The organism is Methylobacterium endophyticum, assembly GCF_050591105.1.
GTDB lineage: Bacteria > Pseudomonadota > Alphaproteobacteria > Rhizobiales > Beijerinckiaceae > Methylobacterium.
The window spans coordinates 56,122-110,378 of record NZ_JBNHES010000002.1 but is presented as its reverse complement, the minus strand read 5'-3'; the positions used below and the strand labels follow the sequence as shown (position 1 = coordinate 110,378).

Genomic DNA, 54,257 nt, shown 5'->3' with positions numbered 1-54,257 from the left:
TCTTCGGCACGCCCACCCGCTTCGGCAACATGGCCGCGCAGATGAAGCAGTTCCTCGACCAGACCGGCGGCCTGTGGGCGCAGGGCAAGCTCGTCGGCAAGGTCGGCTCGGTGTTCACCTCCACCGCGAGCCAGCATGGCGGCCAGGAGACCACGATCACGAGCTTCCACACGGTGCTGCTGCACCAGGGCATGGTGATCGTCGGGCTGCCCTATGCCTTCCAGGGCCAGATGGGCGTCGACGTGGTGAAGGGCGGATCGCCCTACGGCGCCACCACCCTCGCGGATGGCGACGGCAGCCGCCAGCCGAGCCAGGTGGAGCTCGACGGCGCCAAGTTCCAGGGCAAGCACGTCGCCGGCATCGCCGCCAAGCTCGCCGCCTGAAGGCGAGCGGACAAAGAAAAAGGCTCGGATCGCTCCGAGCCTTGAAGGAAAAAGGCCCTTGGGGGCTGAGTGGGCCTTCGTGACCTATCAACGGGCATGCGGACCCGGACGTTCCCAAGGGCGGCATGTTTTTTTCGCCGCATTTTTTCGAGGCGGCCGGGCCGGTACTTCTCAGCGGGGAGCGGCAGCCCGGCCCAGCCTGTCCGCGATCGCCTCGCCGAGCCCTTCGCTTGGGATCGGCACCACGGCGATGGTCGCCGCTCCGGCCGCGTCGAGGAAGCGCAGAGACGCGAACAGAGCGGCGGCGGCTTCGGCGAGGTCGCCGCGCTCGCTGAGGTCGATCCAGGCCGCTGCGTCCGAAAGGCCTGGCGGCCGCGCGCCGCCGAACAGCAGCGCCGCCTCGCCCGGCCGGATGCTCTCGGCGCCCAGCCGCACGCGGGCGCGCGGTGCGTAATGCGAGGCGAGCAGCCCCGGCCCGGCCGGGCGCTCCTTATCGGAGTCCGAAGGAGCGTCGAGGGGCTCGCCGAGCACCGCCTCCAGCGCCTCGCGAGTCACGCCGCCGGGCCGCAGCAGGCGCGGGGGCCCACCGAGGCAGGCCACCACAGTCGATTCGACGCCGACCTCGGTGGGGCCGCCGTCGAGGATCGCGGCGATGCGGCCGTCGAGATCGGCGCGGACATGCTCGGCGCTCGTCGGGCTGATTCGGCCCGAACGGTTGGCCGACGGCGCCGCCACCGGGCGCCCGACCTCCGCCAGGAGATCGCGGGCGATCGCGCTGCCGGGCACGCGCAGGGCCACGCTGGCGAGACCCGCGCGGGCGAGATCGCAGATTTCGGTGGTGCGGGCGGCCGGGACGACCAGGGTCAGGGGACCGGGCCAGAAGGCTTCGGCGAGGCGCTCGGCGGCGGCATCGAACGCGCCCTCCTGTCGCGCAGCCGCGACGCGGGGGAGATGGGAGATCAGCGGGTTGAAGCGGGGCCGCTGCTTGGCCGCGAAGATCCGCGCCACGGCGGCCGGGTCCGTCGCATCCGCGCCCAGGCCGTAGACCGTCTCGGTGGGGAAGGCGACGAGCCGGCCCGCGCGCAGCAGCTCCGCCGTCCGCGCGATCCCCTCCGTATCGGCCCGCACGATCCGGGTCGTCTCGGGCCGCGCATCGCCGGGCATGGCGCCGAGGGGCATTGACCCGAGATCGTTCATATATAAACTATCTCCGGCGATGACGGGGCGAGTCGTTCCGTTTAAGCCGCCGATCGGTCGCGCGTGGGACGAGGCTCGGCATCCGGCCTAACGTCGGCCGATGCCGCCCGTCAAATCGCGGTGGCTGGCGAAGCACATGCCGGGAACCGGCGGGGAGGACATCGATGAGCTACCGGCCGCCCGTCGCCGAGATGGCGTTCACCATGCGGCATGTCGCCGGGCTCGACGCGGCCATCGCCGCCGGCGCCCATGGCGACCTCGCACCCGAGGACGCGGTGGCGGTGCTGAAGGAGGCCGCGCGGCTCGCCGGCTCCGTGATCGCCCCCCTCGACCGTGCCGGCGACCGCTACGGCGCCAAGCTCACGGACGGCAAGGTCGCCACGGCGCCGGGCTGGCGCACGGCCTACCAGGCCTTCGTCGACGGCGGCTGGAACGGGCTCGGCGCTCCCGTCGAGCATGGCGGCCAGGGACTGCCGCATCTGCTGAGCGCCGCCTGCAACGAGATGTGGAACGGCGCGAGCCTCGCCTTCGGCCTGTGCCCGCTGCTCACGGCCGGCGGCATCGAGGCGCTCGCCGCGCACGGGTCCGACGCCCTCAAGGCGGCGTATCTGGACAAGCTGATCTCCGGCGAGTGGACCGCCACCATGAACCTCACCGAGCCGCAATCCGGCTCGGACCTCTCAACGCTGCGCACCCGCGCCGAGCCCAGGGGCGACGGCAGCTACGCGATCACCGGCGCCAAGATCTTCATCACCTACGGCGAGCACGACCTGGCGGACAACATCGTCCACCTCGTGCTGGCCCGTCTCAAGGACGCGCCGGCCGGCACGCGCGGCATCTCGCTGTTCCTGGTGCCGAAGATCCTGCCGGACGGGTCGCGCAACGACCTGCGCTGCTCGGGGCTCGAGCACAAGCTCGGCATCCACGGCTCGCCCACCTGCTCCATGGCCTTCGGCGATGCCGGCGGCGCGACGGGCTGGCTCGTCGGCGAGGAGAATCGCGGGCTCGCCTGCATGTTCACGATGATGAACTCCGCCCGGCTCAATGTCGGCCTCCAGGGCGTCGGCGCCGCCGAGGCGGCGACCCAGCGGGCGATCGCCTATGCCAATGAGCGCCGGCAGGGCCGCGCGCCGGGCTCTGCCGAAGGGTCGAGCCCCATCGCCGCGCACCCGGACGTGCAGCGCATGCTGCTCACCATGAAGGCCCTCACGGATGCCGCGCGGGGCATCTGTTACCTCACCGCCGCCGCCCTGGACGCCGCCGAGGGCCCCGAGGGCCGCGCCGCGCATGACCGCGCCTCGCTGCTCACCCCGGTGGCCAAGGCGTTCGCCACCGACATCGCCAACGAGGTCGCCTCGCTGGGCGTTCAGGTGCATGGCGGCATGGGCTTCGTGGAGGAGACCGGGGCCGCCCAGCACATGCGCGACGCCCGCATCCTGGCGATCTACGAGGGCACCAACGGCATCCAGGCCATCGATCTGGTCCAGCGCAAGCTGCCTCTGAACGAAGGCGCCACCGCGCGGGCCCAGATCGCCGCCATGCGCGCCGTCGCCGAGGGCGTGCTCAAGGACGGCCACGCGGGCTTCGGCCACACCGCCGCCCGGCTGCGGGCGGGGATCGAGAGCCTCGACCGGGCGACGAGCTTCCAGCTCGCGGCCCTGCGCTCGAACCGGCCGGAGGAGGCGCTCGCCGGCGCCACCCCCTACCTGCGCCTGTTCGGGCTGGCCCAGGGCGCGGCCTGCCTCGCCGCCGCCGGGCTCGCATCGAGCCGGGCACTCAAGGAGGGCTCCGACGATCCGGCGGATTCCGCGCGCATCGCGCTGGCGCGGTTCTTCGCCGAGAACCTGCTGACCGCCGCCGGGGGACTGGAGCAGACGGTGATCGAGGGCGGCGGCTTCGTCGGCGACGCGGCCGCGATCCTCGCGGTCTAGACGGGGCGGAATCCGGAAGGGAAAGCGACATGAGCGAGCACGTCACCGTCCGGGACTTCGACGGCGGGGTCCGGCTGATCGGGCTCAACCGGCCCGACAAGAAGAACGCGCTTACGGGCGCCATGTACGACGCCATGCGCGAGGCGCTGGCCTCGGCCGATGCGTCGGGGGATGTCGGCGCCGTGCTCTTCGCCGGGCTGCCGGGAGCGTTCTCGGCCGGCAACGACATCGCCGATTTCGCGGCCTCCGCCTCGGGGGCCTTCAGCGAGATGCCGGCGCTGACCTTCATCCGCCAGCTCGCCCGCACCCGCACGCCGATGGTGGCGGCGGTGGACGGCATCGCGGTGGGCATCGGCACCACGCTGACGCTGCATTGCGACCTCGTCTACGCGAGCCCGGCGGCGCGCTTCCGCATGCCCTTCGTGGAGCTCGCCCTCGTACCGGAGGCCGCGTCGAGCTACCTGCTGCCGCGCCGGGTCGGACGGCTCAAGGCCACCGAGATGCTGCTGCTCTCGGAGGCCTTCGACGCCGACGCGGCGCTCGCCCTCGGGCTCGCCAACGCGGTGATCCCCTCCGACATGCTGGTGGAGCACGCCATGGCCCAAGCGGCCCGGCTCGCGGCCCTGCCGCGCGGCGCCGTGCAGGCCACGCGCGCCCTCATTCGCGGCGATCAGGCCGAGGTCGAGGCGGCGCTGGAGGCCGAGGCGAGGGCCTTCGACGAGCGGCTGCGCTCGGACGAGGCGCAGCAGCGCTTCCGCGCGTTCCTGTCCCGCGCCAAGCCGGCCGCTTCGGCGTGACCGATCCGAAGCCGCTGTCCAAGACGGTCTGCCTCGTCGCGGGGGCCTCGCGCGGTGTCGGGCGCGGCATCGCGCGGGGGCTCGGGGAGGCGGGGGCGACGGTGATCGTCACCGCGCGCTCCAGCGAGACCGGTCCGCGTACCGAGATGCGGCCGGAGGCCGTCGAGGACACCGCCCGCGAGGTCGACGCGGCCGGGGGCGAGGGCCACCACTATCTCTGCGACCACACCAGCGAGCGGGCCGTGGACGAACTCGTCCACTGGGCGCTGCGCCGTTTCGGCCGCATCGACGTGGCGGTGTCGAGCGTCTGGAGCGGCAACGAGGGATATGACGGCGAGCGCTACCCGGACGGCGCCGCCTGGGGCACGCCGTTCTGGCGCCGCTCGGCCGAGCCGTTCGGCGGCTTCCTCCGGGGCGGGCCCTATGCCGGGCTGCTCCTCGCCCGCGCCGTGGCGCCGGCCATGGTGGCGGCGAAGTCGGGGCTCCTCGCCTTCGTCTCGTTCGGGACGGAGGAGGGCTATCTCGGCGACGTCTATTACGACCTCGCCAAGACGGCGACGAACCGGCTCGCGCTCGCCTGCGCCGAGGAGCTGCGCCCGCACGGGGTGACGGCTCTGGCGCTCTCGCCGGGCTTCGTGCGCACGGAGCGGGTGGTCGATCTCGGCCATGCCGACCGCGCCACCGAGAGCCCGCTCTATGCCGGCCGGGCGCTCGCGGCCCTCGCCGCCGACCCGGCCGTGGCGGAGCGGGCGGGCCAAGTCCTGCACGCGGGCGACCTCGCCCGGCATTACGGCTTCACCGACGCGGACGGCACGCGGCCGCCCCGGTTCCACATCGATCCCGACGGAGCAAGCGCATGACCGGCACCCTGAAAGGCAAGACCCTGTTCGTCACCGGGGCCTCGCGCGGCATCGGCCTCGCCATCGCGCTGCGGGCGGCGCGCGACGGCGCCAACATCGCCATCGCCGCCAAGACCGACACGCCGCACCCGAAGCTGGAAGGTACCATTCACACCGCCGCCGCCGAGATCGAGGCGGCCGGCGGCAGGGCGCTGCCGCTGGTGGTGGATGTCCGCGAGGAGGAGAGCGTCGCCTCTGCCATCGCGAAGACGGCGGAGACCTTCGGCGGCATCGACATCGTGGTGAACAACGCCAGCGCGATCTCGCTGTCGCCGACGCCCCAGACCGAGATGAAGCGCTTCGATCTGATGCATCAGATCAACACGCGCGGCACCTATATGGTCTCGAAATACGCGATCCCCCATCTCGCCAAGGCCGAGAACCCGCATATCGTCATGCTGTCGCCGCCGCTCGACATGCAGGAGAAGTGGTTCGCCCCGCATCTCGCCTACACCATGGCCAAGTTCGGCATGTCGATGTGCGTGCTCGGGCTTGCGGGGGAGCTGCGCCGGCAGGGCATCGCGGTGAACGCGCTGTGGCCGCGCACCACCATCGCCACGGCGGCGGTGAACAATCTCCTCGGCGGCGAGGCCCTGATGCAGGCGAGCCGCACGCCTCAGATCATGGCGGACGCCGCGCACGCGCTCTTCCTCATGCCCTCGCGCGAGGTGACGGGGCGCTTCCTCATCGACGACAGCTTCCTCGCCGAGCAGGGTGTCACGGACTTCACACAATACCGCGTCACACCCGGCATCCCCCTTGCGCCGGACTTCTTCGTGCCGGATGCGAACGTACCGCCACCCAACGCGCTCGCCTGACGGGCGCGCCCGCTCCGAGTGAAGTCGCTTGATCTTCATCCACCAACCCGTCGCCGGCACCGGCCAGGCCCTTCTCGACCGCCAGGCCCTCGAGCTTCAGGATCCGATCCCCGAGGGCACCGTCTGGCTCGACATGATCCGGCCCACGCGGGAGGAGGATCTCAAGGTCGAGGCGTTCATGGGCATCCAGGTGCCCACCCGCGAGGAGATGAAGGACATCGAGCCCTCGGAGCTCCTCTATGTCGAGGAGGGCGCCCGCTACATGACGGGCCGCGTGCTCTCGAAGATCAGCGAATCCGAGGAACCGGGGCTCGCCGGCATCACCTTCATCCTGCGCGGCAGCCGGCTCGTGACCGTGCGCTACGAGGAGCCGCAGGCGTTCCGCATGTACGCCATGCGGGCCGGGCGCACGACAGGCGCCGGACCCGCCGCCGCGCCGTCCGGCGAGACCATCCTCGCCGGGCTGATCGAGGCGGTGATCGACCGCGCCGCCGACGTGCTCCAGCTCCAGGGCGAGCGCATCGACCGGCTCTCCGGCAAGATCTTCGAGGCGCAGGCCGACCCATCCGCCCGCAACACCGCCCTTCAGGACACGCTGCGCGCCCTCGGCCGCCACGGCGACCTGATCTCGAAGCAACGCGAGAGCCTCGTCTCCATGGAGCGCATCCTGCTCTCCCTCTCGGCGAACTACCGCACCAACAAGGCCCCGCGCGAGCTGCGCGAGGACGTGCGCTCGACGCTGCGCGACCTCCAGTCCCTGGAGGAGCACGCGACCTTCCTCTCCACCAAGATCCAGTTCCTGCTCGACGCCACGCTGGGCCTCGTCAACCTCGAGCAGAACAACATCATCAAGCTGTTTTCGGTCATGGCGGTGGTGTTCATGCCGCCGACGCTGATCGCCTCGATCTACGGCATGAACTTCAAGGCCATGCCCGAGCTGGATCTGTCCTTCGGCTACCCGATGGCGGTGGTGATGATGGTGGTGGCGGCGGTGCTGCCCTACGCCTTCTTCCGCTGGAAGAAGTGGCTCTGAGCGCGGCCTGAGGACAGGCGCCGTGTGCGGCCGATTCTTCGTCGCCGGCGCCCCGGAGACGTACCGGACGTTCTACCGCTACCCGGAGTTGCCGAACTTCCCGCCCCGCTACAACGTGGCGCCGACGCAGCCCGTCGCCGTGGTGATCCAGGAGGGCGGCCAGCGGCATTTCCGGCTGATGCGCTGGGGCTTCTGGCCGGGCTGGCTCAAGGACCCGCGCGACTTCCCCCTCGTCATCAACGCCCGCTCAGAGACGATCGCGGAGAAGGCGAGCTTCAAGAACGCCCTGCGGCACCGGCGCTGCGTCTTCCTGGCGGACGGTTTCTACGAATGGCGGCGCGAGGGAGAGGGCCGCAAGGCGGTGCGCACGGCCTTCGCCGTCCGGCGGCGGGACGGAGCGCCCATGGCCCTCGCCGGCCTGTGGGAGACCTGGGCCTCGGCGGACGGCTCGGAGGTGGATACGGCAGCGATCGTCACCACCGGCGCCAACGGCACCATGGCCGCCGTGCATGACCGCATGCCGGTGATCCTCGCGCCCGAGACCGTCGCGACTTGGCTCGACGGTCTCGCCGCAGGGCCGGTCGAGGCGCTGCGCCTCTGCCGTCCCTGCCCGGACGAATGGCTGCGCCTCGATCCCGTGGGAGCGAGGGTCAACGATGCCCGCAACGACGATGCCGGCCTGATCGAGCCCGCGGGATCGTATGCCCCAGCGAGCGATGCGGAAAGGGCGCCGCCGCCTGACGACGACGCGCAGGGCAGCCTGTTCTGAATCCGCGTGGCGGCGGTCAGCAGCCTCGGCAGATGCTGTTGGCGATCCGGTCGTTCTTGGCCTTCTCGCGGCGGTCGCGCTCCGAGATCCTCTCGGCCGAGGGACCGGCGGTGGAGACGCCGCCACCGCCCGGCGGCTTGGTCACGCCGAGCGAGTTGGTGTTCGGGGCGGTCATCGTGCTCGCGGGGCCGCCTCCCGTGCCGGTCTGGTCGATGGCGCGGGCCGTGGGCTCCTGCGCCTGAACGACCGCCGGGGCGGCGGCGAGGGCAACGACGAGGGCGAGCGTGGTGCGATGGGCGGGCATGGCGGACCTCCGACGCCGGACCAACGCCCGGCGACCGCCACGGTTCAGTGCGGAATGGAACAATTCGGCGAGGTCAAAGCCTGCGCCGCTTCACCGGCTCGCGCTTGAAGACGCCGACGCATTCGACATGGGCCGAATATCGGAACTGATCGACGGGGCTCACGCTCTCCAGCCGGTAGCCACCCTCGACCAGCGTGGCTGCGTCGCGCGCAAAAGTGCCCGGATCGCAGGAGACGGAGACCACGAGCGGCACCTTCGAGAGGGCGAGCTGGCGCGCCTGCGCCTGGGCGCCGGAGCGCGGCGGATCCATCACCACGGCGTCGAACCGGTCGAGTTCGAGGGGCAGCAGCGGGCGCCGGAAGAGGTCGCGGCGCTCGCTCGTGATCGCATGGCGCCCGGTCGCGGCACGGCTCGCGCGGTCGAGCCCGAGCAGCGAGTCCGCGTCGCCCTCGACCGCATGGACCTCGCGCCCCGCCGCGAGCGCCAGGGTGAAGGGTCCGCAGCCGGAGAACAGGTCCGCGACCCGCTTCACGCGCTTGTCGAGGGCCGAGAGGACGATCTCGACCAGGGCGCGCTCGCCCGCCTCCGTGGCCTGAAGGAACCCGCCGGGGGGCGGCGAGAGCCGGCCGGCAACCGTCGCCAGGGTCGGGCGGCGGCGCTCGACCACGAGATCGCCGTGGAGCGCCAGGCGGGCGAGATCGTGCTCCTCGGCCAGCCGGCCGAGGGCGGCGCGGACGGGATCGCTCACCGGGCCGTGGCCGCGCAGGTCCACATCGAGCCCGGCCTCCGTCGCCGTCACCGCTACGTCGAGAGGCTTGGCGCGGCCGTGGCCGAGGGGGCCCGCGAGGGCACGGGCCAGGGCGGGCGCGCGATGCAGGGCCGGCACCGTGATCGGGCAATGGTCGATGGGAACGAGGTCATGGCTGCGGGCTGCCATCAAGCCGGCCTCGCCGTCGCGCACATGGAGGGTGATCCGCCGGCGGCCCTCGCCATGGGCGTCGCGCAGCGGCTCGGGCGCGTTGCCGAGACCTGCCTGTGCGAGGGCCTGGACGACGAGCCCGCGCTTCCAGGCCGCATAGGGTTCGGGGGCGAGATGCTGGACGGCGCAGCCGCCGCAGCGGCCGACATAGGCGCAGACCGGATCGACCCGCTCCGGCGAGGGCGTCTCGACGGACACGAGCTCGCCCCGGCTCCCCCGGCGCTCGATCGCCACGCGCTCGCCGGGCAGCGCGTAGGCCACCGCCGTACCGTCGGCGGCGATACCATCGCCCCGGCTGCCGAGCCGCTCGATCAGGACCGTTTCCATCGCGCTCACGCTATGCCTCCGAGGCGGGCGCCGACGAGGAACTCGCGGTTGCCGTCGCCGCCCTCGACGGGCGAGGGGATCAAGCCGAGGATCGTGAACCCGAGCCCGGCGAGGCAGGCGGAGACCTCCGCGCAGACCGCGTCGTGGATGGCGGGGTCGCGCACGATGCCGCCCCGGCCGACGCGGTCGCGGCCGGCCTCGAACTGAGGCTTCACCAGCGCCGCGAGCACGCCGCCGGGCGCCATCAGCGGAACGACCGCTGGCAGCACGAGGCGGAGCGAGATGAAGCTCACGTCGATCGACACGAACTGCGCCGGCGCGGGCAGCGCCGCCGCGCCGAGGTTGCGGATGTCGGTGCCCTCGAGCGAGATGACGCGCGGGTCGTCCCGCAAGGAGGCGTGGAGCTGGTCGCGGCCGACATCGACGGCGCAGACACGGGCCGCGCCGCGTTTCAGGAGAAGGTCCGTGAAGCCGCCTGTCGAGGCGCCGACATCGAGACAGGAAAGCCCGCGCGGGTCGAGCCCGAAGGCGTCCAGCGCCGCTTCCAGCTTCACGCCGCCGCGCGAGACGAAGGGGTGGGCGGCGCTCGCCTCGATCCGCGCGCCGCGCTCCAGCCGGTCGGAGGCGCGGGCGACGGGGCGCCCGTCCGCCGTGACCCGGCCGGCCTCGATGGCGGCCTGCGCCCGCGCGCGGGTGTCGAAATGGCCGAGCTCCACCAGCAGGCGGTCGGCCCTCATGCGTTCCGGATGCATCACCGTCCGATCATCGGTCCCGCTTGGTGGCCGCACCCTGTCGAAGCGGGGGTGTCGGGCCTACCTAGGCGGCAGTGGAGAGGAGAGCCATCGCATGACACGTCTCGCAACCCTCGTCGTCGCCCTCGCGGCCGCAGGGCCCGCCTTCGCGCAAGCGCCGGAGGCGCCCGCCGCATCCGCGCCGCCGGCTCCGCCGCAGACCTACGAGAGCCCGATCACCAATGGCAAGGGCGAGAGCATCGGCACCATCAGCCTGCGGGACGGCGCCAACTCCCTGGTGATGCGCGTCGCGATCAAGGCCGGCGGCCTGCCCCCCGGCTGGCACGGCATCCATTTCCACGCGGTGGGCGACTGCTCGGACACCGAGAAGTTCGAGAAGTCCAAGGCGCATGTGAACCACGACCAGAGCAAGCACGGCCTGCTCAACCCCGACGGCCCCGACGAGGGCGACCTGCCCAACGTCTTCGCCAACGCGGACGGCTCCGTGAACGCCGAGGTCTCCACCGAGACGCCGCTGACGGGCGAGGGCGGCCTCAAGGACGGCGACGGCTCGGCGCTGGTCATCCACGCCAAGGAGGACGACCACACCACCCAGCCCATCGGAGGCGCCGGCCCGCGCATCGGCTGCGCGGTCATCAAGTAGGCGGCTGCTTCCTTCCCCCTTGCGGGGAAGGATCGAGGATGGGGGTCGTGCCGAGAAAACCTCGGCCGGTGCCTCGGCACCACCCCCACCTCTGCCTCCTCCCCGCAAGGGGGAGGAGAGGGCGCTCAGGCGGCGGCGAGGCGGGGCTTGGCGCCGAGCGCCTCCTCGACGGTGCCATCGCCGTCGAGATAGCCGTGCTTCTTCGGGTTCGGCATGATGACCGAGCCGACGAAGGCGACGGCGAGCATCACGGTCACGTACCAGAAGAACGTGCTCTCGCTGCCCTCCTGCTTGAACCACAGGGCGACGGCCTCGGCTGTGCCGCCGAACAGCGAGTTGGCGATGGCGTAGGACAGGCCGACACCGAGCGCCCGCACATGGGTCGGGAAGAGCTCGGCTTTCACGATGCCGCTGATGCCCGTGTAGAAGCTGATGACCACGAGACCCATGATGATGAGGCCGAAGGCGACGTAGGGGTCCTTGTTGTCGCCGATGGCGTGCATGAGCGGCACCACCATGAGCGTGCCGAGGCCGCTATAGAGCAGCATGTTCGCCTTGCGGCCGATCCTGTCGGAGAGGGCGCCGAAGATCGGCTGGATCAGCATGTAGACCAGCAGCACGAGGGTCATCACCTGCGAGGCGACGTTCTTGTCCATGTGCGAGGTGTTGACGAGGTATTTCTGCATGTAGGTCGTGAAGGTGTAGAAGCTCAAGGACCCGCCGGCCGTGTAGGCCAGCACCACGCAGAACGCCCGCCAGTGCTTGAACAGCTCGGGGAAGGTGCCGGCCTTCTCCTTGTCGCCGCCGGTCGCCGTCTCGGCCAGCGAGCGCCGCAGATACATGGCGATGATCGCGGCGAGCGCGCCCAGCACGAAGGGGATGCGCCAGCCCCAGCTCTTCAACTGGTCGCCCGTCATCGCATATTGCAGCCCGACGAGGACGAGGGAGGCGAGGAGCTGGCCGCCGATCAGGGTCACGTACTGGAACGAGGCGAAGAACCCGCGCTGACCCTTCAGCGCGACCTCGCTCATGTAGGTGGCGCTGGTGCCGTACTCGCCGCCGACCGAGAGGCCCTGGAGCATGCGCGCAAGCAGCAGCAGCACGGGCGCGAGGGCGCCGACCTGCGCGTAGGTCGGCAGGATGGCGATGAACAGCGAACCGGCGCACATCATCAGCACCGAGATCACCATGGAGGTGCGGCGCCCGAGCCGGTCGGCGATGCGGCCGAACAGCCAGCCGCCGATGGGCCGCATGAAGAAGCCCACCGCGAACACCGCCGCGCTCTTCAGGAGCTGGCTGGTGGAATCGCCCTCGGGGAAGAAGGCCGGGGCGAAATAGAGGGCGAAGAAGGCGTAGCAGTAGAAGTCGTACCACTCGACGAGGTTGCCGGAGGAGGAGGCGAAGATCGCCTTGATCCGGCGGCGGCGGTCGGCCGCGACATCGGCGGCGGACGGCTCGATCGCGATCGAGTCGGACATGGGCGTTTCCTGCGCTCTGGTTAAGCCGTCGTCGCGGCCCGTTTCCCGTGAGCGGAGGTTACGCCTCGGCAAACCGAATCCACAAGGCCGCACACGGCTTTGATGGGGAAAGGCTCAGGTGAGGTGTCACGCGAGCAGGGCGAGCCCGCGCGACCTCATCCAATCGCCGAGCGCGGCGTTGACGGCCTCGGGCGCCTCCTGCTGGACCCAGTGCGAGACGTTCGGCAGCCGGCGCAGGGTGAAATCCTCCACGAGGCCGTCGTAGCCCTCGGTCAGCTCCAGGCCGAGGGCCTTGTCTTCCTCGCCCCAGATCAGCAGCGTCGGCGTCTCGATCGTCGGGCTGGCGCCCCCGCCCCGCGCGAGCAGGCCGAGATTGGTGCGGTAATAGGCGAGCATCGCGCTCATCGCGCCGGGCAGCAGGGCGTTCTGCCGGTAGCGCTCCGTCACCTCGCGCGGAAAGGCGGACCTGTCGACGGCCATGCCGGTGAAGGCGTGCCCCACCGCCCGCGCCCGGTTGCGGGTGAGGAACCACTCCGGAAGGCGCGGGATCTGGAAGAAGGCGACGTACCAGGAGCGCCGCCGCTGCGCCCAGGAGCGCCGCAGCACCGCGCGGAAGACCGCCGGGTGCGGCACGTTCATCGCCACCAGCCCGTCGAGGGGCCGGGTGCGCGCCATCGCGAAGCTCCAGGCGACCAGGGCGCCCCAGTCGTGCCCGATGAGAAGCCGCCGCCGGGCGCCGAGCGCGTCGAACAGCGCGCCCGCGTCGGCGACGAGATGCTCCATGCGATAGGCCGCGCGCTCCGGCGGCCGGGAGGTCTCGCCGTAGCCGCGCAGGTCGGGCGCCACCGCCCGCCAGCCGAGGGCGGCCAGCGCCGGGAGCTGGTGCCGCCAGGAGTAGCGGCTCTCGGGAAAGCCGTGGAGCAGCAGCGCCACGTCGTCCCCCTCTCCGGCCTCGTCGACGGCAAAGCGCAGGCCGTTCGCCTCGATCGTGCGGGTGGTGATGGCGCCCATGGGCTTCTTCGCGTGTGAGCCGGCGAACGGCGGAACGGTTTTCCGTAGCTCCTCGTTGCGGGCCGGAGAATGACGCCAGACGGCGTCAGACAGGCAGAGGAAACGGCCACGCCATGAGCAGCATCGGGACCATACTCCGCAACACCGTCGCCGCCACGATCATCGCCGCCGGCGCGACCACGGCCTTCGCCCAGGGCGCGGCCGGCCCCGCCGGCACGGGCGCCGGACCGGGCGGCGCGGGCCCCGCGGCGGGGCCGGGCGGGGGCGCCGGCGGCATGAAGGGCGGCGGCGAGGGCGGCGCCGGGATGCGCGGCGGCGAGGGCGGGGGCATGCGCGGCGGCGGCGCGGAGCCCGGCGGCATGAAGGGCGGCGAGCCCGGCATGAAGGGGGCGGGCGGCCCCGGTCCCGAGCGCGGCGAGCCGGCGCCCGGCAAGGCGCAGCCCGGCCAGCCCGGCCCCCAGCCGGGCAAGGCCGGAGCCGCGCAGGAGAGCGGCCCAGGAGCGAAGGGCGCGGCTCAGGAGAAGGGCGGGGCCCAGCGGGGCGCCGAGGGTCCCGGCCGCGAGGGCGGTCCGGGGGCGCATGGCGGCGCGGGCCGGGGGGAGGCGCGCGGCGCGGCCCAGCGGCTCGACACCCGCCAGCGCACGGAGTTCCGCCAGTCGATCACGCGCTCGGGCGTCGGCAGGGTGCGCGACGTGAACTTCCGCGTGAGCGTCGGCACCGCGATCCCGCGCTCGATCGTGCTGCATACCCTGCCGGCGGCGATCCTCGGCATCGTGCCGGCCTACCGGGGATACAGCTACATCCTGGTCGAGGACGACATCCTCATCATCGACCCGGACACCTACGAGATCATCGACGTGATCCCGGCCTGACCGCCGCTACGACCGCCCGCCGTCGAGCATCCGCGAGACGACGCGGGCGGTGTAGTCGACCATCGGCACGATGCGGGCGTAGTTCAGCCGCGTCGGGCCGATGACGCCGACGACGCCGACGATCTTCTGCGAGCCGTCGCGGAAGGGCGCCGCGATCATCGAGGAGCCGGAGAGCGAAAACAGCTTGTTTTCCGAGCCGATGAAGATGCGCACGCCCTCGGCGCCCTCGGCGCGGGCAAGCAGGTCGATCACGTCCTTCTGCGTCTCGAGATCGTTGAACAACAGGCGGATGCGCTCGAGGTCCTCCACCGCGCGCAGGTCCTCCAGCAGGTTCGCCTGCCCTCGCACGATGAGCTGGCGCGCGTCCGAGGGGCCGACGGTGGTGGCGAGCCCCGCATCCACCAGCCGCTCGGTGAGGGCGTCGAGCTCACGCTTCATCGCCTGGCGCCCGGCCTCGATCTCGGCGCGCAGGCCCCCGATGGTGAGCCCGCGCAGGCGCGCGTTGAGGTAGTTCGAGGCCTCCTGCAACGCGCTTGCCGGCAGGCCGGGGGGCAGGTCGACGAGGCGGTTCTCCACCGAGCCGTCGTCGGAGACGAGCACCACCAGGGCGCGGTCGACGTCGAGGCGCACGAACTCGATATGCTTCAGGTTCACGTTCGACTTCGTGGTGAGCACCACCCCGGCCCCGCGCGAGACGCCCGACAGCAGGCTCGACGCCTCCGCGAGGGCGGAATCGAAGGTGTGGCGGGAGGCGGCGGCGCGCATCTGCGCCTCGATCCGCTCCTGCTCCTCCCGGCCGACATCACCGAGCTCCAGCATCGCGTCCACGAAGAAGCGCAGGCCCTGCTCGGTGGGCAGGCGCCCGGCCGAGGTATGGGGCGCGAAGATCAGCCCGGAATGCTCCAGATCCGACATCACATTGCGGATCGAGGCCGGCGACAGCCCCATGGGCAGCAGCCGCGCGAGATTGCGCGAGCCCACCGGCTCGCCGTTGGCGAGATAGCTCTCGACGATCTGCCGAAAGATCTCTCGGGAGCGCTCGCTCAGCGCCGCCAGCGCCTGCGACGGCAACGGGAAGGGGCGGGGGGTCTCGGTCACGCTGTCATCCTGGCGGGCGATTGTGTCGATCCGCCGCCCGGCAGACAATCCCCGGCATCGCCGCATCCCGCCTTCGCCTTGCCCGGAGCGGGCTCCCCGCTTAAGAGCGCGGACCCCGAAATCGCCCGGAGAGACCGATGCGACCCTCGAATCGCGAGAGCGACGCCCTCCGGCCCGTGACCCTGGAACGCGCCGTGGCGCGCTACGCGGAAGGCTCCTGCCTCGTCAGCTTCGGCAACACCAAGGTGCTGTGCACGGCCTCCCTGGAGGAGCGCGGGCCGCACTGGCTGCGCGGCTCCGGCAAGGGCTGGGTGACGGCCGAGTATTCCATGCTGCCGCGCGCCACGCACGAGCGCACCCGGCGCGAGGTGAACTCGGGCAAGCCCTCCGGCCGCACCCAGGAGATCCAGCGGCTCATCGGCCGTAGCTTGCGCGCCGTCACCAACCTGCCGGCCATCGGCGAGCGCCAGATCACCGTCGATTGCGACGTGATCCAGGCGGACGGGGGCACCCGCACCGCCTCGATCACCGGCGCCTGGGTGGCGCTGCACGAGTGCTTCGCCTGGATGCGCGGCCGCTCGATGATCTCGGTCGATCCGCTGCGCGACCATGTCGCGGCGGTCTCCTGCGGCATCTACAAGGGCGTGCCGGTGCTCGATCTCGACTACGCCGAGGACTCGGCCGCCGAGACCGACGCCAACTTCGTCATGACCGGCACGGGCGGCATCGTGGAGGTGCAGGGCACCGCCGAGGGCAAGCCCTTCACCGAGGCCGAGCTGCTGGAGCTGATGCGGCTCGCCCGCGGCGGCATCGAGCAGCTCGTCGCCCTCCAGAAGCAGGCCCTCGCATGAGCCGCAAACTCACCGGCAAGGTCGTCATCGCGACCCACAACGCCGGCAAGCTCGTGGAGATGCGCGAGTTGCTGGCGCCGTTCGGGGTCGCGGCGGTCTCGGCCGGCGAGCTCGGCCTGCCCGAGCCCGACGAGACCGGCACGATGTTCTCCGAGAACGCCGCGATCAAGGCGCTCGCCGCCGCCACGGCCGCGAACCTCCCGGCCTTCGCCGACGATTCCGGCCTCTGCGTCGATGCGCTCGACGGCGCGCCGGGGCTTTTTTCCGCCCGCTGGGCTGGCCCGACGAAGGACTTTGCCGGCGCCATGGCCCGGATCGAGACGGAGTTGCAGAAGCGCGGCGCCACGAGCCGGCGGGCGCATTTCGTCTCGGCTCTGGTCGTCGCCTGGCCGGACGGCCACACCGAACTCTTCGAGGGCCGGGTCTTCGGCGACCTCGTGGCGCCGCGCGGAACCGCCGGATTCGGCTACGATCCGATGTTCCGGCCGGACGGGCACGATCGCACCTTCGGAGAGATGTCGTCCGAGGAGAAGCACGGCGTCGATTGGCGGACCGGCAAGGGACTCTCGCACCGGGCGCGCGCCTTCGTCACCCTCGCCGAGGCGTGCCTGACTCGGGTGGAATGACTCAGCGATTGCCGTACCGCGCCCCTCTCCCCGCAGGCGGGGAGAGGGCCGGGTGCACCTCGTCGTGCATTCGGCAAGCGGAGGCAAAGCCGAAGCGAGGGTGAGGGGGATGAACGGAAGAGACTCCTTCGGCTTTGCCCCCTCACCATCGGCTGACGCCTCGCTTCCTGCCCCGGCAGGGGGGCAGGAAGCCCTCTCCCCGCCCGCGGGGAGAGGGGTGGGAGCGGCGCCGGTCGCCCCCGACCATCCGACCCGCGACGCGGGGTTCGGCGTCTATCTGCATTGGCCCTTCTGCGCCTCGAAGTGCCCCTATTGCGACTTCAACAGCCATGTCCGCCACGCGCCGGTGGACGAGGCGCGGTTTCTGGCGGCCTTCCGCGCAGAGATCGCGCATGTGGCGGCGCGCACGCCGGGGCGCCGCGTCTCCAGCATCTTCCTCGGCGGCGGCACGCCCTCGCTGATGTCCCCCAGGACCGTCGCGGGCCTGCTCGACGCGGTGGCAGGCGCCTGGAGCATGGAGCCCGACGCCGAGATCACGCTGGAGGCCAACCCCACCAGCGTCGAGGCGACCCGCTTTCGCGGCTACCGGGAGGCCGGCGTCAACCGCGTCTCGCTGGGCGTGCAGGCGCTCGACGACGCCTCCCTGAAGAGCCTCGGCCGCCTGCACACCGCCGAGGAGGCGATGGCCGCCGTGAGCACCGCCGCCGCCCATTTCGAGCGCTATTCCTTCGACCTGATCTACGCCCGCCCGGACCAGACGCCCGACGCCTGGAAGGCCGAGCTGAGGGAGGCGATCGCGCGGGCGGCCGAGCATCTCTCGCTCTACCAGCTCACCATCGAGCCCGGCACGCCCTTCCACGGGCTCGCCGCCGCCGGCCGGCTGACCCCGCCCGACGAGGACGCCGCCCGCGCCCTCTACGACGTGACCCAGGAGGTCTGCGAGGCCGCCGGGCTACCCGCCTACGAGATCTCGAACCACGCGCGGCCCGGCGCGCAGTCGCGCCACAACCTGCTGTATTGGCGCTATGGCGAGTATGCCGGCATCGGGCCGGGCGCCCATGGCCGGCTGGTGGCCGGCGCGGACAGGCTCGGCACCGTCACCGAGAAGGCGCCGGAGGCGTGGCTCGCCCGCGTCGAGCGCGACGGCCACGGCGTCGTCGAGACCGAGACCATCGCCGCCTCCGACCAGGGCGACGAGTTCCTGATGATGGGCCTGCGCCTCGCGGAGGGCATCGATCCGGCCCGCTACGCCGCGCTGAAGGGCCGCCCGCTCGACGCGGCCCGGCTCGACGCGCTCGTCGGCGACGGGCTGGTCCGGCGCCTGGAGGGCGGGCGCATCGCCGCCACCCCGCGCGGCGCGCCGGTGCTGAACGCCCTCGTCGCGACCCTCGCCGCCTGAGCCCCCGGAATGGCCCCTTCCGTCGTCGCCCTCGTCCTCTTCGCCGCGCTGCTGCATGCAAGCTGGAACGCGCTGCTGCGCGGGGGCGAGGACCGCTTCTGGTCGATGGGCGTGATGAACATCGCGCCGGGCGCGATCGGGCTCGCCGTCTGCCTCTGGGTCGGCCTGCCGTCCAGGGAGAGCCTGCCGCTGGTGGTGCTCTCGGGCCTCCTGCACATCCTCTACAACGCGCTGCTCGTGCTGACCTACCGCTCGGGCGATCTCGGCCAGACCTACCCGATCGCGCGCGGCTCCTCGCCGGCGCTGGTCTCGGTGGGCGCGGCGCTGCTCGCGGGCGAGCTGCTGCCGCTCTCGGCCGCCATCGGCGTGGCGCTGGTCTCGGGCGGGATCATCGCGCTCGCCCTGGCGCGCGGCGGGGTCGGGCGGGCCGGGCTCCTCGCGGCGCTCGCCACCGGCACCACCATCGCCGGCTACACCCTGGTGGACGGGCTCGGCGTGCGCGTCTCCGGCGACTGGCTCGCCTACACGGCGGCGATGTTCTGCTTCCATTTGGTGCTGCCGGCGTGGCTGGTGGCGCGGCGCGGCGCGAGGGCGCTCGCGGGCAAGCCGAAGCAGCTCGGCATGGCGCTCGCCGGGGGCACCATCTCCATCGCGGCCTACTCGGTGGTGATCTGGGCCATGCAGAAGGGCGCCATGGGGGCGGTCTCGGCGCTGCGCGAGACGAGCGTGGTCTTCGCGGTGCTCCTCGGCCGCATCTTCCTCGGCGAGACCCTCACCGTGAACCGCATCGTCGCCTCCTGCGTGATCGCGGTGGGCGCCGTGCTGATCGGCCACGGCTGAAGAGGGTTCAGGTGCCCGATTTCGCCAGCAGGCGCGGCGCCGGCTTCACCGGCACGGTGGCGTTGTTGCGGATCTCGTAGACGGCGAGCGCCCGGTCGCTCAGGCCCTCCGGCTGGAAGCGGAAGGTGCCGTCGATGCCGGAGAACCCGGCAGGCCCGGTGAGCGTCGTCTCCGCGAAGCGCTGCGAGCCGTATTGCCGGCTGAGCGCCGCCGAGAGCGAGACCGCGTCGTAGGCGAGCGAGGCCACGCGCGGCGGGCTCGCGCCGAAGCGGGCCTGGTAGCGTCCGGCGAACCCCGAGAACCCGGCGGGATCGGGCGCGGCGAACCAGCCGCCCTGGAGGGCCGGCAGCGAGAACACGCGCGGGTCGTTCCACTGCGCCGTTCCGATCGGGCGCACCCGTGCCGGCGAGAACCCGGCCTTCGAGAGCGCGGCGGCGACGCCCGGCAGCCCGTCCGGGGTCTCGGGCACGAACAGCGCGTCCGCCTGCGCCGCCGGGCCGGTGATGACCCCCGCGAGCCGCCCGATGGCCGGCCCCGCGTCCCCCGGGGCGTAGCGCTCCAGCCCCGCGACGCGGGCCCCCTTGCGCGCAACCGCCTCGCGGAAGCGCGCCTCGACGGCGTTGCCGTAGGCGTTCTCCGGGATCAGCGCCGCGAAGGAGCGCCGGCCGCCCGCCACCGCCTCGTCGACCACGCGGTCGACCTCGGCCTGCGGCAGGAAGCTCAGGAGATAGACCCCGCGCGCGGCGACGCCCGCATCGGTGGAGAAGGCGATCACCGGCTTGCCGGCGGCGCGAACGGGCGCGGCGGCGGCCTGGACATTGGCGGCGAAGAGCGGCCCGAGCACGATCTCGGCGCCATCCGCGAGCGCGCCCTGGGCGGCCTCGCGGGCGCCGTCCGGGGTGCCCCGGTCGTCGCGCACCAGCACTTGGATGTCGGGCTGCTGGAACTCCTCCATGGCGAGCTCGGCGGCGTTGCGCATGGCCGCGCCCAGCGCCGCCCCCTGGCCGGAGAGCGGCACCACCAGCGCGACCTTCACGCTGCCTGCGCCGATCTTTCCTGGGGAAGGCGCGGCGGCGGGCGTCTCGGGGCCGGGGGCGAGATCCGCGCGGGGCGCGGGCGCGGGGCGGGCGGCGCGTCCCCCCTCCGGGCCGCCGATGCAGCCGGCGAGCGGCCCCGCGAGGACTAGCGCCGCGAGGATGCCTCGCACGGGTCCGTTCAGCGGTCGGGCATGCGCCATGCCGGGCCTCCTCGAAAACGTTACGCAACCGATCCGTGCATGAAGCCACGACGGCGCCCGCGCGAAAAGTCGCGGCGGGACACAGATCGGCAAAATCGCGCGGCCAAAATTCCGCGCGCCGCCGCGCCGTGCCAATGTCGGCGGCGATGACGGATCGAATCGATACCGGCCCGCGCGGGCCCTCCACCTACACGGCCTTCGGGCTCGCGGCGGAAGCCGAGGCGCTGCCCGCCGGGCTGCATGTGGTGGCGACGCCCATCGGCAACCTGCGTGACGTGACCTTCCGGGCTCTGGCGACGCTCGCCGCAGCCGACGCGGTGCTCGCCGAGGACACCCGCGTCACCCGCACGCTGCTCGCGCATTACGGGATCACCACGCCGCTGGTGGCCTATCACGAGCATTCCAACGCCGCCGTGCGCGAGCGGATGGTGGAGCGCATGAAGGGCGGCGAGGCCCTGGCGCTGGTCTCCGATGCCGGCACGCCGCTGGTCTCCGATCCCGGTTTCAAGCTCGTCCAGGCGGCCATCGAGGCTGGCATTCCGGTGACGCCCATCCCCGGCCCCTCGGCGGTGATGACCGCGATCGTGGCCGCCGGCCTGCCGACCGACCGCTTCTTCTTCGAGGGCTTCCTGCCGCAGAAATCCGGCGCCCGGCGCAATCGCATGGAGGCGCTCGCCGGCATTCCGGGCACGCTGGTGCTGTTCGAATCACCCCACCGGCTGCCCGAGATGCTGGCCGACGCCGCCGACATCCTCGGGCCCGGCCGCCCTGCGGCGGTGGCCCGCGAGCTGACCAAGTTCTACGAGACGGTGAGGCGGGGCACCCTCGCGAGCCTCTCCGCGACCTTCGCGGAGGAGGGCGCCCCGAAGGGGGAGGTCGTGGTGGTCATCGGCACCGCGCCGGAGGAGGCCCCCACCGAGGCCGAGGACGACGCCCTCGACGCAGCGCTGACCGCCGCCCTGTCGCGGCACTCGATCAAGGACGCTGCCGCCCTCGTCGCCGAGGAGACGGGCCGCCCCCGCAAGGTCGTCTATACCCGCGCGCTCGCGCTCGCCCGGCGCACGGACGCCGATGGCTAGGCTCGCCGGCCCCGACCGTCGGCGGGCGACGGAGCGGCGCGGGCGCGCGGCCGAATGGCGGGCGCTCGTCGCGCTGATGCTGAAAGGCTACCGCCCCCTCGCGCGGCGCCACGCGGCGGCGGGCGGAGAGATCGACCTGATCCTCCGGCGCGGCGGCACGGTGGTGTTCGTGGAGGTCAAGGCGCGCCCGACGGCGACGGCGGCCCAGGAGGCCATCGACGCCCGCAAGCGCCGGAGATTCTCGCGGGCCGCGCGAAGCTGGGTTGCGCGCAACCCCTGGGCGGCGGCGCTGAGCCTGCGGGCGGACGCGGTGTTCGTCACCCGCGCCCTCTGGCCGGCGCATCTGCCCGACGCTTTTCCGATCGAGGGGCTCTGAGGTGGCGCGGCTATTTCCGCGCGGCCGTCACGGCGGCGACGAGGGTGCGCTTGAGATCCGCCTGACTGAAGGGCTTCTGCACCACCAGCCGGTCGCGGAACGGCTCGCGGATGCCGGCCCCGCCGTACCCTGTCGAGAACACCAGCGGCAGGCTCCGCCCGGCGATGACCTCGGCCACCGGATAGATCGGCTCGCCGGCGACGTTGACGTCGAGGATCGCGATCTCGAACGTCTCCTTCTCGGCCATCTCCAGCGCGGTGGCGAGGCGGGCGGCGGGGCCGATCACGGTGCAGCCGAAATCGAGCAGCATGTCCTCGAGCAGCATCGAGATCGCGGCCTCGTCTTCCACGACGAACACCCTTGCGCCTTCGAGAACGTCGTCCTTGGATTCCGCTGTCACGCCCGCTCGTCTTCCCCTGGGTGGCTTCCGCGCCTGCGGCCCGAGCCGGCGGTGTCGCCGGAGCGGAGAAGGGAAGCGCCACCTGCCGGCGGTGCGCCCGCGGCGCGGAAGACGGTGTCCGATCCTGTCTGCGAAAGGCCGGAGACCCGCCGAGCCGTCGCCAATTCGGCCGGCGCTGTCAAGCGCCCTGGCAACGCGAGGGTCCCGATACCCGTCCCGATGTTACGACGTGTTACTTTCCCGGACAAGACGGCGGGGCGAACGCGCAGGGCCGTCCTCGCCGGTCTCGCCGCCGCTTCCCTGGCCGGCCGAAGCGCGGCGGCCGGCCAGGACCAGCGCCCCCTCGTCGTCGCCTCGAAGAGCGACACGGAAGGCGCCATCGCCGGCGGCATGATCGCGCTCGTGCTGGAGGACATGGGGCTTCCCGTCGAGCGCCGCCTCGGGCTCGGCCCGACCCTGATCGTGCGCTCGGCGCTGCTGGCGGGCGATGTCGACATCTATCCCGAATATACCGGCAACGGCGCCTTCTTCACCGGCACCGAGACCGACCCGGCTTGGAAGGACGGGCAGGCCGGCTACGACGCCATCCGCAGGGCGGACGCGGCGCGCGGCCTCGTCTGGCTGGCGCGGGCGCCGGCCGACAACACCTGGGCCATCGCCGTCCGGGGCGCCCTGGCGCGGAAATGGCGGCTCGCGACCATGACGGATTTCGCCGGGGCGGTCGGCCGGGGGCTGATCCGGCTCGCCGCCTCCACCGAGTTCGTGGAGAGCCCCGCCGCGCTGCCGGCCTTCGAGGCGGCCTACGCCTTCACGCTCCCCCTCGACCGGATCGTCAGCCTGCCCGGCGGCGATACGGCGGTAACGGCGCGGGCGGCGGCGCAGGGCATCAGCGGCGTCAATGCCGGCATGGTCTACGGGACCGACGGCTCCCTCGACGCCCTCGATCTCGTCGTCATGGCCGATCCGAAGGGCGCGCAGATCGTCTACGAGATGGCGCCCGTGATCCGGCGGGCCGCGCTCTCGCGCCATCCCGATATCGCGGAGCGGCTGGGGCGGGTGTTCCGGGGCCTCGACGCGGCAACCCTGCGCCGGCTGAACGCTCGCGTCGCCGTCGAGGGGCAGGTGGCCGAGGCCGTGGCGCGGACCTATCTGCGGGAACGCGGCCTGATCGGGGGAGAGGGCCGCTGAGCGAGAACGCCGAACGGGCATCCGGCGAGGGAGCGTTGCGCGCGGCGGTGGCGGCGACGGCGGCGCTCGCCCTCGCGGGGCTCTACCTGCTGCCGCTGCTCGCGGTCTCGGCGAACCGCCTCGCCATCGGCGAGCCGGTCTATGCCGGGGAGGCCTTCGGCCCCGAGATCGACGTCGCCGCCGCACTGGTCCTGGCCGGGAGCCTCCTGCTCGCGGGGGGCGGCAGCCGGGTCGCGGCCGCCTGCGCGGGACTGCTCCTCGCCACGGCGACGATGGTCCTGGGGTTCGGCCTCTGCACGGCGGCCATCGATCTCGACGCCGGGCGGCCGGCGGCGGCGCGGGTGGCGCTCGCGGCCGGCGCCTGGACCGCGCTCGCCGCGCTGTCGGGCGCCCTCGTTCTGGCCGGGCGGCGGGCCGGATGTCGCAGGCCGGGAATGATTCTGCTCGCCGGGTTCGCCGTGGCGATCGTCGCGGCGGGGCGGGCCGGCCTGCTCGACGGGGTGTCGCTGATGGAGGAGTTCCGGGCCCGGCAGGCGACGCTCCGCTCCGCGCTGATCGAGCACCTGCTGCTCGCCGGGGGCGCGCTCGCGCTCGCGGTCGTCGCGGTGCTGCTGTCGAGCCCCTGGAGACGGCTGCGGGCGGGCGTCGACCTTCTCGCCGGAGGCGTTCAGGTTGTGCCGGCCGTAGCCCTGCTCGCCGCCATGACGGCGCTGGTCTCCGCGCTGCTGAAGGCGTTTCCGGCTTTGCGCGAGGCGGGGCTGAGCGCCCTCGGCCCGGTTCCGGCGCTGCTCGCCGTCGCCGCCTATCTGATCCTGCCGCTGTGGCGGGGGCTCGCCGCCGCGCTGCGGGCGCCGGACCCGGCGGTTCTCGACGCCGCCCGCGCCCTCGGGCTCTCGCCGCGCGAGACGCTGGTGCAGGTGCGCCTGCCCATCGGGGCGCCTGCCCTGATCGGCGCGCTGCGGGTGGCGAGCGTGCAGGCGATCGGTCTGGCGACCCTCGGCGCGCTGGTGGGCGCCGGCGGGCTCGGCCGCATCGTCTTCGACGGCATGGCTCAGTTCGCGCCCGACCTCATCCTGCTCGGCGCCATGCCCGTGGTCGGGCTGTCGCTCGCGGTGGAAGGCGTCCTGAGCGCGCTCGAGGACCGGGTGCGCCGATGGGTGTGAGGCATCTCTCTGCCGCGCTCGGGCCGCTGCTGGCGGGGATGGCGCTCGCCGGGCTCGGCCATCCGGCGGCGGCCTCGGCCCTGGTGTCGTGGATGGGCGACGCCCCGCGCCGGGCCATCCCGCTCGACCGTCTCGCGAGCCTGGCGGGGCGGCATCTGGAGCTCGCCGGCCTGGGGCTCGGGCTCGTCGGCGCGCTGGGGCTCGGGCTCGGCATCCTCGCCACGCGCGGCGGGGCGCGGGGGCTGCGCGGCGCCGTCGACGCCCTGGCCGCCGGGGCGCAGGCGGTGCCGCCCGTGGTCGTCGTGGCGCTGGCCCTGCCGGTGCTCGGCTTCGGCGGCCCGCCGACGCTGCTGGCGCTGGCCTTTTACGGGATCATGCCGGCCCTGCGCGGGACCGTGGCGGCCCTCGAATCGGTGCCGCGCGAGGCGCGGGAGGCCGCGGAGGCCATCGGCCTGACCCGGTGGCAGATCCTGACGCAGGTCGAGCTCCCGCTCGCCGGGCCGGGCCTGCTCGATACGCTGCGCACCGCCCTGGTCCTGGCCGTGGCGACGGTGGCGGTGGGGGCGCTCGCGGGGGCGACGACGCTGGGCACGCCCGTGGTCGCCGGCCTCCAGAACCAGAACGCCGTGCCGATGATCCAGGGCGCGGCCGCCACCGCCGCCCTGGCCTTCCTCTGCGACGCCGCGCTGCTCGCCGCCGCCGCGCCCCTGCGCCGCTGAAATCCGAGAGTCCGTCAGGTGCTTTCAGAAGCGCCTGACGGACTCTCGGTTGTCGGTGTGCCGTATGTCCGGACGGAGAACCGGGATCCACTTCTCCTGGACATACTCTATCGCTCCTCGAACGACACCTTCGTGCCCGGCGCCACATGCGCGGCGAGGTCGCGCGCGTCCCAGTTGGTCAGGCGGATGCAGCCATGCGACTCGGTCTTGCCGATCTTGTCCGGCTCCGGGGTGCCATGGATGCCGTAGGAGAGGATCGACAGATCGATCCAGACGAGGCCCACGGGATTGTTCGGGCCGGGCTTGATGGAGAACTTCGTCTTCGCCTTCACGCCCGCGAAACGGTATTTCGGGTCGTAGGTATAGGACGGGTTGAAGGCGACGCCCTTCACCTTGGCCCTGCCGCTCGGCGCGGGCTTCTCCTCGCTGCCGATTGAGGCGGGATAATAGGCGACGAGGCGGTCGTCCTTGTCGAAGGCGCGCACGGCGCGGCTCTCCTTCTCGACGGCGACGCGCGCGACCTTCGGCGCCTGCGGCAACTCCTTCGGCTTGTCGGTGCCCATGGGCGCCACGCCCGCGACGGTGACGACCGTGCCGGCCCTGTCGAAGGGCTTGTCGGGGTTGAGCACGTCGAGCAGCTCCGGGCGCATGTGGAAACGCTCCGCCAGCATCTCGCGGGGCGTGCGGTAGCCGAGCGCGCCGAGATCGGCCTGATCCTCCATCCTCCTCGGGATCGTCGCCGTGAACGGGCCGGCGAGGTCGGCTTCCGTGATCGTATAGGCGACGAGCGCCGGATCGCCGCCCGCGCCCCGCAGCTTCGCGAACAGCTCGGGGGTGAGCCTTTCCGTACCGCCGAGCCCCTGGGAGACGGCGTAGGCCGCGAGCGCCCGGCGGTAGTTGTCGCCCTCGCGGCCGTCGATGGCGCCCGGCGAGAAGCGGGCCCGGTCGAGCAGGACCTGGGTGCGGAGGACGAGCGGATCGGGCCGCTCCGGCGCTCTGGCGGGCCGCTTCTCGGGCTCCCGCGCGGCGCCCTCGGCCGGCACGGCGGCGTTGACCAGATCGAGCGTCAGGGGAGGCGCCCCGGCTTCCTCCTTCGCGGCGGCGGGGGCGGCGAGGAGCGCCGCGAGCGGAAGGCACAAGGCCGCCGGGAAAAGCCGTGCCGGGAAGACCTTCGCCATGACGACGCGCGCGCTCCGGGAGCCGGGACGGCGCTCCGGGGCATCAAGCCGCGAGCGGCCCGGAGCGTTCCGGCCGGCGTCACTGGCAGAGGCGGTGTCCGGCGTTGCGCTCGCGCTCGTCGAGATGGAAGTGGGTGGCGTGGGCGGCGTCCGAACCGGGGCCGAGCACCGTGCGGAAGAAGTCGCAGGCGCGCCCGCGCACCCGCGCCAAAAACTTCGCCTCCGGCGTGCCCTCCGGCGCTTTGCCCACCGCGATCGGCGGCCTCCCCGTGAAGGCGAAGCTCATCACGTCGGCGCCGTTGGCGAAGGCGTGCTCGCTCAGCCGCGCGTCGGGGTCGTGGTTCTGGCCCCGGCACTCGTAGGAGGTGCCGATGACGATGCCGGAGAGCGGACGCCCCAACTCCTGATCCGCCGCGACCTGGACCTCCGTGGCCCAGCGCGCCAGCGCCTCCGCCGCGCCGCAGACCAGGGTCGCGGCTTGCGGCAGCGCGATCCCGTCGCCGAGCGCCGTCAGCTTGAGGGGATTGGCGGCGGTGCATTGCCCGCTGGCGATGCCGGGCTGAGGCTCGAAGACGACGCCGAGGCGCTTCAGGCGGATGCGGCAGGCGGTATCCTCGGGCGGCGCGACCTTGAGCGCCAGCGCCGCCTCGCCGGAGAGTTCGGGCGGGGGCGCCGGCGGCAGGGGCGGGGAGACGATTGGCGGGTTCCGGCCGGGATCGGCGGCGGGCGGGGCCGGCGGCGGCTCGGGCGCCCTCAGCTCCGCCGGCTTCTCGGGGGGCAGGGGAGAGGAGACGATGGGAGGAGCGGGGATGGGCGGCGCGGCAATGGGCTCGGCCGGCTTGAGCTCGGCGGGCCGTTCGGGCGGGAGCGGCAGCGGACCGCCGGGCCATCCCGTCTCCGCCCTCGCGCCGGCGGAGATCGACAGGCACAGTGCCAGCCACGACGAGACGGCGAAGCCGCCGAGGAACCGCCCGATACCCATGACGATTCCCGCTGCCCCGCCCGCTCCCAGGCCGCCCGCGACCCGAGAGCGGGCGGCGTTCGGCGAACACGCGGTCAGCATCGAGACTTATCCCGGCGCCGGCAAGGAGCGCGGCGCCACGCCGACGATCCTTCTGCTCCACGATGCCAACGGGGTCGGGCCGCAGGTCGAGGTGCAGGCGCTGAACCTCGCCGATGCGGGATTCCGCGTGGTGCTGCCGCATTATCTCGACCGCACGAGGCAGGCCCGCGCCGGCTTCTCCGAGATCGCCCGCAACTTCGATCTCTGGCGGGAGACCGTCGCCGCCGTGCTCGCCGACGCCGTTTCACGAACGGAGAACACCCGCGTCGCGCTCGTCGGGCGCTCGCTCGGCGGGGCGCTCGCCCTCGCCGCCGCCCGCGATGCCGAGGGAGTCGCGGCCGTGGCGGTCCTCTCGGCCTTCCTGCCGCCCTCGCTGGCGGATCGTCCGCTCCGCCTGCCGCCGGTCCTCGCCCTCCACGGAGGCCGCGACGCCATCGTGCAGCCGAGCCACGCCGCCGCCCTGGAGACCGGCATCCTCCGCGCCGGGGGCGCCTGCGAGGTGGTGCTCTATCCCGACCAGGCCCATGCCTTCGATGCCGCCGCCGAGAGCGATGCCGGAGCGCGCACGCTGGATTTCCTGCGCCGGCATCTCCCGTGATCCTGTGATCGCGCGATCACGGGATCGCCCGATCCCGCGACCGGCCGATCCGGTGACGGCGTTGCGCCGGCCGGCGGCGTCCTTATCTTGGCCCCGTTATCCTGGCCCCAGCTCTCGGGGCCGAAACGGGTTTTCTCGATGACAGATGCGATGCCGCCGGGCTCCGGCCTTCCCGCCGACAATCCCTTCGCCGAACGCGACTGGACGACGCCCCACGGCCTGCCGCCCTTCGAGCGCATCCGGCCCGAGCATTACGAGCCGGCCTTCGCGGCGGCGCTGGCCGAGCACCTGAGCGAGATCGCTCGGATCGCGGACAGCGCCGAGCCGGCGCGCTTCGCCGATACGGTGGGCGCCATGGAGCGGGCCGGGCTCGCCCTCGACCGCGTGGCCTCGGTGTTCTTCAACCTCACCGGCAGCGACACCAACCCCGCCTTGCAGGAGGTGGAGCGCGCGATCTCGCCGCGCCTCGCCCGCCACGGCAGCGCCATCTACCTGAACCCGGCGCTCTGGGCCCGCATCTCCGCCGTCGACGCGGATGCGGAAGGCTTGGGGGACGAGGAGCGGCGAGTGCTCGACCGCTACCGCACCCGCTTCCGCCGCGCCGGCGCCGATCTGGCGCCCGAGGCGAAGGCGCGCATGGCCGCGATCGCCGAGCGGCTCGCCGAGCTCGGCACGCGGTTCGGCCAGAACCTGCTCGCCGATGAGAGCGGCTTCGTCCTGCCCCTCGATGGCGAGGACGACCTCGCCGGTCTGCCCGACTTCCTGCGCCATGCCGCCGCCGGGGCGGCCCGCGAGCGCGGCGGCGGCCACGCGCATGTCATCACCCTGTCGCGCTCGCTGATCGAGCCGTTCCTGGTCTTCTCGACCCGGCGCGACCTGCGCGAGCGCGCCTACGCCGCCTGGACGCGCCGAGGCGAATCCGGCGGGCCCACCGACAACCGCGCCGTCATCGCCGAGATCGTGCGCCTGCGGGCCGAGCGGGCGCGGCTGCTCGGCTTCGACAGCTTCGCCCATTACAAGCTCGACGACACCATGGCCGGCTCGCCCGACGCCGCCATGGACCTGCTGCGCGGCGTCTGGACCCCGGCCCACCGGCAGGCCGCCGCCGAGAAGGAGCGGCTCCAGGCCATCGTGCAGGCGGAGGGGCACAACTTCGCCCTCCAGGCCCATGACTGGCGCCACTATGCCGAGAAGCTGCGCCGCGCCGAGCACGACCTCGACGAGAGCGAGATCAAGGCCTACCTGCCGCTGCCCGGCATCGTCGATGCCGCCTTCGACACCGCCTCGCGGCTCTTCGGCCTGCGCTTCACGGAGCTGGAGGACGCTCCCCGCTATCACCCGGACGTGCGCGTCTGGCGGGTGACGAATGCCGACGGCTCGGAGGTCGGACTGTTCATCGGCGACTATTTCGCCCGCGCCTCGAAGCGCAGCGGCGCCTGGATGAGCGCCTTCCGCTCGCAGGAGCGGCTCAATGGCGTCGTGACGCCGATCATCGTCAACGTGATGAACTTCGCCAAGGCGCCCGAGGGCGAGGTGACGCTCCTGTCCTTCGACGATGCGCGCACGCTCTTCCACGAGTTCGGCCACGCCCTGCACGGGCTGTTGTCCGACGTGACCTATCCGATGCTGTCCGGCACCGCCGTCTCCGGCGATTTCGTGGAACTGCCCTCGCAGCTCTACGAGCACTGGCTGGAGCAGCCCGAGGTTCTGCGGGCCCATGCCAGGCACCACCGCACCGGCGAGCCGATGCCGGAGGCGCTGTTGCAGAAGCTGCTCGCCGCCCGCACCTTCAACCAGGGCTTCGCCACCGTCGAATATACCGCCTCCGCCATCGTCGACATGACCCTGCACCTGTCGAGCGCGGGCGAGGACGGGCTCGACGTGCCGGCCTTCGAGGCGGAGGCGCTGAAGCGCATCGCCATGCCCCCCGAGATCGGCATGCGCCACCGCGCGCCGCATTTCGCGCATATCTTCTCGGGCGACGGCTACGCGGCCGGATACTACAGCTACCTGTGGTCGGAGGTGCTCGACGCCGACGCCTTCGACGCCTTCCGCGAGGCGGGGGACATCTTCGACCCCGAGACGGCGGCGCGCCTGCGCCGGTTCGTCTACGGCGCCGGCAACCTGCGCCCGCCGAGGGAGGCGTATACGGCCTTCCGGGGGCGGCTGCCGAGCATCGATCCGCTGCTGCGCAAGCGCGGGCTCGCGGCCTGACCGAAGTTTTCGCGATGGGGCGCCGGAGCAATCCGGCCTCGTTCACGGTAACGTTTCGGTAAACAAACGTCCTTAACCAATGCTTTCGGGACCACCCGCGAGCATTGGCCGGGGACGATGGATATGACCACCAGCAACGACGCGAAAGCCGCATCCGACGCCGAGTCGCCGGAAGCCATGCTGAAGGCCGCCGTGTCGGGCAAGGCCACGGGCGGTGAGACGAAAGCGGACGGCGGCAAGGCGAACCTGCCGGTCCTGTTCAGCAAGCCGGCCGGCGCCCCCGGCAAGGCGCGCTTCGATGCGCGCGCCTTCGGTCTCGCCGGGGCGGCGCTGGCCATCGGCACGGTGCTCGGCGTCGGCGCCACGAGCCTGTCGGCCCACCGCGACGATGGCGCCCGGACGGCGCTGGCCGATACCGGCGCGGCCCTCGAATCCAACCGCGTCGAGGCCGCCCGCCTCAACGGCGAGATCGAGACGATGGCCCGCACGCTCGCCGCCCTGCGCGAGGCGGGCGAAGGCCTGCGCGCCGACCTGCGCGCGCGCGAGACCGCGCTGTCGGAGAAGATGACGAAGCTCGACCAGTCCCTCTCGGGCAAGGTCGCGACGCTCGGCGAGCGTCTGGAGCAGGGCGCCCGCGAGCAGAGTGGCAAGCTCGCGGCCCTGACGGCGCAGATCGAGAAGCGCGCGGCTCCCGCGCCCGTGGCAGCCTTGGCCGCGCCGGCGCCCAAGGCCGAGCCGGCGCAGACCGGGGCGATCCCGGAAACCAAAAAGGCGGCCGAGAAGCCGCCTGTGGTCGAGGGATGGGCGCTGCGCGACGTTTATGACGGCACGGCGGTGCTGGAAGATCGTCGCCGCAGGCTGTTCGAGGCGGTGCTCGGCGAGAACATCCCCGGCGTCGGCCGCGTGGAAGCCATCGAGAGGCGCGGCCGGGAATGGGTCGTCGTCACCAAGCAGGGCGTGATCACGCAGCAGGCTTGGTAACGGACAAGCTCCCGGTCAGGTCGCCGGGTTCTGCGCCAGGGCGAGCGTCTCCGGGCTCACGCCGAACCGGGCCTCCAGGCTCGGCAGCTCGGCGAAGGCGTCGGCCCGCGCGGCGCGGCGGCGGCCCATCACCCGCGCTCGCGCCTGCTCGCCGCGCGTCGGATAGAGGATCGCGGTCAGGAAATCCTGACCTTCGAAGGTGCTGTTCAGGGACTTGGCGTCGAAAACCGGCATTGTGGGCCTCGCACCTGCGGTGCCGAGAGGGCTGCTGTCGCCGCGCCTCAAGCGTGGCGGCATCGGGGTAACGGGGACAACCTGAACAAGTTCCGAAAGTCGTCGTCCGGTAACCGATAATTAATCATTGCATCGCGGTCTGCCGATTGCGGTGCGAAACCGCACACGGGCCCTCGCCGGCCCGCACGCCGCAATGTCCGCGCGGCCGCCGCAAATGTTCGCGCGGGCCGGGGCGGGTATCCGTGGGGTGTTCGCGGGCGCGCCGGGATCCGGCCTCCCGACGCTATCGCGTGCCCTGCAAGCAGGCATGGATGGGCAGCGCCCACCTCGCGCGGCGCTCGCAGACTGCCATCCAGAGATGCGGGATATACCGGGCGTCAGCCCCGCGCGGAGGGTGCGGGAGAACAGTTTCGCGGGCGGCCAAATCGGGACCGGCGGCGATGCGCGTATCGTGCCGCCTAACAGCGGCCCGTAGGGCGGCGCGACACACGGGAAGGGCTCCCGTCGTGGAGGACGATGTGCTCGGACAGCGCCCGAGGTCCGGGCAGCGTTCACGCTCAGTGGTGAGCGGCCGGCGAGGGTGTCAGCGACGGGCTCCGCGCCCGCACGGATCGGCGGGCGCGGAAAGACGTCGCGGGGCGCGGCGACGACGCATGGCGCCCCGCGCCGGGATCAGGCGGCGGTCTTCTTCACCGGGACGCCCTTCTCGGCCAGGAACTGTTGCAGCTCGCCCGACTGGAACATCTCGCGGGTGATGTCGCAGCCGCCGACGAACTCGCCCTTCACGTAGATCTGCGGGATCGTCGGCCAGTTCGAGAACGCCTTGATGCCGTCGCGGATGGCCATGTCGTCGAGGACGTTGACGCCCTTGAACGGCACTTCGAGGTAGTTGAGAATCTGCACGACCTGCCCGGAGAAGCCGCACATCGGGAACTGCGGCGTGCCCTTCATGAACACCACCACGTCCTGCGACTTGATCTCGGCTTCGATGACGGTGTTCACATCGGTCATGACATCGGTTCCTGCTGTTGCGTTGTGATCTGGTTGGTCGGATGCGTTTATCAACACCCTCGGGCGTTCGGAGATGTCACGCGTCCGTATCGGGACGCCGCACGAGGGAAGCGGCAATGGTCTGCAAGGCCGCGTCCGCATCGAACGGCTCGGCCACGAGGTCTTCGAGCCGCAACGGACACCGGCGAGGCACGTTCGGCAATAGCGCCTCTCCATAGGCGATCAGCCCGGCATCCGCCATCGCGACGGCCCTTGCCCACATGGCATCGAGATCGAGACGCTGCCGCATCGACCAGCCGAAATGCGCGGCCGCGGAGACCTGGAAGGCGAGGATCTCCGCGCGCCAGTGCCGAAGAGCGGGCGACGCGGGCGCCGAGAGATACTTCAGCAGATGCGCCATCACCTGCGTGAGGAGGCGTTGGACGGCATGGATCTGAGACCGCCCCACGCTCTCGATCTCCTCGGCAACGTTCTCCCAGTCGAGGGCGTTCGACAGGTCCCCCCGCTCCCCCAAGGCGCGCAGCGCGGCCGCCTGCTGCTCGGCCCAGGTCACGATGTCGTCGTCGTAGAGGCTCGGCTGGTCCATCGGGGCCGGTCTTCGTCGCGAAGGGTCCCTAATCCTGGGGGACGCCCGTGGTGAGCGCAAGGGCGTGCAGAACGCCGCCCATGCGCCCTTGGAGCGCGCCGTAGACCATCTGGTGCTGGGCGACGCGTGTCTTCCCCTTGAAGGCGGCCGAGATTACCGTCGCGGCATAGTGGTCGCCGTCGCCGGCGAGATCCTTGATCTCGATGGCGGCGTCGGGCAGCGCCTCGCGGATCATCGCCTCGATCTCGCGCGCATCCATCGGCATCGGGTCGGTCCTCGCGTTTCGTGTTCAGGCGGCCGCGGCCAGGCTCGCCATGTAGGCCGGCAGCCAGCCCTCGTGGGCGGCCTTGAGATCGGAGACCGATATGGTCTCGCCGCCCGGCAGCGTCAAACGGTCGGAGCCGGTGACGCCCACGGCCGCCGCGTCGATCCCCTGCGCGGAGGCCGCGTAGAGGATGTCGGGCGCGGCTTCCGCCTCGACGGCGAGGAGGTAGCGGCCCTGGTCCTCGCCGAAGAGCCAGGCATGGGCCGGCATGCCCTCGGGAACCTCCGGCAGCGCCCCGCCGATGCCGCCGGCGATGGCCATCTCGGCGAGCGCGACGGCGAGGCCGCCGTCGGAAAGGTCGTGCACGGTGTCCGCCGCGCCTGAGAGGATCAGCCCGCGCACGAAATCGCCGTTGCGGCGCTCCTCCGAGAGGTCGACGGGCGGGGGAGCGCCCTCCTCGCGGCCCTCGATCACCGACAGGTAGATCGATTGGCCGAGCCAGCCCTCCGCCGCGCCGACCAGGATCAGCACGTCGCCCTCGCGCTTGAGGGCGAGGCTGGCATGGCGCGCCACGTCGTCGAGCACGCCGACGCCGCCGATGGTGGGCGTGGGCAGGATGCCGACGCCGTTGGTCTCGTTGTAGAGCGACACGTTGCCGGACACGACGGGGAAGTCGAGGGCCCGGCAGGCTTCGCCGATGCCCTGGAGGCAGCCGACGAGCTGGCCCATCACCTCGGGCTTCTCCGGGTTGCCGAAGTTCAGGTTGTCGGTGATCGCGAGCGGCCGGCCGCCCACCGCCGTGATGTTGCGCCAGGCTTCCGCCACCGCCTGGCGGCCGCCCTCGACGGGATCGGCCTCGCAGTAGCGCGGGGTCACGTCGGCGGTGAGGGCGAGGCCCTTGGGACCGTCCTCGACGCGCACGATGGCCGCGTCGCCGCCGGGCTTCTGCACCGTGTTGCCGAGGATGAAGTGGTCGTACTGCTCGTAGACCCAGCGCTTCGAGCACAGCTCGGACGAGCCGACGAGACGCTTCAACGCATCGGCGAGCGAGGCGGGAGCCGCGACGTCGGCGGCGGCGATCACCGGCGCATGCGTGTTGGCGATGTGGGGCCGGTCGTAGAGGGGCGCCTCGTCGCCGAGCTCCTTGATCGGCAGGTCGGCGACCACCGTGCCGTGATGCTTGATGACGAAGCGCAGCGTATCGGTGGTCCGGCCGATCACCGCGAAGTCGAGGCCCCATTTCACGAAGATCGCCTCGGCCTGCGCCTCCATGCCGGGCTTGAGCACCATGAGCATGCGCTCCTGGCTCTCCGAGAGCATCATCTCGTAGGGGCTCATGCCCTCCTCGCGGGCCGGCACCTTCTCGATGTCGATCTCGACGCCGAGATCGCCCTTGGCGCCCATCTCGACGGCCGAGCAGGTCAGCCCCGCCGCGCCCATGTCCTGGATGGCGACGACGGCGCCGGAGGCCATCAGCTCCAGGCAGGCCTCCAGCAGCAGCTTCTCGGCGAAGGGATCGCCGACCTGCACGGTGGGGCGCTTGGATTCGGAGGCGTCGTCGAACTCGGCGGACGCCATGGTGGCGCCGTGGATGCCGTCGCGGCCGGTCTTGGAGCCGAGATAGACGATCGGGTTCCCGACGCCGGTGGCCGCCGCGTAGAAGATCGCGTCGGTCCTCGCCAGCCCCACCGCCATGGCGTTGACGAGGATGTTGCCGTCGTAGCGGCTATGGAAGCCGACGAGCCCGCCCACCGTGGGCACCCCGAAGGAGTTGCCGTAACCGCCGACGCCCGCGACCACGCCCGACACGAGATGGCGGGTGCGCGGATGGTCGGGCGAGCCGAAACGCAACGCGTTGAGGGCGGCGATGGGGCGGGCCCCCATCGTGAAGACATCCCGAAGAATGCCGCCGACGCCCGTCGCCGCGCCCTGGTAGGGCTCGATGAAGCTCGGGTGGTTGTGGCTCTCCATCTTGAAGACGCAAGCGAGCCCGTCGCCGATATCGATGACGCCCGCGTTCTCGCCCGGCCCCTGGATCACCCAGGGCGCCGAGGTCGGCAGCCCGCGCAGGTGCTTGCGGGAGGACTTGTACGAACAGTGCTCGTTCCACATGGCCGAGACGATGCCGAGCTCGGTCAGCGTCGGGTCACGGCCGATGAGCGCGCGGAAGCGATCGTACTCGTCGGAGGTCAGGCCGTGCTGGCGCACGAGCTCGGGGGTGATGGCAACGTCGTTTCGGAACATGAATCGGATCCCGAACAAAAACCGGAGCGCCCGCTCCACAAGACCGGTCGGCCTCGCCCAAAGACGACGATGACATGATGTGCGCGCGGTCTATGCGGAAGGGCACATCCTGGCAACACGCCATCCCGCAAGCTGGGTGCCGGCGGCTTCAACGCAACACCGCGTCGGGCGCGGCGGATACCTCGCGCCCGCGCGCGGGGGAAGGCGGCGCGAAGCGCAAATCCGGCGCGCCGTCGCCGGGCTCCACCGGAGCGGCCGCACGCGCCCGCGCCACGACCTCGTGGACCGGCTCGGGGCCGGTGACGAGGGCGACGTAGTCGAAGGCGTCCGCCGCCCGGCTCGACATCAGCAACTGGAAATGGAGGTGGAACAGGTTCCACTTCCGCCGCCCGAGCAGCTCGGGCTCGATCAGCTCGCTGACCCGCACCCGGATCGCGGCGGGGCGGCCCGCCCCCGGATGGGGCAGCCCGCAGGCCACCAGCGGATTGCGCAGGTGGATGGACAGCCAATCCCATTCCGCCCGCACGTCGAGCCAGCCCACCGCCGTCGCGGCGGCGAAGCGCGAGAGCGCCCCGCGGAACGCCTCGGCGCGGGGATCGAGCCCCAACCAGGGAATCACGCTGCCGATGCTGACGAAGGAGACCGGCGTGCCCCGCGTGCCGAATCCGGGGTCGCGCGCCAGCAGCCTGTCGAGCGCCTCGATCCCGAGGAAGCTCGACGAGGAATGGCCGATCACCACGATCTCCGAGGCCCGGCCCTCCGCCGCGCGGATGCGCTCGGCGAAGGCGTCGAGCCTCGGCCCCATGCGCGGCTCCCCCCCGGCCGCATGGGCGTGGGTGAAGGTGGTGTCGTCGACGAGATGGGCGACGTAGAGGGGCTTGCCCAGCGTCAGCTTCATAAGCCCCGCGAGCAGCCCGTAGGCGAGGGGCAGCGCCACGAGCCATTGCGCCCACCATGGCGCCGGCAGCAGGGAGGCGGCGGCGGCGGCCAGCGCGAGGCTCGCCAGCGCGAAGACGAGATAGAAGACGTGCACGCCGAGAATCACGGCGGCGAAGCGGCGGGCCTCCTTGCGGAACCGCTTCAGGTAGCCCGAGCGCCACAGCCGCCACCACAGCACCGGCACCTCGCGCATCCGCCGCGCGTTCGAGAGGGGGAAGCGATCCCGCACGATCTCGTCCCAGCGCAGCAGGCTGTAGCGCGTGCGGGTGCCGCCGTTCTCGACCTCCCAGTCGAGGCTCAGGCCGTCCTCGGACCGCGCCGGATCGGAGACGGCGATCGCCAGGCCCCGCCGTCCGGCGGTGATCCGGGCCTCGCGCCGAAACAGGCCCCAATAGGTCTCCGGCACGCGCGGATCGAAGCCGGGCAGATAGAACACCTGCCGGTCGGGCGGCAGGGCGCCGCGTTCCGGGATGCGGTTGTCGGGGCTCGGGATGACGGGCATTTCCTCTGGCGGCGCGCCCGCGTTCTTCGGCGCGCATGCGCTGGTCCCTACACGATCGCCGCGCGGGCGCCGAACGAAAAAGGCCGGCCGCTCAGGCCGTGCCGCTGCCGCGTCGGGCATCGCCCGCCAGGAACTCCGCGATGGCCCCGACGAAACGCTCGCCATAGGCCTCGCGCTTGCGCTCGCCGACCCCGTGCACGGAGCGCAGGGCCCACAGGTCGACGGGCTTGGACTTGGCCATCTCGATCAGCGTCCGGTCGGGGAAGACCATGAAGGCGGCGATGCCCTCCGTGCGGGCGATGGAGGCGCGCAGCCCCCGCAGGTGCTGGAACAGCGCCTCGTCGCCCTCGCTCAGGTCGAGATCGGTGCCGGCGCCCGCAGCCGCATTCCTGCGCCGGCCGCGCGGCTCGGCCTCCCTCGGCTCGGGGTCGGGCCGCAGCGCGACGGTCTCGCGGCCGAACAGGATCGCCTCGCCCTTCTCCGTCATGGTGAGGCCGCCATAGCCGTCGTCGTTCTCGGCGACGGCACCGGCGGCGAAGAGCTGGCGCAGGATCGCCCGCCACGCCGCCACGGGCTTGTCGGCGCCGACGCCGAAGGTCTTCAGCGCCGCATGGCCGTTGCGGCGGATGGCCTCCGATTCCTTGCCGCCCACCACGTCGCAGACATAAGCCGCCCCGAAGCGCTGGCCGGTGCGCACGATCGCCGACAGCACCTTCTGCGCGGCGACGGTGCCGTCGACCAGCGTCACGCCGCCCCGGCAGAGGTCGCAGCGCCCGCAAGCCCCGCTCGCCTCCCCGAAATAGGCGAGCAGCGACTGCCGGCGGCAGGCGGCCCCCTCGCAGAGCGCGATCATCGCCTCGAGCTTGCGCCGCTCGACCCGGCGGCGCTCGTCGGGCACGTCCTTCTCGTCGATCTGGCGGCGGCGCAGCGCCATGTCGTCGAGGCCGTAGAGGGTCAGCGTGTCGGCGGGCAGCCCGTCGCGGCCGGCCCGGCCGATCTCCTGATAGTAGCCCTCGACGTTGGTCGGCATGTCGGCGTGGCAGACGAAGCGCACGTCCGGCTTGTTGATGCCCATGCCGAAGGCCACCGTCGCGGTCATGACGATGCCGTCCTCCTGGAGGAAGGTGTCCTGATTCTTCATGCGCGTGCGCTGGTCGAGCCCGGCATGGTAGGGCAGCGCCCGGAAGCCGTCCTTCGACAGGCTCTCCGCGAGCTGCTCGGTGCGCTTGCGCGACGAGCAGTAGACGATACCGCTCTCAGAACGGCGGTGGCGCAGGAAGCGCTCGATCTGGCGGGTCGGGTTGTCCTTGGCCGCGAAGGTCAGGCCGATATTCGGCCGGTCGAAGGAATGCACGAAGGTCCGGGCCGGCCGCTCCGCCGGAAACAGCCGCTCGGCGATCTCGGCGCGGGTGGCGGCGTCCGCAGTCGCGGTGAGGGCCAGCGTCTGCACCGATCCGAGCGCCTCGCGGGCGCGGGCGATCTCCCGGTACTCAGGCCGGAAATCGTGCCCCCATTGGGAGACGCAGTGAGCCTCGTCCACGGCGAGCCGGCCGACGCCGGCACCCCGCAGGGCCTCCATGCAGCCCTCCATCAGCAACCGCTCGGGCGAGACGAAGAGCAGCCGCAGGTCGCCGGAGCGGATCGCCTGCCAGGTCTGGCGCGATTCGGCCTCCGGCACGCTCGAATTGAGAGTCGCGGCGGCGACCCCGAAGCCGCGCATCTGCTGCACCTGATCGTGCATGAGGGCGATCAGCGGCGAGACCACCACGGTGAGGCGCGGATCGATCAGGGCCGGGAGCTGGTAGGTCATCGACTTGCCGGAGCCCGTGGGCATCACGGCGAAGACGTCCGTCCCGTCGAGGACGGCCTCGATCACCTCCGCCTGACCGGGCCGGAAATCGTCGTACCCGAAGGTCTTGCGGAGCGCGGCGCGGGCCTCGTCCAGGCGTTGGGTCATGGGAATTCTTTTATGTGTCGGCGAGGGGCGTTCGAACGATCGGTCACCTTGCGGCAAGGATGTGTAGACACTACCATCCGGGCGTCTACACGGAGCCTCGCGATGCCCCTGAACATTCGCAGCGAAGAGGTGAACCGCCTTGCCGAGAAGCTGGCATCGGCGGCTCGGGTGAGCAAGACCGAGGCCGTGCGTATGGCTCTCGCCAACGAGTTGCAACGGCGCGAGGCGTCGCTGGCCGAGTTCCTCGAACGCATCAAGCCGATGCAGGACAAGATCGCATCCTGTCCCCAAACCGGTCTCGCGGCGGACAAGGCGTTCTACGACAGCCTGTACGAGGACGAAGCCTGATGTTCGTCGATGCCTCGGCCATCGTCGCGATCTTGGTCCGTGAGCCGGGCTATGTGGAGCTGGCTGATTGCCTCCGCCGCGCCCCGGCGCCAACGACGAGCCCCCTGGCGATCGTGGAGTCCGTGCTCGCCATCGCTCGGATCGGTAGCGGCTCCTATCGGGATGTCGAAGCCACGGTTCGAAATTTCCTGGCGGAGACCGGTGTCGTCGTCGTCGCCGTATCGGATAACGACGCGACGGGTGCGCTCGACGCGCTTGCCCGTTACGGCAAGGGACGAGGCCATCCCGCCAGGCTGAACCTCGGCGACGCATTCGCCTATGCCTGCGCTCATAGCCGGGACGCGCCCCTGCTCTTCGTCGGCAACGACTTTTCGCAGACCGACATCCGCTCCGCCATGGCGTGATCCCTGGCGTGATCCTTCAGCGCGTGGCGATGACGGCGGCCGCTCCCGCCATGACGATGCCGGCGCCACGGTTGATCGCCCGCCGAGCGCGGCGCGAGGTGAAGGCCCGGTGCGCGCGGGCCGCCGCGAGGACATAGGCAAAAAGGATCGTGGTGAGAACGACGACGATGGTCGCGCCGATCTCGGCGATGCCGAGCGGAGTCGCGTGATCGAGATCGATCACGCTCGGTAGAAGCGCCAGGAAGAACAGGATCACCTTCGGATTTCCGAGAGTCAGCGCGAAACCGCCGAGGAAGAGCCTCAGCCGGCCATCGCCGTTCACGGTCTCGGGTGCCCTGTCATCCGGCGGGGCCGTCCAGGTGCGCCACGCGAGATAGGCGAGATAGAGCGCCCCGCCGTATCTGAGGGCGACGAAGACGGGCGCGACCGCCTGCATCGCCAGGGCGAAGCCGGCAGCGGTCAGCCCGAACCAGATCAGATCGCCGACGACGAAGCCTGCCACGAAGAAGGCGATTCCACCCGTTCCGCGCGCCAGCACCCGCGCCACGAGGGCGGCGATACCCGGCCCCGGCGAAGCGGCGGCGACCGTGTAGACGGCGACGAACAGAGCGAGACCGGACAGCGGCATCGGACGCGGCGGGGTGCAGGGTCAAGGCGGGACGATGCGCCCCTCCGCCACCCTTACCACATCCGCCCGCCCGGCAAGCTCGGCGAACAGCGCCTCGTCGGCGCCGGTCATCCAGACCTGGCCGGGCAGGGCCTCCAGCGCCTCGAACAGTCCCGCGCGGCGGCGCGGGTCGAGATGGGCGGCGACCTCGTCGAGCAGGATCAGCGGCGCGATGCCGCTCATCGCCTGAACCAGCCGCGCATGGGCCAGGACGAGGCCGACGAGCAGCGCCTTCTGCTCGCCCGTGGAAGCGGTGGCGGCGGGCACGTCCTTCGGGCCGTGGCGGACCACGAGATCGGTGGTCTGCGGCCCGACGAGGGTGCGGCCGGCGGCACGGTCGCGGGGGCGCCCCTGCTTCAGGGCGAGCCGGAAGCGGTCCTCCGCCTCGATGGCCGGCCAGACGGCGACGAGATCGTCGAGATCGCCTTCGAGTCTCACGGCGGCCCAGGGAAAGGGCGCGGCCTCGTCGCGCGTCTCGCCGATCAGGCGGTCGAGCCGCTCCACGGTCTCGCGCCGGGCGAGCGCCACGGCGACGCCGAGCTCGGCCACCTCGCGCTCGACGGCATCGAGCCATTGCCCGTCGCCGGCGCGCTCCTCCAGCAGGCGGTTACGCGAGCGCAGCGCCCGCTCCATCGCGGACACGCGCTGCCCGTGGGCGGCGTCCACCGCGAGCACCAGCCGGTCGAGGAAACGGCGGCGGTCGCCCGCCGGTCCACGGAACAGCCCGTCGAGATCGGGCGTCAGCCAGACGACGCGCAGATGCTCGGCGAAGGCGACGGGCGAGGAGGCCGGCGCCCCGTCGATCCGGCAGACCCGGCTCGCGCGCCCGTCATGGCCGGGGGGCTCGTAGCCGGTGCCGAGCCGGTGCTCGCTCTCGCCGCCGAGGGCGACGGAGACCGCGAAGCCCCCCGGACCGCCGACGCGCGGCATGGCGGACAGGTCCGCCCGGCGCAGGCCCCGGCCGGGCGAGAACAGCGAGATCGCCTCGAGCAGGTTGGTCTTGCCGGCCCCGTTCTCGCCCACCAGCGCCACGACCCTGGCCCCGACCGCAAGGTCGAGATCGGCATGGTTGCGGAAGTCGCGGGCGACGAGGCGGACGAGCCGCAGGCCGCCGGTGTCAGTCATGATGGAGGATGGCGGCGGCGATCAGCCGGTCGGCGACGGAAAATCCGCTCACACCCGCATCGGCATGAGCACGTAGAGCGCCGAGGCGCCCTCGCGGTCCTGGATCACCGTGGGCGAACCCGGATCGGCGAGCCTGAACAGGGCAGTGTCGCCTTCGAGCTGGCCGGTGATGTCGAGGAGGTAGCGGGCGTTGAAGCCGATATCGAGGCTCGCCGCATCGTAATCGACGTCGAGCTCCTCCGTGGCGCTGCCCGAATCCGGGTTGTTCACGGAGAGCGCGAGACGGCCCTCCTGCATGGCGAGCTTCACCGCGCGGCCGCGCTCCGAGGAGATGGTCGACACGCGGTCGACGGCGCGGGCGAAGGACTCGCGCTCCACCGTCAGGCGCTTGTCGTTGCCGGTGGGGATAACGCGCTGATAGTCGGGGAAGGTGCCGTCGATGAGCTTCGAGATCAGGGTCACGCCGCTCTCGAAGGTCAGCCGGATCTTGGCGGGGGACAGCTCGATGGCGACGCTCTCGCCGCCGTCGTCGACGAGCTTCTGGATCTCGGCCACCGCCTTGCGGGGCACGATGATGCCCGGCATGCCGCGCGCGCCCTCCGGCGCCTCCATCTCGACGCGGGCGAGCCGGTGCCCGTCCGTGGCGACGGCGCGCAGCTTCAGGGCGCCGTCGACCTCGATGGTGTGGAGATAGATGCCGTTGAGATAGTAGCGCGTCTCCTCCGTCGAGATCGCGAACTGGGTCTTGTCGATCAGGCGCTTGAGCTCGCCGGCCGGCAGCGAGAACCCGTGCGGCAGCTCGCCCGCCGCGAGGTCCGGGAACTCGTCCTGGGGCAGGGCGCCGAGCGAGAAGCGCGAGCGGCCGGAGCGGATCGTCATCTGGCCGGCATCGCCGCCGGTCTCCAGCGAGACCTGCGCGCCCTCGGGCAGCTTGCGCACGATGTCGTAGATGACATGCGCGGGCACCGTGGTGGCGCCGGCATCGGACACGTCGGCGGCGACGGATTCCGTCACCTCGATGTCGAGATCGGTGGCGCGCAGTTCGAGCCCCGAGCCGGTCGCCCGCAGCAGCACGTTGGCGAGGATCGGGATCGTGTTGCGCCGCTCGACGACGCGGTGCACGTGGCCGAGCGACCGAAGAAGGGCCGCGCGCTCGACAGTGACTCTCATCGTGACAAACTCTGGTCTTCGCGGATGACCGCCGCGGCCGGTGGCCTACGCATCGGGGCAGGCAGCTTGGCGAAGCGCCGCCGTGAAGGCAAGGCCGCGCTCAGGCGTTCCGGTGAGACATCGTGGCCGATGCGAAGGAGGGATTAGACCGGGCGGCGCGCCCTCGAGGGAGCGCCGCCCCGAGGAGCCTCAGTCCTGAAGCATCCGCTTCAGCAGCTCGACCTCGTCGCCGAGGACAGAATCCTCGCCGATCAGCTTCTCGATCTTGCGCACCGCGTGGAGCACCGTGGTGTGGTCGCGCCCGCCGAAGCGGCGGCCGATCTCCGGCAGGGAGCGCAGGGTAAGCACCTTGGAGAGGTACATCGCGATCTGGCGCGGCTTGACCACGGCGGCCGTGCGACGCTCCGACAGGATGTCCGAGCGCGAGACGTTGTAGCGCGAGGCCACCAGCTTCTGGATGTCCTCGATCTTGATGCGCTTGGGCTCGCGGTTCTTCACGAGGTCGCGGATCGCGGTCTCGGCCGTCTCCATGGTCACGGCGGTGCCGGTGAGCGTGGCATGGGCGAGGAGGCGGTTCACCGCGCCCTCGAGATCGCGGCCGTTGGCCGTGATGGCGCGGGCGACATAGGCCGCCACCGCAGGCGAGACGTCGAAGTTCGGGTGGGCCGTGCGCACAGCGGCGAGCCGGGCCGCGAGGATCGAGGTGCGCAGCTGCTCGTCCAGCGTGCCGATCTCGACCACGAGCCCCCCGGCGAGGCGCGAGCGGACCCGCTCATCGAGCGCGTCGAGCTCCGTCGGCGGACGGTCGGAGGCGACCACGACCTGCCGTCCTGCATCGATGAGGGCGTTGATGGTGTGGCCGAACTCAGCCTGGATCGACTTGCCCTGGATGAACTGCACGTCGTCGAGGATCAGCAGATCGATGGCGCGCAGGCGCTCCTTGAAGGCCAGGGCGTTCTGGGTCTTCAGGGCGTTGACGAAGCCGTACATGAAGCGGTCGGCGGTGAGGTAGATCACCCGGCGCCCCGCATCGCGCGCGACATGGCCGATGGCGTGCAAGAGGTGCGTCTTCCCGAGGCCGACGCCGGCATGGAAGTAGAGCGGGTTGTAGAGCGCGCCCTCGCCCTCGTGGCGGGAGACCCGCTCGGCCGCCGCATGCGCCAGGGCGTTGGAGCGCGCGACCACGAAATTGGCGAAGCTCAGGCGGGCGTCGAGGGGGGCGCCGGCGAAATCGTCGGCGCTCCCGCCGCCGCGATGCGAATCGTGATCGCCGCCGGCCGGGGCCTGGGAGGCAGGGGCCGAGAGCGGCGCCTGGGGGCTCGCCGCATGAAGCCGGGCGAGGGGGGCGGCCACCGGGTTCGGCTTGGCGATGCCGGGCACCGGCCGGGCGGGCGCGCCCGTGCCGCGCACGCCGACCTCAATGCGCGAGACCGTCTCGAGCTCGGTGCGGAAGGTGGCGAGCACGCGGTCGAGATAATGCGATTCGATCCAGCTCTTGAGGAATCGCGTGGGCACCGTCAGGCGGGCGGTGCCGCCCATGACGTCGTCGAGCTCCAGCCGCGCGAACCAGCTCGCGAAGATGTCCTCGCCGAGCTCCGCCCTCAGCCTGCGTTTCACACGCACCCAGGCGGCGGCATCCGCCGCCCCGCTCTCAGGAGTGCCGCCGTTCCGTCCCATATCGCCGCCGTCCGCCACGCTTCCGTCGACACGCATTCTCACTCTCCTCGCGCCGAGGACGGGGGCCCGCCTGTCGGAGCGCACGCACGCTTCACGCCTGGCGCCCCGCGATCGGCGGCGAGACGCATATTCCTCGCGGAGTCAACCCCTCCGCCATCGACGAAAGCCGACGATCCGGAGGCTATCAACAATTCGCTACGGTTCTCCTAACACTGGGACTTGCGGGGACGGGCCGCCAAGGCATCGCCCGCTCGGCGGCAACGGCCTCGCGAGTCGAGTCGGAATCCTCATCTTGGGGTCGATTCTCCGAGGCGGCGGATAGACTCTGAAAATGTCCATCCCCGGTAGGCTTTTGTTAAGCTACACTCACAGGAATGACTCCGCAACGCATCAATTTCTGATCAACCTTAACCGGCCGTCAGAGCGCCGCGCCCCGGCGGGAAGGGGCGGAGGGGAGGGGCGTGAAGCGGGAAGCTGGGGACGGGAGACGCCCCGAAAACGAAAAAAAGCCCGGCGCGGCGGCCGGGCTTTCTCAAATCCGATGGGTCCTGCGCGGCAGGTTCAGGCGGCGGCGAGGGACTTCACCCGAGCGGCGAGCCGGGAGACCTTCCGGGAAGCATTGTTCTTGTGAACGATGCCATGCTGCGCGGCGCGCATGATCTCGGGCTCCGCGGCGCGCAGGGCGCCGAGGGCGTTCTCCTGGTTGCCGGAGGCGATGGCCTCCTCGACCTTGCGGAGGAAGGTACGCATCCGCGAACGGCGCGAGCGGTTGATCGCCGTGCGCTTGGCGATCTTGCGGGTCATCTTCTTGGCCGACGGGGTGTTGGCCATGTGCATCCTCGTTTCGTCGGGTGACAGCGGCGACAGCCCGGTGTTCCGGGCGGAGGCCGACGCAGCAGGTGTCGGAATAGAGCGAACCGGGCACAGGCGTGAATCACGCGCACCCGGAGAAGCGCGGTCTATAGCCAGAGTGCCCCGCCGCGTCAACGCGCGCCGATGGCGGACGCGATCTCGGGCCGGCGTTCGAGGGCGCTCAGTCGCCGCCGCCCCCGCATCCCCCGCAGCCGCTTCCGCCGCTCCCGCTTCCGCAACCGGAGCCACCGCCGTCGCCTCCCCCTGAACCGCCCGCGCCGGAGGATTTCATGTAGCGGAGATAGGCGGCCTGCGCGGGGTCCGCCGCCTCCAGCGCGGCGATGCCCGCGAGGGCGAAGGCGAGGGGCAGTTCCGCCGGCAGGGGCGCGCGGGCCGCGCGGGCGTGGCGGGTCCGCGAATGGGCGAGCGCCCGCGCCCCGGCACGGGTGCGCAGAACCGGGCGGCGGCGGTGCAGCATGAAAGCGGCGAAGGCGAGCAGCAGCATCGCCAGGATCAGGAGCCCAACCGGCCGGTCGCGAGAGAGCCCGACGACGAGCTTCGCAAGCCCGAAGGCGAGAGCGGCGGCGACGGGCGAGAGCATGATGGCCGAGAGCAGGGCGCCCAGGCGGGGATCGGGCACGAGACCACGGGCCACCAGGCGCCGCGCCATCGGCCCCAGCCGGCTCTTCACCGCCTTCGCGAAGGCTCCGCGCGGCGTCGGGCCGGCGGCGCAATCGAGGAAGGGCCGGATCTCCGGCGGCAGCGCGGCGTCGGCGGCATCGATCACGATGCGCTGTTCCAGGCTCTCCACGGAGGCCGCCCCGGAGGACAGCAGGGTCAGCGCGACCAGGTCCGCCGCCCGGTCCGCGCCGCCCGCGACATAGGCAAGTTCGAGGGTGTTCAGCGTGCCCGGCTCTCCATCCGGCGAGAGGGCCTGCAAGACGAGGCGGGTCAGCGGGCCAAGCAGGATCGAGAGCAGCAGAGTGCCGACGGCGACCTTGAGATAGAGCCACAGGAAGGCCGCCCCGTTCAGGTCGAGGGGGTTGCCCGTCTGCGCCTCGGCGGGATGAGGCACGAGGATCAGCGCCAGCGGGGCGAGCACCGCCGCGATCCGCCACGGCAGAGCGAATCGTGGACGCGGGATCACCAGAACCTGCTCCGTATCGACCATCCGATACCGGGGCGAGACGCGGAACCGCTCCCGCGTGCCGGGCCAGAAGCGTGGGTCCGGCAGCCCGAAACGGCGCTCGTAGCGGGCGAGCGTGCCGGCATACTGCTCGCGGAAGCGTCCTCCCTCGGCAGCGCCTCCGGCGGTCGGTTGGTGATGGAGCGGCCCCCGCAGCACCCCCGCGCACCACACGTCCCAGTAGTCCCGCGAATAGGTCAGGTGCAGGTGCCAGACGGCGTCGACCTCCTCGCTCGGCGTCGCCGGCATCCGGCCCGTCATCGCCAGGAAGCAGAAACGGCGGTACTCCTCGATCGCGCCGAGGGCGAAGCCGCGCCGCCAGCCCATGTCGGCGGCGAGCCGCCCGGCGAAATCGAGGGCGATCTCCGGCCGCTCGAAGGGATGGCGCGCGATCCGCTCCCAGAGCGCCAGTTGCTCGGCGCTCCATGCGGCCGATTCGATCTCCGACATGCCGCCCCCTCGGCTGGCGCCGCGCCGCGCGACGATCGAGCCTGCCCGATATGGACCGGCGACGGCAAGCCGGCCGGTTGATCCCGGCCGAGGCGCGGAGCGTCGTGCGGCAGGGACCGGCCTATCCGAGCTTCGATATCGACGCCCATGATTTGGCCCATGCGCCAGGCACCGGAAAGCCGGAGATCGGCGGCTTCACCCGCCGCGAGGCGCTCCATCCGATGAGGACATCGCGGCGGCTCGATCTCGTCGGCGCGGACCTCGTGGAGATCGCCGCGCCGCTGGATCCATCCGGCGGCACACTGCTCTGCGAGATTCTGTGCCTGCGCTGGCCGACGCCCTCGCGATGCGCCGGCAAAAGCCGCACAGGAGGCCGGGGAAGCGGCCTGAGCAGTCCTCAGCCGGGGGAGCGGGTGCTCGTCTGGACCACGCTCGCCGCGCCGGCTGGAGCGGATGGGACGGACGCCGCGCCCAGCGCCGCGACGGCATGCACGCCGATGATCGGCCCAAATACGATGCCCATCATCACCGCGAGCACCAGCATCACGCTGTTGTCGGCATGCGCGCGGGAACGGCCGGCACCGGTGCGGAAAAGGGAAAGGGTCTGTACGCTCATGGCTCACCTCGTACGACCGGCCTTCATGGGCCAGTCGCGGGAGAGCCGGATCAGGAGATCAGGCGAGGCTCACGCGGTCGGCCGCAATCGGCGCGGTCCATCGACTACTGTCGCTGGGCATAGAGTTCGTAGGTTCCTGCGGAGCCGCGTGACGGGCCGAGAGCCGGATCGCGCGGACGGTGGCGACATCCTACGGATGCCGTGGTTCGTCAAGTGTTAACGCGCGACAACGTTCCCGCATCGCGATGACGGGGCGTGGACAAACCGGCTCAACCTTAACCGGCGATCATCCCGGCAAGGCGCTCGACGAGGCGGCGGGCGACCTCGTCCTTGTCGAGGGTCGGCCAGGTCTCGACGCTGCCGTCACGCGCGATCAGGTGGACGGTGTTGCGGGTGCCGCCCATGACGCCGCCCTCCGGCGACACGTCGTTGGCGACGAGCAGGTCGCAGCCCTTCCGCGCGATTTTTCGGCGCGCGTGGTCGAGCACGGTCTCGGTCTCCGCCGCGAAGCCGACCACGAGGGGAGGGCGGCCGGCGGACAGGGCCGAGACGGTGGCCAGGATATCCGGGTTCTCGACCACGGCGAGGGGGGCCGGCGCAGTGCCGTCCTTCTTGATCTTGGCGCCGCGTGCCTCGGCCGGACGCCAGTCGGCGACGGCGGCCGCGAAGATCGCGATCTCGGCCGGCAGCGCGGTCTCCACCGCCGCCAGCATCTCGCGCGCGGTCTCGACGCGCAGGACGGTCACGCCGGCCGGATCGGGAATCGAGACCGGCCCGGAGACCAGCGTGACGGCGGCGCCCGCCCGCGCGGCGGCCTCGGCGACGGCGTGGCCCTGGCGGCCGGAGGAGCGGTTGGCGATGTAACGGACCGGATCGATGGGCTCATGCGTCGGCCCGGAGGTGACGAGCACGCGCTTGCCGGCGAGCGATCCCTGGGGGGCGCGGCCCGACAGGAAGCCGATGCCGGAGGATGCTCCGCCGGCCTTCGCCAGCATCGCCTCCAGAGCGTCGGCGATCTCGTTCGGCTCGGCCATCCGGCCCGGCCCGGTCTCGGCCTCGGCCATGGGGCCGTCGTTGGGGCCGACCACCGTCACGCCGTCGCCCCGGAGCGCGGCGAGGTTCCGGCGGGTCGCGGGATGGGCCCACATGCGCACGTTCATGGCCGGCGCGATCAGGATCGGCAGGGTGGTGGCGAGCAGCACCGTCGCGGCGAGGTCCGGGCAGAGCCCGTTCGCCATGCGCGCCATGATGTTGGCGGTGGCCGGCGCCACCACCACGGCATCCGCCTCGCGGGCGAGCCGTATATGGCCGATCTCCGCCTCGTCGGCCCGGTCGAACAGGTCGGTATGGGCCCGTTCGCCGGCGAGAGCGGCGGCGGCCAGCGGCGTCACGAATTCCTGCGCGCCGGCCGTCAGAATCGGCCGGACCCGCGCCCCGCGCTCGCGCAACCGCCGGATCAGGTCGAGCGCCTTGTAGGCCGCGATCCCGCCGCCGATGACGAGGAGGATTCTCTTGCCGGAAAGGGAAGCGGTCATGGGATCAGGAACGGCCTTCGGCGGGGCTTCGTCAATCGGGGTCGTGCCGCATGCTCATGCGAGCGGGCGACGGGCGGCGTGGCGCACGCCGTGGATGACGATCTCCTGCTCCCGCACCTGATAGAAAACCAGATACGGGTAGGGCGAGGCCACCATCCGGCGCAGGTGCCCTCGACCGGCGATCTGTCCGGCATGAGGCCGCTGCGTCAGCAATGTCGTGATCGCCTGAACGCGCTTCTGGACACGGCGAGCGCCCTGCGGAGACGCGGCCGCGATATGGGCGAGGATCGCGGCGAGTTCAGCGGCCCCCCGTCGGGTGTAGCGAAGCCTCACAGCCCATGCTTCGCCCAGATGGCCCGGATCTCCTCGTCGCTCGCGAACTCGCCGCGTTCCGCCTGCGCCAGCGATTCCGCGAAGGACGCCTCCTCATCCGGGGTGAGCGGGAGGCCGGCCTGCTCTTCCCCTGCCAGTTGCAGGAGAAGGCGGGCGAGATCGTCCTGCACCTCGGGCGGCAAAGCCCGCACCGTCTCGACGGCACGGTCCAGCAAGTCGGTCACGAGGTCGTCCTCCCGGTTCCGCACGGCGGGGGCCCCACGATATCGCAACCCTACCGGAACGCCATCACCAGAGCCCCCACGGCGATAGCCCAGAGCGCCAGGGTCGACCAGATCGCGCGGCGCCTTTCCAGGCCGGCGAGGGCGCGCAGTTGCACGGCGTCGGCCGCCTCCTCCTCGTCGAGACGCACCAGCACGCGGCGCAGGCGCTGGGCGATGTCGGGGATGTCGGCGACGACGTCGGCGAGGGTCAGCGCGGCGCGGCCCGCGCCCTCCACCCGGCCGATGGGGCCGAGATTGCGACCGATCCAGGCGCGCACCACCGGCTCGGCCGTGCTCCACATGTCGAGGCGCGGATCGAGGCTGCGGGCGACGCCCTCCACCACGACCATGGTCTTCTGGAGCATCACCAGCTCGGTGCGGGTGCTCATGTCGAACAGCGCCGTCACGTCGAAGAGGAGCGTCAGCACCTTCGCCATGGAGATCTCGTCGGCGCGGCGCTGGTGGATCGGCTCGCCGATGGCGCGGATGGCCTGGGCGAAATCGTCCACAGAATGGTGGCGCGGCACGTAGCCGGCGTCGAAATGCACCTGCGCCACCCGCTTGTAGTCGCGCAGGATGAAGCCGAGCAGGATCTCCGCCAGGAACCGCCGCTCCGGCATGCCGAGCCGGCCCATGATGCCGAAATCGACGGCGACGAGCTGGCCCGCCGCGTCCACGAACAGGTTCCCCTGGTGCATGTCGGCGTGGAAGAAGCCGTCGCGGATGGCGTGCCGCAGGAAACTCTGGATCACGGTCCGGCCGATGACCTGAGGGTCGTGCCCGGCCGCGACGATGGCCGAGCGCTCGTGGAGCGGCGTGCCGTCGATCCACTCGCTGGAGAGAACGTCGCGCGCCGTCAGCTCCCATTCCGGCCGGGGGACGCGGAAATCCTCGTCGTCCCTGGTGTTCTGCGCCAGCTCCGACATGGCGGCGGCTTCGAGCCGGAAATCCATCTCCATGGTGACGGAGCGGGCCAGGATCTCGACCACGTCGCGGGGGCGCAGCCGCTCGGCCTGGGGCGAGAGCGCGTTCACGATGCGCGCCATGAAGCGCATGGCCTGGAGGTCGCGCTGGAAGCGCTCGCGCACCCCCGGCCGCATGATCTTGACGGCGAGCACGCGCCGCGTCCCGTCCGCATCGATCACGGTGGCCTTGTGGACCTGGGCGATGGAGGCCGCAGCCACCGGCTCGCTGAAGGTCGCGTAGAGCTCGGCCACCGGCCTGTTGAAGGCGGCCTCCACCACCTTCACCGCGATGTCCTGCGGGAAGGGCGGCACCCGGTCCTGGAGCTTCTCGAGATCGATGGCGGCGGCCATGCCGACGATGTCGGGCCGCGTCGCCAGGAACTGCCCGAACTTGACGTAGGAGGGTCCGAGCCGGGTCAGCGCCTTCGACAGCCGCGCGGCGCCGTCCCCCGCGCCGGGCCGCTCCAGCAGGCGCCCGAGCTTGAGGGCGAGGCGCAGATGCGGCGGCAGCTGCGCCGGGTCCATGAAGGACAGGCCGCCCTCGCGCGCCAGCACGAAGCCGACATGCGCACCGCGCAGCAGATGAATCAGCGCCCCGATCATGCGCTCAGGCCGGACCGAGCCGCATCAGGAAACCTTCCAGCCCGAGTGGATCGCCACGATCCCGCCGGACAGCGTGCGGTGGGTAACGTGGCGCAGGCCCGCCTTCTCGATCATGCCGGAGAAGACGCCGGGGGTCGGGAACTTGCGGATGGATTCCACGAGGTAGCGGTAGGATTCCGCGTCGCCCGCCACCCTGGCGCCGATGCGCGGAATGACGTGGAAGGAATAGGCGTCGTAGATCCTGTCGAGCACCGGCAGGTCGACCTTCGAGAACTCCAGGCAGAGGAAGCGCCCGCCGGGCTTGAGCACCCGCCGGGCCTCGGCCAGCGCCGCATCGATGCGCGGCACGTTCCGAATGCCGAAGGCGATGGTGTAGGCGTCGAAGGTGTCGGACGGCAGCGGCAGCGTCTCGGCGTTGCCGGTGACGAAATCCACGCGCCCGTCATACTTGCCCTCGGCCCGCTCGGCGCCGACCCGCAGCATGTCCTCATTGATGTCGAGCACGGTGACATGCGTCGCCGGGCCGCCCGCGTCGAGGACGCGGAAGGCCACGTCCCCGGTGCCGCCGGCCACGTCGAGATGGCGGAAGGGGCGCTCCTTCGGCGGGCGCACCATGGAGACGAGCTGCGATTTCCAGACCCGGTGGAGCCCCCCCGACATCAGGTCGTTCATCAGGTCGTAGCGCTTGGCCACGGAACGGAAGACGGCGTCCACACGGCCCTGCTTCTCGCCGAGCGCCACGCGCTCGAACCCGAAATCGGCGCCGTCGTCGTCGGGTCCCGGCTCGCCTGTACGCATGCTGTCCACCTTCGATGCCGCGCCTCCATAGCGAAGCGGCGGACAAACCGCCATCGGTGGACAGAAACCGCGCGCGGATTGCTTCGTGAAAAAAATTTATGTCAATTGTTCATCTACGGTGTTCACATTCTGAAGCAAAGCCTTTGAAGCTTGAATCAGAAAGTAATTCCACTTAGTATTCGCCCTGTTATATCGTGGATTTTTGAGAAATGAGCGATGTGTATGATGCTGAGATAATATCTATTATTTATGACGGAGGACTAGCGACATCAGGTCAACTAAAATTTTATGAATTCAGCAGAGCCAGCTATGGTTTTGCACGAATGATTACAACTATCGAACATTTTAGAAGAACCGGAAATGTGGCACAAAGAATTTCAAGAAAGAATTATGTCGATGTAATTATCAAAGCACCCGAAAGAGGGTCGTTTCCTATAGATATTTTGATTCCTATCGCGCACCAAATAGCTCAGGAAGCGCCAAAATTTGCACATATACCAATAAAAATTTTTATAAAATATATTATGGATTCTGTTAAAGGCCTTCTGACAAAGAAGCAGGAAAATGAAATACTAGAACTGACAAAAATTTTTCTGAAAAATGAAAAAGAAAGAACTGAACAATCTCGACTTGAGACTGACCGCGTGCAGGCAATCCGCGACATGAACCGCGATAGTAATGTCACGGCGCAAGCGGCAATTGACGTAATCGATTCTCTACTAAAAAACAGCGACGCGCGGATTGGTTATACCGACAGCTCCGCAAAATCTATGAATAGCATACGCAACAGTCTCTCCGAAAGAATAGAACGCGAAAAAGAATTCCAGCCGTATAAAAATGATCTTTCTCGCGTTGGCTCTCAAAAAATGGCGAAACTAACTCGGAAAGTTAGGCCACAAATAGCAGAAATAGGATTACCTTTGAGGAATTCTGCCGAGACCGTAAAATTCTCCGCAGAGAGCGATAGAAAAACATTTGCAACGTTTGATAAAGATTCGATCGCCGATGTTAATAGTAGAACAATAGATGATAAAAGCACCGTCTGCGAAGTAAGATTCATATCTTACGATAAAGATCTCGGTAGCGGGAAACTAGATATTGCAGACGAGGATATTCGTAGACTTTCTTATTCATTGCCATATGAATTGAAATATACACTTCAGAAAAAAAGTCTTAATTGCAATCGAATTCGGTCCGGTTAATTCAAGGATTCGATATTTTAGAAATAAAGACTCCTCAATAACTTCTGCACAAATAGAAGAAATACATGTCGATATTTCTGATTATGAGGACGAAAATGACGAATGATTATAAAATATTTTGTTTTCTGATTTGACGGAACCCATAATAGCATTAAGTTTTGTATCGAAAAAGGGTATGAAACACAAAGATTTATCGCTTATATCCGTGGCATGCCGGAGCTTCCCGAGGTCGAGACCGTGCGCCGGGGGCTGGCCCCCGCCATGGTCGGCGCGCGCGTCGGCCGGCTCACCCTGCGGCGGCCGGACCTGCGCTTCCCCTTCCCGGAGGATTTCGTCCGCCGCATCGAGGGGCGGACCGTCACGGCCTTGGACCGGCGGGCGAAATACCTCGTCGCCGGGCTCGATTCCGGCGAGAGCCTCGTCATGCATCTCGGCATGAGCGGGCGCTTCGACGTGAGGCTGCCGGACGGCACCAACCTCTCGCCGGGGGATTTCTACCTCGAAGGGGCGCAGGGCAACGCCAAGCACGACCACGTCGTCATGGCGATGACGAGCGGGGCGACCATCACCTACAACGACGTGCGCCGCTTCGGCTTCATGGATCTCGTGCCCACCGAGGAGCTTCCCGCCTGCCGCCACTTTGCGGGCATGGGTATCGAACCTCTCGGCGGCGAGCTGACGGGGGAGGCCGTCGCGCGGCTCTTCCGGCATAGGATCGCCCCGCTCAAGGCCGCGCTGCTCGACCAGCGCCTGATCGCGGGCCTGGGCAACATCTATGTCTGCGAGGCGCTCCACCGGGCGGGGCTCCATCCCGAGACGCCGGCCGGCATGTTGGCGACGGCGACGGGACGGCCGACGCCGAAGGCACGTCTTCTCGCGAAGGTGATCGGGCAGGTGCTGAGCGAGGCCGTGGCGGCGGGCGGCTCGACGCTGCGCGACTACGCCCACACGGACGGCACGGCCGGCGCCTTCCAGCACGCCTTCCGGGTCTACGACCGGACGGGCCATGCCTGCACGGCGCCGGGCTGCGCGGGCGTGGTCGCGCGGATGGTGCAGTCGGGACGCTCGACCTTCTACTGCGCCTCCTGCCAGCCGCCGCTTACACAACCGGCACGGCAATTT

Annotated in this window: 55 protein-coding genes and 1 pseudogene (2 of these 56 only partly in view); 26 read left to right on the top strand and 30 right to left on the bottom strand. The window is 71.0% G+C overall.

The genetic code is table 11. The features are described from left to right. A protein-coding gene (gene wrbA, locus ACP56T_RS03055) for an NAD(P)H:quinone oxidoreductase (RefSeq protein ID WP_430910636.1) crosses the window boundary here: on the top strand, positions 1-383 show its 3' portion. 217 nt of this gene lie to the left of the window's left edge; only the last 383 of its 600 coding nucleotides appear in the window; its start codon lies off the left edge, out of view; its stop codon occupies positions 381-383. 171 nt (positions 384-554) lie between these two features. Here wrbA and ACP56T_RS03050 read toward each other — a convergent pair whose 3' ends face one another. Beyond that, a complete protein-coding gene (locus tag ACP56T_RS03050) occupies positions 555-1,580 on the bottom strand; it encodes an L-threonylcarbamoyladenylate synthase (protein WP_430910635.1) in 1,026 nt (341 codons plus the stop codon). A 164-nt stretch (positions 1,581-1,744) separates the two neighbouring features. On the opposite strand from ACP56T_RS03050, the gene ACP56T_RS03045 reads away from it, so the two are divergent. From ACP56T_RS03045 to ACP56T_RS03020, 6 genes are read left to right on the top strand one after another with little or no spacing between them, the layout of a single operon-like run. After that, positions 1,745-3,511: an acyl-CoA dehydrogenase gene (locus ACP56T_RS03045; protein ID WP_430910634.1), complete on the top strand. Its 1,767-nt coding sequence runs from the start codon at positions 1,745-1,747 to the stop codon at positions 3,509-3,511. A 29-nt stretch (positions 3,512-3,540) separates the two neighbouring features. Beyond that, positions 3,541-4,308, top strand: coding sequence for an enoyl-CoA hydratase-related protein (locus ACP56T_RS03040; protein WP_430910633.1), 768 nt, complete (start codon positions 3,541-3,543; stop codon positions 4,306-4,308). After that, complete coding sequence (locus tag ACP56T_RS03035; protein ID WP_430910632.1) at positions 4,305-5,168, top strand: SDR family NAD(P)-dependent oxidoreductase; 864 nt, start codon at positions 4,305-4,307, stop codon at positions 5,166-5,168. Before ACP56T_RS03040 ends, ACP56T_RS03035 begins: the two co-directional genes overlap by 4 nt. Continuing rightward, positions 5,165-6,025, top strand: a complete 861-nt coding sequence (locus ACP56T_RS03030) for an SDR family oxidoreductase (protein ID WP_430910631.1) — start codon at positions 5,165-5,167, stop codon at positions 6,023-6,025. Before ACP56T_RS03035 ends, ACP56T_RS03030 begins: the two co-directional genes overlap by 4 nt. A 28-nt stretch (positions 6,026-6,053) precedes the next feature. Continuing rightward, the gene (locus ACP56T_RS03025) at positions 6,054-7,058 is read left to right on the top strand and encodes a magnesium transporter CorA family protein (RefSeq protein ID WP_430910630.1); all 1,005 of its coding nucleotides are present in this window, start codon (positions 6,054-6,056) and stop codon (positions 7,056-7,058) included. Positions 7,059-7,080: 22 nt separating this feature from the next. Next, positions 7,081-7,827, top strand: coding sequence for an SOS response-associated peptidase (locus tag ACP56T_RS03020; protein ID WP_430910629.1), 747 nt, complete (start codon positions 7,081-7,083; stop codon positions 7,825-7,827). Between the two features lie 16 nt (positions 7,828-7,843). Here the strand turns inward: ACP56T_RS03020 and ACP56T_RS03015 are convergent, their stop codons facing one another. The 3 genes from ACP56T_RS03015 to ACP56T_RS03005 all read right to left on the bottom strand — a co-directional run bounded on the left by ACP56T_RS03015 (position 7,844) and on the right by ACP56T_RS03005 (position 10,189). After that, positions 7,844-8,131, bottom strand: coding sequence for a hypothetical protein (locus ACP56T_RS03015; protein ID WP_430910628.1), 288 nt, complete (start codon positions 8,129-8,131; stop codon positions 7,844-7,846). Positions 8,132-8,204: 73 nt separating this feature from the next. Further along, positions 8,205-9,437, bottom strand: coding sequence for a class I SAM-dependent RNA methyltransferase (locus tag ACP56T_RS03010; RefSeq protein ID WP_430910900.1), 1,233 nt, complete (start codon positions 9,435-9,437; stop codon positions 8,205-8,207). A gap of 5 nt (positions 9,438-9,442) precedes the next feature. Next, positions 9,443-10,189 (bottom strand): TlyA family RNA methyltransferase, encoded by a 747-nt coding sequence (locus ACP56T_RS03005; RefSeq protein ID WP_430910899.1) that lies wholly within the window; start codon positions 10,187-10,189, stop codon positions 9,443-9,445. A 94-nt stretch (positions 10,190-10,283) separates the two neighbouring features. Here ACP56T_RS03005 and ACP56T_RS03000 point away from each other — a divergent pair, with 94 nt between their 5' ends. Beyond that, positions 10,284-10,832, top strand: coding sequence for a superoxide dismutase family protein (locus tag ACP56T_RS03000; protein ID WP_430910627.1), 549 nt, complete (start codon positions 10,284-10,286; stop codon positions 10,830-10,832). Positions 10,833-10,957: 125 nt separating this feature from the next. Here ACP56T_RS03000 and ACP56T_RS02995 read toward each other — a convergent pair whose 3' ends face one another. Next, entirely contained in the window at positions 10,958-12,310 is a 1,353-nt protein-coding gene (locus ACP56T_RS02995) for an MFS family transporter (RefSeq protein ID WP_430910626.1), read from the bottom strand. 126 nt (positions 12,311-12,436) lie between these two features. After that, entirely contained in the window at positions 12,437-13,321 is an 885-nt protein-coding gene (locus ACP56T_RS02990) for an alpha/beta fold hydrolase (RefSeq protein WP_430910625.1), read from the bottom strand. Between the two features lie 113 nt (positions 13,322-13,434). Between ACP56T_RS02990 and ACP56T_RS02985 the strand changes: the two genes are divergently transcribed. Beyond that, entirely contained in the window at positions 13,435-14,193 is a 759-nt protein-coding gene (locus ACP56T_RS02985) for a DUF1236 domain-containing protein (RefSeq protein ID WP_430910624.1), read from the top strand. Positions 14,194-14,199: 6 nt separating this feature from the next. Here the strand turns inward: ACP56T_RS02985 and hrcA are convergent, their stop codons facing one another. After that, positions 14,200-15,291 (bottom strand): heat-inducible transcriptional repressor HrcA, encoded by a 1,092-nt coding sequence (hrcA, locus tag ACP56T_RS02980; protein ID WP_430910623.1) that lies wholly within the window; start codon positions 15,289-15,291, stop codon positions 14,200-14,202. 137 nt (positions 15,292-15,428) lie between these two features. Between hrcA and rph the strand changes: the two genes are divergently transcribed. The 4 genes from rph (at position 15,429) to ACP56T_RS02960 (ending at position 19,007) form a co-directional block, all read left to right on the top strand. Then, positions 15,429-16,142 carry a ribonuclease PH gene (gene rph, locus ACP56T_RS02975; RefSeq protein ID WP_430910622.1) on the top strand — a complete coding sequence of 238 codons (714 nt, stop codon included), beginning with the start codon at positions 15,429-15,431 and terminating at the stop codon, positions 16,140-16,142. Further along, on the top strand, positions 16,139-16,768 hold the full coding sequence (gene rdgB / locus ACP56T_RS02970) for an RdgB/HAM1 family non-canonical purine NTP pyrophosphatase (protein WP_430910621.1): 630 nt from the start codon (positions 16,139-16,141) through the stop codon (positions 16,766-16,768). The genes rph and rdgB overlap by 4 nt, the downstream gene beginning before the upstream one ends. A 217-nt stretch (positions 16,769-16,985) precedes the next feature. Continuing rightward, positions 16,986-18,167 (top strand): radical SAM family heme chaperone HemW, encoded by a 1,182-nt coding sequence (hemW, locus tag ACP56T_RS02965; protein WP_430910620.1) that lies wholly within the window; start codon positions 16,986-16,988, stop codon positions 18,165-18,167. A 9-nt stretch (positions 18,168-18,176) separates the two neighbouring features. After that, positions 18,177-19,007: an EamA family transporter gene (locus ACP56T_RS02960; protein ID WP_430910619.1), complete on the top strand. Its 831-nt coding sequence runs from the start codon at positions 18,177-18,179 to the stop codon at positions 19,005-19,007. A gap of 7 nt (positions 19,008-19,014) precedes the next feature. On the opposite strand, the gene ACP56T_RS02955 is transcribed toward ACP56T_RS02960, so the two are convergent. Then, positions 19,015-20,244: a penicillin-binding protein activator gene (locus ACP56T_RS02955; RefSeq protein WP_430910618.1), complete on the bottom strand. Its 1,230-nt coding sequence runs from the start codon at positions 20,242-20,244 to the stop codon at positions 19,015-19,017. 146 nt (positions 20,245-20,390) lie between these two features. On the opposite strand from ACP56T_RS02955, the gene rsmI reads away from it, so the two are divergent. Both rsmI and ACP56T_RS02945 read left to right on the top strand, forming a co-directional pair. Next, positions 20,391-21,323: a 16S rRNA (cytidine(1402)-2'-O)-methyltransferase gene (gene rsmI, locus ACP56T_RS02950; RefSeq protein ID WP_430910617.1), complete on the top strand. Its 933-nt coding sequence runs from the start codon at positions 20,391-20,393 to the stop codon at positions 21,321-21,323. Next, entirely contained in the window at positions 21,316-21,699 is a 384-nt protein-coding gene (locus ACP56T_RS02945; RefSeq protein ID WP_430910616.1) for a YraN family protein, read from the top strand. Before rsmI ends, ACP56T_RS02945 begins: the two co-directional genes overlap by 8 nt. Before the next feature lie 10 nt (positions 21,700-21,709). Here the strand turns inward: ACP56T_RS02945 and ACP56T_RS02940 are convergent, their stop codons facing one another. Next, positions 21,710-22,024, bottom strand: coding sequence for a response regulator (locus ACP56T_RS02940; RefSeq protein ID WP_430910898.1), 315 nt, complete (start codon positions 22,022-22,024; stop codon positions 21,710-21,712). A gap of 294 nt (positions 22,025-22,318) precedes the next feature. On the opposite strand from ACP56T_RS02940, the gene ACP56T_RS02935 reads away from it, so the two are divergent. Genes ACP56T_RS02935 through ACP56T_RS02925 form a run of 3 tightly spaced genes read left to right on the top strand, consistent with a single transcriptional unit; the run spans position 22,319 to position 25,169 of the window. Then, positions 22,319-23,287 carry a glycine betaine ABC transporter substrate-binding protein gene (locus ACP56T_RS02935; protein WP_430910615.1) on the top strand — a complete coding sequence of 323 codons (969 nt, stop codon included), beginning with the start codon at positions 22,319-22,321 and terminating at the stop codon, positions 23,285-23,287. A gap of 35 nt (positions 23,288-23,322) precedes the next feature. Next, positions 23,323-24,450, top strand: a complete 1,128-nt coding sequence (locus ACP56T_RS02930; protein ID WP_430910614.1) for an ABC transporter permease — start codon at positions 23,323-23,325, stop codon at positions 24,448-24,450. Next, positions 24,447-25,169, top strand: coding sequence for an ABC transporter permease (locus tag ACP56T_RS02925; protein WP_430910897.1), 723 nt, complete (start codon positions 24,447-24,449; stop codon positions 25,167-25,169). The genes ACP56T_RS02930 and ACP56T_RS02925 overlap by 4 nt, the downstream gene beginning before the upstream one ends. A gap of 107 nt (positions 25,170-25,276) precedes the next feature. Here ACP56T_RS02925 and ACP56T_RS02920 read toward each other — a convergent pair whose 3' ends face one another. Together ACP56T_RS02920 and ACP56T_RS02915 are read right to left on the bottom strand one after the other, a co-directional pair. Next, positions 25,277-26,347, bottom strand: coding sequence for a L,D-transpeptidase (locus tag ACP56T_RS02920; protein WP_430910613.1), 1,071 nt, complete (start codon positions 26,345-26,347; stop codon positions 25,277-25,279). Between the two features lie 79 nt (positions 26,348-26,426). Continuing rightward, positions 26,427-27,329 carry an extensin-like domain-containing protein gene (locus ACP56T_RS02915; protein ID WP_430910612.1) on the bottom strand — a complete coding sequence of 301 codons (903 nt, stop codon included), beginning with the start codon at positions 27,327-27,329 and terminating at the stop codon, positions 26,427-26,429. Between ACP56T_RS02915 and ACP56T_RS02910 the strand changes: the two genes are divergently transcribed. The 3 genes from ACP56T_RS02910 (at position 27,328) to ACP56T_RS02900 (ending at position 31,203) form a co-directional block, all read left to right on the top strand. Then, positions 27,328-28,008 (top strand): dienelactone hydrolase family protein, encoded by a 681-nt coding sequence (locus ACP56T_RS02910; protein WP_430910611.1) that lies wholly within the window; start codon positions 27,328-27,330, stop codon positions 28,006-28,008. The two genes, ACP56T_RS02915 and ACP56T_RS02910, sit on opposite strands and share 2 nt — an antisense overlap. 138 nt (positions 28,009-28,146) lie before the next feature. Next, positions 28,147-30,222 carry a M3 family metallopeptidase gene (locus tag ACP56T_RS02905; RefSeq protein ID WP_430910610.1) on the top strand — a complete coding sequence of 692 codons (2,076 nt, stop codon included), beginning with the start codon at positions 28,147-28,149 and terminating at the stop codon, positions 30,220-30,222. Positions 30,223-30,345: 123 nt separating this feature from the next. Then, entirely contained in the window at positions 30,346-31,203 is an 858-nt protein-coding gene (locus ACP56T_RS02900) for a hypothetical protein (protein ID WP_430910609.1), read from the top strand. Positions 31,204-31,218: 15 nt separating this feature from the next. On the opposite strand, the gene ACP56T_RS02895 is transcribed toward ACP56T_RS02900, so the two are convergent. The 7 genes from ACP56T_RS02895 to recQ all read right to left on the bottom strand — a co-directional run bounded on the left by ACP56T_RS02895 (position 31,219) and on the right by recQ (position 38,941). After that, the gene (locus ACP56T_RS02895; RefSeq protein ID WP_430910608.1) at positions 31,219-31,437 is read right to left on the bottom strand and encodes a hypothetical protein; all 219 of its coding nucleotides are present in this window, start codon (positions 31,435-31,437) and stop codon (positions 31,219-31,221) included. A 672-nt stretch (positions 31,438-32,109) separates the two neighbouring features. Further along, complete coding sequence (gene grxD / locus ACP56T_RS02890) at positions 32,110-32,448, bottom strand: Grx4 family monothiol glutaredoxin (protein ID WP_430910607.1); 339 nt, start codon at positions 32,446-32,448, stop codon at positions 32,110-32,112. A gap of 76 nt (positions 32,449-32,524) precedes the next feature. Then, positions 32,525-33,034, bottom strand: coding sequence for a DUF29 domain-containing protein (locus ACP56T_RS02885; RefSeq protein ID WP_430910606.1), 510 nt, complete (start codon positions 33,032-33,034; stop codon positions 32,525-32,527). Positions 33,035-33,062: 28 nt separating this feature from the next. Then, positions 33,063-33,299, bottom strand: coding sequence for a BolA family protein (locus ACP56T_RS02880; protein ID WP_430910605.1), 237 nt, complete (start codon positions 33,297-33,299; stop codon positions 33,063-33,065). Positions 33,300-33,323: 24 nt separating this feature from the next. Continuing rightward, a complete protein-coding gene (gene purL, locus ACP56T_RS02875; RefSeq protein ID WP_430910604.1) occupies positions 33,324-35,543 on the bottom strand; it encodes a phosphoribosylformylglycinamidine synthase subunit PurL in 2,220 nt (739 codons plus the stop codon). A gap of 148 nt (positions 35,544-35,691) precedes the next feature. Next, positions 35,692-36,984, bottom strand: a complete 1,293-nt coding sequence (locus tag ACP56T_RS02870; protein ID WP_430910603.1) for a hydrolase — start codon at positions 36,982-36,984, stop codon at positions 35,692-35,694. A gap of 91 nt (positions 36,985-37,075) precedes the next feature. Next, positions 37,076-38,941 (bottom strand): DNA helicase RecQ, encoded by a 1,866-nt coding sequence (recQ, locus tag ACP56T_RS02865; protein WP_430910602.1) that lies wholly within the window; start codon positions 38,939-38,941, stop codon positions 37,076-37,078. Between the two features lie 102 nt (positions 38,942-39,043). On the opposite strand from recQ, the gene ACP56T_RS02860 reads away from it, so the two are divergent. Next, positions 39,044-39,289, top strand: coding sequence for a type II toxin-antitoxin system VapB family antitoxin (locus ACP56T_RS02860; protein WP_430910601.1), 246 nt, complete (start codon positions 39,044-39,046; stop codon positions 39,287-39,289). Then, positions 39,289-39,693, top strand: coding sequence for a type II toxin-antitoxin system VapC family toxin (locus tag ACP56T_RS02855; RefSeq protein WP_430910600.1), 405 nt, complete (start codon positions 39,289-39,291; stop codon positions 39,691-39,693). Before ACP56T_RS02860 ends, ACP56T_RS02855 begins: the two co-directional genes overlap by 1 nt. Positions 39,694-39,709: 16 nt before the next feature. Here ACP56T_RS02855 and ACP56T_RS02850 read toward each other — a convergent pair whose 3' ends face one another. The 6 genes from ACP56T_RS02850 to ACP56T_RS02825 all read right to left on the bottom strand — a co-directional run bounded on the left by ACP56T_RS02850 (position 39,710) and on the right by ACP56T_RS02825 (position 46,820). Further along, entirely contained in the window at positions 39,710-40,321 is a 612-nt protein-coding gene (locus ACP56T_RS02850; RefSeq protein ID WP_430910599.1) for a LysE family translocator, read from the bottom strand. Between the two features lie 21 nt (positions 40,322-40,342). After that, the gene (gene recF / locus ACP56T_RS02845) at positions 40,343-41,485 is read right to left on the bottom strand and encodes a DNA replication/repair protein RecF (RefSeq protein WP_430910598.1); all 1,143 of its coding nucleotides are present in this window, start codon (positions 41,483-41,485) and stop codon (positions 40,343-40,345) included. 48 nt (positions 41,486-41,533) lie between these two features. Beyond that, positions 41,534-42,655 carry a DNA polymerase III subunit beta gene (dnaN, locus tag ACP56T_RS02840; protein ID WP_430910597.1) on the bottom strand — a complete coding sequence of 374 codons (1,122 nt, stop codon included), beginning with the start codon at positions 42,653-42,655 and terminating at the stop codon, positions 41,534-41,536. Positions 42,656-42,844: 189 nt separating this feature from the next. Beyond that, positions 42,845-44,368 (bottom strand): chromosomal replication initiator protein DnaA, encoded by a 1,524-nt coding sequence (dnaA, locus tag ACP56T_RS02835; protein ID WP_430910596.1) that lies wholly within the window; start codon positions 44,366-44,368, stop codon positions 42,845-42,847. A gap of 525 nt (positions 44,369-44,893) precedes the next feature. Beyond that, positions 44,894-45,163, bottom strand: coding sequence for a 30S ribosomal protein S20 (gene rpsT / locus ACP56T_RS02830; protein ID WP_430910595.1), 270 nt, complete (start codon positions 45,161-45,163; stop codon positions 44,894-44,896). Positions 45,164-45,365: 202 nt separating this feature from the next. Then, positions 45,366-46,820 carry a TIGR04222 domain-containing membrane protein gene (locus tag ACP56T_RS02825; RefSeq protein WP_430910594.1) on the bottom strand — a complete coding sequence of 485 codons (1,455 nt, stop codon included), beginning with the start codon at positions 46,818-46,820 and terminating at the stop codon, positions 45,366-45,368. Here ACP56T_RS02825 and ACP56T_RS02820 point away from each other — a divergent pair. Beyond that, a pseudogene (locus tag ACP56T_RS02820) lies at positions 46,796-47,062 on the top strand (arginase family protein); the annotation flags it as partial. The gene ACP56T_RS02825 and the pseudogene ACP56T_RS02820 sit on opposite strands and share 25 nt — an antisense overlap. 155 nt (positions 47,063-47,217) lie before the next feature. On the opposite strand, the gene ACP56T_RS02815 reads toward ACP56T_RS02820, so the two are convergent. The 6 genes from ACP56T_RS02815 to ubiE all read right to left on the bottom strand — a co-directional run bounded on the left by ACP56T_RS02815 (position 47,218) and on the right by ubiE (position 51,933). Continuing rightward, positions 47,218-47,436: a hypothetical protein gene (locus ACP56T_RS02815; protein WP_430910920.1), complete on the bottom strand. Its 219-nt coding sequence runs from the start codon at positions 47,434-47,436 to the stop codon at positions 47,218-47,220. A 275-nt stretch (positions 47,437-47,711) separates the two neighbouring features. Next, on the bottom strand, positions 47,712-48,971 hold the full coding sequence (coaBC, locus tag ACP56T_RS02810; protein WP_430910593.1) for a bifunctional phosphopantothenoylcysteine decarboxylase/phosphopantothenate--cysteine ligase CoaBC: 1,260 nt from the start codon (positions 48,969-48,971) through the stop codon (positions 47,712-47,714). A gap of 54 nt (positions 48,972-49,025) precedes the next feature. Further along, positions 49,026-49,304 (bottom strand): type II toxin-antitoxin system RelE/ParE family toxin, encoded by a 279-nt coding sequence (locus ACP56T_RS02805; RefSeq protein WP_430910592.1) that lies wholly within the window; start codon positions 49,302-49,304, stop codon positions 49,026-49,028. Then, positions 49,301-49,528, bottom strand: coding sequence for a hypothetical protein (locus tag ACP56T_RS02800; RefSeq protein ID WP_430910591.1), 228 nt, complete (start codon positions 49,526-49,528; stop codon positions 49,301-49,303). The genes ACP56T_RS02805 and ACP56T_RS02800 overlap by 4 nt, the downstream gene beginning before the upstream one ends. 50 nt (positions 49,529-49,578) lie before the next feature. Next, on the bottom strand, positions 49,579-51,135 hold the full coding sequence (gene ubiB / locus ACP56T_RS02795; RefSeq protein ID WP_430910590.1) for a 2-polyprenylphenol 6-hydroxylase: 1,557 nt from the start codon (positions 51,133-51,135) through the stop codon (positions 49,579-49,581). 24 nt (positions 51,136-51,159) lie between these two features. Continuing rightward, on the bottom strand, positions 51,160-51,933 hold the full coding sequence (gene ubiE / locus ACP56T_RS02790) for a bifunctional demethylmenaquinone methyltransferase/2-methoxy-6-polyprenyl-1,4-benzoquinol methylase UbiE (RefSeq protein WP_430910589.1): 774 nt from the start codon (positions 51,931-51,933) through the stop codon (positions 51,160-51,162). 209 nt (positions 51,934-52,142) lie between these two features. Between ubiE and ACP56T_RS02785 the strand changes: the two genes are divergently transcribed. Beyond that, positions 52,143-53,135, top strand: coding sequence for a DUF7946 domain-containing protein (locus tag ACP56T_RS02785; protein ID WP_430910588.1), 993 nt, complete (start codon positions 52,143-52,145; stop codon positions 53,133-53,135). 210 nt (positions 53,136-53,345) lie between these two features. Further along, positions 53,346-54,257: the 5' portion of a bifunctional DNA-formamidopyrimidine glycosylase/DNA-(apurinic or apyrimidinic site) lyase gene (gene mutM / locus ACP56T_RS02780; protein ID WP_430910587.1), read on the top strand. The gene runs 18 nt beyond the window's last position; 912 of the gene's 930 nt are visible here — the first part of the coding sequence; it begins with the start codon at positions 53,346-53,348; the stop codon falls past the right edge of the window.

Bases quoted from the DNA above. Each gene is read 5' to 3' on its own strand.
- recQ (WP_430910602.1), bottom strand. From the start codon at position 38,941: ATGACCCAACGCCTGGACGAGGCCCGCGCCGCGCTCCGCAAGACCTTC.
- ACP56T_RS02920 (WP_430910613.1), bottom strand. From the start codon at position 26,347: ATGGCGAAGGTCTTCCCGGCACGGCTTTTCCCGGCGGCCTTGTGCCTT.
- ACP56T_RS02960 (WP_430910619.1), top strand. From the start codon at position 18,177: ATGGCCCCTTCCGTCGTCGCCCTCGTCCTCTTCGCCGCGCTGCTGCAT.
- coaBC (WP_430910593.1), bottom strand. From the start codon at position 48,971: ATGACCGCTTCCCTTTCCGGCAAGAGAATCCTCCTCGTCATCGGCGGC.
- ACP56T_RS02940 (WP_430910898.1), bottom strand. From the start codon at position 22,024: ATGCTGCTCGAGGACATGCTGCTCGATTTCGGCTGCACCGTGATCGGC.
- ACP56T_RS02870 (WP_430910603.1), bottom strand. From the start codon at position 36,984: ATGCCCGTCATCCCGAGCCCCGACAACCGCATCCCGGAACGCGGCGCC.
- ACP56T_RS02990 (WP_430910625.1), bottom strand. From the start codon at position 13,321: ATGGGCGCCATCACCACCCGCACGATCGAGGCGAACGGCCTGCGCTTT.
- grxD (WP_430910607.1), bottom strand. From the start codon at position 32,448: ATGACCGATGTGAACACCGTCATCGAAGCCGAGATCAAGTCGCAGGAC.
- ACP56T_RS03030 (WP_430910631.1), top strand. From the start codon at position 5,165: ATGACCGGCACCCTGAAAGGCAAGACCCTGTTCGTCACCGGGGCCTCG.
- ACP56T_RS03045 (WP_430910634.1), top strand. From the start codon at position 1,745: ATGAGCTACCGGCCGCCCGTCGCCGAGATGGCGTTCACCATGCGGCAT.
- ACP56T_RS02815 (WP_430910920.1), bottom strand. From the start codon at position 47,436: ATGAGCGTACAGACCCTTTCCCTTTTCCGCACCGGTGCCGGCCGTTCC.
- rpsT (WP_430910595.1), bottom strand. From the start codon at position 45,163: ATGGCCAACACCCCGTCGGCCAAGAAGATGACCCGCAAGATCGCCAAG.
- recF (WP_430910598.1), bottom strand. From the start codon at position 41,485: ATGACTGACACCGGCGGCCTGCGGCTCGTCCGCCTCGTCGCCCGCGAC.
- ACP56T_RS02900 (WP_430910609.1), top strand. From the start codon at position 30,346: ATGACCACCAGCAACGACGCGAAAGCCGCATCCGACGCCGAGTCGCCG.
- ACP56T_RS02785 (WP_430910588.1), top strand. From the start codon at position 52,143: ATGAGCGATGTGTATGATGCTGAGATAATATCTATTATTTATGACGGA.
- ACP56T_RS02895 (WP_430910608.1), bottom strand. From the start codon at position 31,437: ATGCCGGTTTTCGACGCCAAGTCCCTGAACAGCACCTTCGAAGGTCAG.
- ACP56T_RS02885 (WP_430910606.1), bottom strand. From the start codon at position 33,034: ATGGACCAGCCGAGCCTCTACGACGACGACATCGTGACCTGGGCCGAG.
- ACP56T_RS03000 (WP_430910627.1), top strand. From the start codon at position 10,284: ATGACACGTCTCGCAACCCTCGTCGTCGCCCTCGCGGCCGCAGGGCCC.
- rph (WP_430910622.1), top strand. From the start codon at position 15,429: ATGCGACCCTCGAATCGCGAGAGCGACGCCCTCCGGCCCGTGACCCTG.
- ACP56T_RS02915 (WP_430910612.1), bottom strand. From the start codon at position 27,329: ATGGGTATCGGGCGGTTCCTCGGCGGCTTCGCCGTCTCGTCGTGGCTG.
- ACP56T_RS03050 (WP_430910635.1), bottom strand. From the start codon at position 1,580: ATGAACGATCTCGGGTCAATGCCCCTCGGCGCCATGCCCGGCGATGCG.
- rsmI (WP_430910617.1), top strand. From the start codon at position 20,391: ATGACGGATCGAATCGATACCGGCCCGCGCGGGCCCTCCACCTACACG.
- ACP56T_RS03015 (WP_430910628.1), bottom strand. From the start codon at position 8,131: ATGCCCGCCCATCGCACCACGCTCGCCCTCGTCGTTGCCCTCGCCGCC.
- ACP56T_RS03010 (WP_430910900.1), bottom strand. From the start codon at position 9,437: ATGGAAACGGTCCTGATCGAGCGGCTCGGCAGCCGGGGCGATGGTATC.
- ACP56T_RS02855 (WP_430910600.1), top strand. From the start codon at position 39,289: ATGTTCGTCGATGCCTCGGCCATCGTCGCGATCTTGGTCCGTGAGCCG.
- ACP56T_RS03040 (WP_430910633.1), top strand. From the start codon at position 3,541: ATGAGCGAGCACGTCACCGTCCGGGACTTCGACGGCGGGGTCCGGCTG.
- ubiE (WP_430910589.1), bottom strand. From the start codon at position 51,933: ATGCGTACAGGCGAGCCGGGACCCGACGACGACGGCGCCGATTTCGGG.
- purL (WP_430910604.1), bottom strand. From the start codon at position 35,543: ATGTTCCGAAACGACGTTGCCATCACCCCCGAGCTCGTGCGCCAGCAC.
- rdgB (WP_430910621.1), top strand. From the start codon at position 16,139: ATGAGCCGCAAACTCACCGGCAAGGTCGTCATCGCGACCCACAACGCC.
- ACP56T_RS03005 (WP_430910899.1), bottom strand. From the start codon at position 10,189: ATGCATCCGGAACGCATGAGGGCCGACCGCCTGCTGGTGGAGCTCGGC.
- ACP56T_RS02850 (WP_430910599.1), bottom strand. From the start codon at position 40,321: ATGCCGCTGTCCGGTCTCGCTCTGTTCGTCGCCGTCTACACGGTCGCC.
- ubiB (WP_430910590.1), bottom strand. From the start codon at position 51,135: ATGATCGGGGCGCTGATTCATCTGCTGCGCGGTGCGCATGTCGGCTTC.
- ACP56T_RS02910 (WP_430910611.1), top strand. From the start codon at position 27,328: ATGACGATTCCCGCTGCCCCGCCCGCTCCCAGGCCGCCCGCGACCCGA.
- ACP56T_RS02935 (WP_430910615.1), top strand. From the start codon at position 22,319: ATGTTACGACGTGTTACTTTCCCGGACAAGACGGCGGGGCGAACGCGC.
- ACP56T_RS02995 (WP_430910626.1), bottom strand. From the start codon at position 12,310: ATGTCCGACTCGATCGCGATCGAGCCGTCCGCCGCCGATGTCGCGGCC.
- dnaN (WP_430910597.1), bottom strand. From the start codon at position 42,655: ATGAGAGTCACTGTCGAGCGCGCGGCCCTTCTTCGGTCGCTCGGCCAC.
- ACP56T_RS02985 (WP_430910624.1), top strand. From the start codon at position 13,435: ATGAGCAGCATCGGGACCATACTCCGCAACACCGTCGCCGCCACGATC.
- ACP56T_RS02945 (WP_430910616.1), top strand. From the start codon at position 21,316: ATGGCTAGGCTCGCCGGCCCCGACCGTCGGCGGGCGACGGAGCGGCGC.
- dnaA (WP_430910596.1), bottom strand. From the start codon at position 44,368: ATGCGTGTCGACGGAAGCGTGGCGGACGGCGGCGATATGGGACGGAAC.
- ACP56T_RS02880 (WP_430910605.1), bottom strand. From the start codon at position 33,299: ATGCCGATGGATGCGCGCGAGATCGAGGCGATGATCCGCGAGGCGCTG.
- ACP56T_RS02955 (WP_430910618.1), bottom strand. From the start codon at position 20,244: ATGGCGCATGCCCGACCGCTGAACGGACCCGTGCGAGGCATCCTCGCG.
- ACP56T_RS02860 (WP_430910601.1), top strand. From the start codon at position 39,044: ATGCCCCTGAACATTCGCAGCGAAGAGGTGAACCGCCTTGCCGAGAAG.
- ACP56T_RS02905 (WP_430910610.1), top strand. From the start codon at position 28,147: ATGACAGATGCGATGCCGCCGGGCTCCGGCCTTCCCGCCGACAATCCC.
- ACP56T_RS02825 (WP_430910594.1), bottom strand. From the start codon at position 46,820: ATGTCGGAGATCGAATCGGCCGCATGGAGCGCCGAGCAACTGGCGCTC.